This window comes from Barnesiella sp., assembly GCF_022723415.1.
Taxonomy (GTDB): Bacteria; Bacteroidota; Bacteroidia; order Bacteroidales; family Barnesiellaceae; genus Barnesiella; species Barnesiella intestinihominis.
The window spans coordinates 57,672-103,348 of sequence record NZ_JAIJHU010000004.1 but is presented as its reverse complement, the minus strand read 5'-3'; the positions used below and the strand labels follow the sequence as shown (position 1 = coordinate 103,348).

At 41.7% G+C, this 45,677-nt stretch carries 41 protein-coding genes, 1 tRNA gene and 1 pseudogene (1 of these 43 only partly in view); 16 read left to right on the top strand and 27 right to left on the bottom strand.

Annotated elements, in window-relative coordinates; translation table 11 throughout:
• From QVD32_RS01845 to QVD32_RS01835, 3 genes and pseudogenes are all read right to left on the bottom strand, one after another.
• Positions 1-323: pseudogene (locus QVD32_RS01845) on the bottom strand (3-phosphoglycerate dehydrogenase); the annotation flags it as partial.
• A gap of 12 nt (positions 324-335) precedes the next feature.
• On the bottom strand, positions 336-1,403 hold the full coding sequence (serC, locus tag QVD32_RS01840) for a 3-phosphoserine/phosphohydroxythreonine transaminase (RefSeq protein WP_021892161.1): 1,068 nt from the start codon (positions 1,401-1,403) through the stop codon (positions 336-338).
• Positions 1,404-1,556: 153 nt separating this feature from the next.
• Positions 1,557-2,828, bottom strand: coding sequence for a replication-associated recombination protein A (locus QVD32_RS01835; protein WP_021892162.1), 1,272 nt, complete (start codon positions 2,826-2,828; stop codon positions 1,557-1,559).
• 165 nt (positions 2,829-2,993) lie between these two features.
• On the opposite strand from QVD32_RS01835, the gene QVD32_RS01830 reads away from it, so the two are divergent.
• Complete coding sequence (locus tag QVD32_RS01830; RefSeq protein ID WP_118687551.1) at positions 2,994-4,622, top strand: sialidase family protein; 1,629 nt, start codon at positions 2,994-2,996, stop codon at positions 4,620-4,622.
• A 141-nt stretch (positions 4,623-4,763) separates the two neighbouring features.
• Complete coding sequence (locus QVD32_RS01825) at positions 4,764-5,222, top strand: DUF4890 domain-containing protein (RefSeq protein ID WP_021892164.1); 459 nt, start codon at positions 4,764-4,766, stop codon at positions 5,220-5,222.
• An 80-nt stretch (positions 5,223-5,302) separates the two neighbouring features.
• Here QVD32_RS01825 and clpB read toward each other — a convergent pair whose 3' ends face one another.
• Both clpB and QVD32_RS01815 read right to left on the bottom strand, forming a co-directional pair.
• Positions 5,303-7,891 carry an ATP-dependent chaperone ClpB gene (gene clpB, locus QVD32_RS01820; protein WP_021892165.1) on the bottom strand — a complete coding sequence of 863 codons (2,589 nt, stop codon included), beginning with the start codon at positions 7,889-7,891 and terminating at the stop codon, positions 5,303-5,305.
• 254 nt (positions 7,892-8,145) lie between these two features.
• Positions 8,146-8,967 carry a hypothetical protein gene (locus QVD32_RS01815; protein WP_021892166.1) on the bottom strand — a complete coding sequence of 274 codons (822 nt, stop codon included), beginning with the start codon at positions 8,965-8,967 and terminating at the stop codon, positions 8,146-8,148.
• Positions 8,968-9,380: 413 nt separating this feature from the next.
• Between QVD32_RS01815 and tgt the strand changes: the two genes are divergently transcribed.
• From tgt to QVD32_RS01800, 3 genes are all read left to right on the top strand, one after another.
• Positions 9,381-10,511, top strand: coding sequence for a tRNA guanosine(34) transglycosylase Tgt (tgt, locus tag QVD32_RS01810; protein WP_021892167.1), 1,131 nt, complete (start codon positions 9,381-9,383; stop codon positions 10,509-10,511).
• 11 nt (positions 10,512-10,522) lie between these two features.
• Entirely contained in the window at positions 10,523-11,599 is a 1,077-nt protein-coding gene (locus tag QVD32_RS01805) for an LptF/LptG family permease (protein ID WP_040295901.1), read from the top strand.
• 103 nt (positions 11,600-11,702) lie between these two features.
• Entirely contained in the window at positions 11,703-12,197 is a 495-nt protein-coding gene (locus QVD32_RS01800) for an RNA polymerase sigma factor (RefSeq protein WP_008860829.1), read from the top strand.
• Between the two features lie 91 nt (positions 12,198-12,288).
• Here QVD32_RS01800 and QVD32_RS01795 read toward each other — a convergent pair whose 3' ends face one another.
• Genes QVD32_RS01795 through QVD32_RS01775 form a run of 5 tightly spaced genes read right to left on the bottom strand, consistent with a single transcriptional unit; the run spans position 12,289 to position 17,687 of the window.
• Positions 12,289-14,793 (bottom strand): TonB-dependent receptor, encoded by a 2,505-nt coding sequence (locus QVD32_RS01795; RefSeq protein WP_118687555.1) that lies wholly within the window; start codon positions 14,791-14,793, stop codon positions 12,289-12,291.
• 45 nt (positions 14,794-14,838) lie between these two features.
• On the bottom strand, positions 14,839-15,579 hold the full coding sequence (locus QVD32_RS01790) for a hypothetical protein (RefSeq protein WP_021892169.1): 741 nt from the start codon (positions 15,577-15,579) through the stop codon (positions 14,839-14,841).
• Positions 15,576-15,968 (bottom strand): GntR family transcriptional regulator, encoded by a 393-nt coding sequence (locus QVD32_RS01785; protein WP_008860826.1) that lies wholly within the window; start codon positions 15,966-15,968, stop codon positions 15,576-15,578. The genes QVD32_RS01790 and QVD32_RS01785 overlap by 4 nt, the downstream gene beginning before the upstream one ends.
• Before the next feature lie 2 nt (positions 15,969-15,970).
• Positions 15,971-16,831 (bottom strand): hypothetical protein, encoded by an 861-nt coding sequence (locus QVD32_RS01780; RefSeq protein WP_021892170.1) that lies wholly within the window; start codon positions 16,829-16,831, stop codon positions 15,971-15,973.
• 7 nt (positions 16,832-16,838) lie between these two features.
• On the bottom strand, positions 16,839-17,687 hold the full coding sequence (locus tag QVD32_RS01775) for an ABC transporter ATP-binding protein (RefSeq protein WP_195241987.1): 849 nt from the start codon (positions 17,685-17,687) through the stop codon (positions 16,839-16,841).
• A 166-nt stretch (positions 17,688-17,853) separates the two neighbouring features.
• On the opposite strand from QVD32_RS01775, the gene QVD32_RS01770 reads away from it, so the two are divergent.
• From QVD32_RS01770 to proS, 3 genes are all read left to right on the top strand, one after another.
• Entirely contained in the window at positions 17,854-18,171 is a 318-nt protein-coding gene (locus tag QVD32_RS01770) for a hypothetical protein (protein ID WP_021892172.1), read from the top strand.
• Between the two features lie 10 nt (positions 18,172-18,181).
• Complete coding sequence (locus tag QVD32_RS01765; RefSeq protein ID WP_008860822.1) at positions 18,182-18,877, top strand: OmpA family protein; 696 nt, start codon at positions 18,182-18,184, stop codon at positions 18,875-18,877.
• Between the two features lie 117 nt (positions 18,878-18,994).
• A complete protein-coding gene (gene proS / locus QVD32_RS01760; RefSeq protein WP_021892173.1) occupies positions 18,995-20,476 on the top strand; it encodes a proline--tRNA ligase in 1,482 nt (493 codons plus the stop codon).
• Positions 20,477-20,563: 87 nt separating this feature from the next.
• Here proS and QVD32_RS01755 read toward each other — a convergent pair whose 3' ends face one another.
• From QVD32_RS01755 to QVD32_RS01735, 5 genes are all read right to left on the bottom strand, one after another.
• Positions 20,564-21,160: a hypothetical protein gene (locus tag QVD32_RS01755; RefSeq protein WP_008860820.1), complete on the bottom strand. Its 597-nt coding sequence runs from the start codon at positions 21,158-21,160 to the stop codon at positions 20,564-20,566.
• A 36-nt stretch (positions 21,161-21,196) separates the two neighbouring features.
• Entirely contained in the window at positions 21,197-21,658 is a 462-nt protein-coding gene (locus QVD32_RS01750; protein WP_147401619.1) for a hypothetical protein, read from the bottom strand.
• A 384-nt stretch (positions 21,659-22,042) separates the two neighbouring features.
• Positions 22,043-23,227: a hypothetical protein gene (locus QVD32_RS01745; RefSeq protein WP_195241988.1), complete on the bottom strand. Its 1,185-nt coding sequence runs from the start codon at positions 23,225-23,227 to the stop codon at positions 22,043-22,045.
• A 97-nt stretch (positions 23,228-23,324) separates the two neighbouring features.
• A complete protein-coding gene (locus tag QVD32_RS01740; RefSeq protein WP_008860817.1) occupies positions 23,325-23,513 on the bottom strand; it encodes a hypothetical protein in 189 nt (62 codons plus the stop codon).
• Positions 23,514-23,524: 11 nt separating this feature from the next.
• Complete coding sequence (locus QVD32_RS01735; protein ID WP_021892175.1) at positions 23,525-24,403, bottom strand: pirin family protein; 879 nt, start codon at positions 24,401-24,403, stop codon at positions 23,525-23,527.
• A gap of 236 nt (positions 24,404-24,639) precedes the next feature.
• On the opposite strand from QVD32_RS01735, the gene QVD32_RS01730 reads away from it, so the two are divergent.
• Entirely contained in the window at positions 24,640-25,995 is a 1,356-nt protein-coding gene (locus tag QVD32_RS01730; RefSeq protein WP_021892176.1) for an MFS transporter, read from the top strand.
• A 74-nt stretch (positions 25,996-26,069) separates the two neighbouring features.
• Here QVD32_RS01730 and gadC read toward each other — a convergent pair whose 3' ends face one another.
• Positions 26,070-27,584, bottom strand: coding sequence for a glutamine/gamma-aminobutyrate antiporter GadC (gene gadC / locus QVD32_RS01725; RefSeq protein WP_008860814.1), 1,515 nt, complete (start codon positions 27,582-27,584; stop codon positions 26,070-26,072).
• Positions 27,585-27,689: 105 nt separating this feature from the next.
• Between gadC and QVD32_RS01720 the strand changes: the two genes are divergently transcribed.
• Positions 27,690-28,400 carry a potassium channel family protein gene (locus QVD32_RS01720; RefSeq protein ID WP_051008882.1) on the top strand — a complete coding sequence of 237 codons (711 nt, stop codon included), beginning with the start codon at positions 27,690-27,692 and terminating at the stop codon, positions 28,398-28,400.
• A gap of 46 nt (positions 28,401-28,446) precedes the next feature.
• Here the strand turns inward: QVD32_RS01720 and QVD32_RS01715 are convergent, their stop codons facing one another.
• From QVD32_RS01715 to gad, 3 genes are all read right to left on the bottom strand, one after another.
• Complete coding sequence (locus QVD32_RS01715; RefSeq protein ID WP_021892177.1) at positions 28,447-29,766, bottom strand: alpha-L-fucosidase; 1,320 nt, start codon at positions 29,764-29,766, stop codon at positions 28,447-28,449.
• 118 nt (positions 29,767-29,884) lie between these two features.
• The gene (gene glsA / locus QVD32_RS01710; RefSeq protein ID WP_021892178.1) at positions 29,885-30,847 is read right to left on the bottom strand and encodes a glutaminase A; all 963 of its coding nucleotides are present in this window, start codon (positions 30,845-30,847) and stop codon (positions 29,885-29,887) included.
• 4 nt (positions 30,848-30,851) lie between these two features.
• The gene (gene gad, locus QVD32_RS01705) at positions 30,852-32,294 is read right to left on the bottom strand and encodes a glutamate decarboxylase (RefSeq protein WP_008860810.1); all 1,443 of its coding nucleotides are present in this window, start codon (positions 32,292-32,294) and stop codon (positions 30,852-30,854) included.
• Between the two features lie 204 nt (positions 32,295-32,498).
• Here gad and QVD32_RS01700 point away from each other — a divergent pair, with 204 nt between their 5' ends.
• Both QVD32_RS01700 and QVD32_RS01695 read left to right on the top strand, forming a co-directional pair.
• Positions 32,499-33,707, top strand: a complete 1,209-nt coding sequence (locus QVD32_RS01700) for an MFS transporter (protein WP_021892180.1) — start codon at positions 32,499-32,501, stop codon at positions 33,705-33,707.
• A complete protein-coding gene (locus QVD32_RS01695; protein WP_021892181.1) occupies positions 33,704-34,636 on the top strand; it encodes a DMT family transporter in 933 nt (310 codons plus the stop codon). Before QVD32_RS01700 ends, QVD32_RS01695 begins: the two co-directional genes overlap by 4 nt.
• Here the strand turns inward: QVD32_RS01695 and QVD32_RS01690 are convergent.
• From QVD32_RS01690 to QVD32_RS01675, 4 genes are all read right to left on the bottom strand, one after another.
• A complete protein-coding gene (locus tag QVD32_RS01690) occupies positions 34,629-35,558 on the bottom strand; it encodes an EamA family transporter (protein WP_021892182.1) in 930 nt (309 codons plus the stop codon). The two genes, QVD32_RS01695 and QVD32_RS01690, sit on opposite strands and share 8 nt — an antisense overlap.
• A gap of 150 nt (positions 35,559-35,708) precedes the next feature.
• On the bottom strand, positions 35,709-36,797 hold the full coding sequence (locus tag QVD32_RS01685) for a phosphotransferase enzyme family protein (protein WP_008860806.1): 1,089 nt from the start codon (positions 36,795-36,797) through the stop codon (positions 35,709-35,711).
• Positions 36,798-36,813: 16 nt separating this feature from the next.
• A complete protein-coding gene (locus QVD32_RS01680; RefSeq protein ID WP_008860805.1) occupies positions 36,814-37,752 on the bottom strand; it encodes a sugar phosphate isomerase/epimerase family protein in 939 nt (312 codons plus the stop codon).
• A gap of 44 nt (positions 37,753-37,796) precedes the next feature.
• A complete protein-coding gene (locus QVD32_RS01675; protein WP_021892183.1) occupies positions 37,797-38,669 on the bottom strand; it encodes a CE1 family esterase in 873 nt (290 codons plus the stop codon).
• Positions 38,670-38,896: 227 nt separating this feature from the next.
• Here QVD32_RS01675 and QVD32_RS01670 point away from each other — a divergent pair, with 227 nt between their 5' ends.
• The 3 genes from QVD32_RS01670 (at position 38,897) to QVD32_RS01660 (ending at position 40,989) form a co-directional block, all read left to right on the top strand.
• Positions 38,897-39,709: a purine-nucleoside phosphorylase gene (locus QVD32_RS01670; protein WP_008860803.1), complete on the top strand. Its 813-nt coding sequence runs from the start codon at positions 38,897-38,899 to the stop codon at positions 39,707-39,709.
• A 53-nt stretch (positions 39,710-39,762) separates the two neighbouring features.
• Positions 39,763-40,803 carry a thiamine-phosphate kinase gene (thiL, locus tag QVD32_RS01665; RefSeq protein ID WP_008860802.1) on the top strand — a complete coding sequence of 347 codons (1,041 nt, stop codon included), beginning with the start codon at positions 39,763-39,765 and terminating at the stop codon, positions 40,801-40,803.
• A 113-nt stretch (positions 40,804-40,916) separates the two neighbouring features.
• Positions 40,917-40,989, top strand: a tRNA-Phe gene (locus tag QVD32_RS01660).
• A 77-nt stretch (positions 40,990-41,066) separates the two neighbouring features.
• On the opposite strand, the gene QVD32_RS01655 is transcribed toward QVD32_RS01660, so the two are convergent.
• Positions 41,067-41,609 carry a WG repeat-containing protein gene (locus QVD32_RS01655; RefSeq protein WP_021892184.1) on the bottom strand — a complete coding sequence of 181 codons (543 nt, stop codon included), beginning with the start codon at positions 41,607-41,609 and terminating at the stop codon, positions 41,067-41,069.
• A 299-nt stretch (positions 41,610-41,908) separates the two neighbouring features.
• On the opposite strand from QVD32_RS01655, the gene ung reads away from it, so the two are divergent.
• Positions 41,909-42,571, top strand: coding sequence for a uracil-DNA glycosylase (gene ung, locus QVD32_RS01650; RefSeq protein ID WP_008860752.1), 663 nt, complete (start codon positions 41,909-41,911; stop codon positions 42,569-42,571).
• A gap of 19 nt (positions 42,572-42,590) precedes the next feature.
• Here the strand turns inward: ung and QVD32_RS01645 are convergent, their stop codons facing one another.
• The 3 genes in view from QVD32_RS01645 to QVD32_RS01635 are tightly spaced (at most 14 nt apart) and all read right to left on the bottom strand, a layout consistent with a single transcriptional unit that may run on beyond the window.
• Positions 42,591-44,030 carry a sensor histidine kinase gene (locus tag QVD32_RS01645; RefSeq protein WP_008860751.1) on the bottom strand — a complete coding sequence of 480 codons (1,440 nt, stop codon included), beginning with the start codon at positions 44,028-44,030 and terminating at the stop codon, positions 42,591-42,593.
• A gap of 14 nt (positions 44,031-44,044) precedes the next feature.
• On the bottom strand, positions 44,045-45,178 hold the full coding sequence (locus tag QVD32_RS01640; RefSeq protein ID WP_008860750.1) for a sensor protein KdpD: 1,134 nt from the start codon (positions 45,176-45,178) through the stop codon (positions 44,045-44,047).
• Positions 45,179-45,186: 8 nt separating this feature from the next.
• Positions 45,187-45,677: the 3' portion of a hypothetical protein gene (locus QVD32_RS01635; protein ID WP_118687561.1), read on the bottom strand. It continues 289 nt past the right edge of the window; the window shows 491 of its 780 coding nt (coding positions 290-780); the start codon falls outside the window, past its right edge — the gene reads right to left on this strand; the stop codon is at positions 45,187-45,189.

Here is a 45,677-nt window from a genome sequence, read left to right as displayed (position 1 = left end):
TCGGCCACAGCGTTGGAGTTTTGTCCGGGGGTGTTCATTACACATACTCCTTTGGTCGTAGCCGCGTTGAGGTCGATATTGTCATAACCCGCTCCGGCACGTACTACGATTTTTAATTTTGGGGCAGCGTCAAAAACTTCGGCATCGACGATGTCGCTGCGCACGATGAGGCCGTCAACATCTTCGACTGCTTTTAGTAGAGCGGCCTTATCGGGGTATTTTTCCAAAAGAACCATTTCGACACCTGCGTTGTCGAGAACTTCTTTGATTCCATTTACTGCAACAGCGGCAAACGGCTTTTCAGTAGCAACTAATACTTTCATGGCTTTTCTATATTAGTGTTTCTTCTCAAATTCTTTCATGGTAGCTACGAGGGCTTCGACACTCGATTTAGGCATAGCATTATAAATGGAAGCTCTGAATCCACCTACCGAACGGTGTCCTTTAATACCCACCATGCCTTGAGAGGAAGCAAATTCGATAAATTCACTTTCGAGGTCTTTGTATTCTTCTTTCATAACGAAGCAGACATTCATGATGGAGCGATCTTCGTGAGCTGCTGTTCCGACGAAAATTTTACTGGAATCGATAGCATCGTAGAGGATTGCTGCTTTTTCCAAATCACGTTTTTCCATCTCTTTGATACCACCCATCTCCTTATAATATTTCAAGGTCTGCAATGCCGAGTAGATGGGGAGACAAGGAGGCGTATTGAACATCGACCCTTTTTTGATGTGGGTACGATAGTCGAGCATGGTGGGGATAGCCCGGTCTACATGTCCGAGAGCATCTTCTTTGACAATCACGATAGTAACTCCGGCAGGGGCTAAATTTTTTTGAGCTCCGGCGTAGATGACGTTATATTTGGAAACGTCGATAGGTCGGGAGAAAATATCGGAAGACATATCGGCTACAAGAGGTACATTTACGTCTGGGTCAAATCGCATTTCTGTTCCGTATATCGTGTTGTTGGAGGTAAAGTGGAAATAATCAACATCATCGGGGACAGTATATCCTTTGGGGATATAAGAGAAGTTGGCTTCTTTCGAAGAAGCGACGACATCTACTTCTCCGAACAATTTAGCTTCTTTGATTGCATTTACAGCCCATGTTCCGGTTTCGAGGTAAGCAGCTTTACGGTTCAACAAATTATATGGAACCATACAGAATTGCATGCTGGCCCCTCCACCTAAAAATAGGACATCATATCCGGCAGGGACTTCGAGCAACTCTTTTACTAGGGTTTTAGCTTCTTCGATAACCGCTGTAAATTCTTTGCTACGATGTGAAATTTCCAACAGAGACAGACCTGTATCTGCGAAATTAAGAACGGCATCCGCTGTGTTTTTAATGGTGTATTCGCTCAGAATAGAAGGGCCTGCATAGAAATTGTGCTTCTTCATAACGATCTTTGTTTAGTAGTTTGGTATAATTTGGTTTTGATAGATTACAAAAGTAATTCTTTTTTTCTTAGTTTTTCTGTGCTTTGAAATATTTTGTTACAAAAATTTACAAAATGACGGCTATTTGTTAGCCCGAGATAGCATTTCGACAGATTATTTGTATCGGTCTTTCCATAGCTTGTTTAGATGATCTTTCAGCTTGTTCTCCGCAACGTTATCCTGAGGCTTCCACCAATTATTGTCTTTCAACTCGTTTGGTAAATATTGCTGATTGACGAAGTTACCCGTATAATCGTGTGCATATTTGTAATTTTTTCCATACTCCAACTCTTTCATCAATTGTGTCGGTGCATTCCTAAGATGTAACGGAACAGGAAGGTTTCCTGTTGCTTTTACCGTTTCCAGTGCTTGATTTATCGCCATGTAGGCCGAATTGCTTTTGGGTGAACTAGCCAGATAGATTGTCGTTTCGGCCATGATAATGCGGCTCTCCGGCCACCCTATATTTTGTACAGCATCGAAGCAAGCGTTGGCTAAAAGCAAGGCATTGGGGTTTGCCAGTCCTACATCTTCGGAAGCCAATATAACCAATCGTCGTGCGATGAAAGCGGGGTCTTCACCTCCTTCGACCATGCGGGCAAGCCAATAGATTGCGGCATCCGGATCGCTGCCACGTATGGATTTGATAAATGCCGATATGATATCGTAGTGCATTTCGCCGTTTTTGTCGTAGGCGGCAGGATTTTGTTGTAACCGTTCCGTTACAATCGCATCGTCGATGATTATTTTTTCGTTCTCTCCGACCGCTTGGGATACGAGATCGATGATATTTAGCAGCTTTCGGGCATCCCCTCCTGAATAACGAAATAGAGCATCGGTCTCTTTTACTTCTATATCGCGTTCTTTCAGATAAGTATCGGAATGTATAGCTCTGTCGAGCAGTAGCTGCAAGTGCTTTACTTCGAGTGATTTGAGGACATATACCTGACAACGGGAGAGCAAGGGGCGTATTACTTCGAAAGAGGGATTCTCGGTCGTTGCTCCGATGAGCGTCACCGTACCGTATTCGACCGCGCCGAGGAGAGAGTCTTGCTGTGATTTACTGAACCGGTGGATTTCATCGATAAACAATATGGGACGTACTTTGGAAAAAATATTGGCTTTGCATCGGTCTATTACTTCGCGAACTTCTTTTACGCCGGATTGTACGGCACTCAATGTGAAGAACGGTGCTTGTAATTGTTGCGATATGATGTGGGCCAGAGTTGTTTTTCCAACACCCGGAGGCCCCCAAAGAATGAAAGACGAAATTTTTCCCCCATCGATCATACGCCGCAGTACGGCTCCCGGTCCTACCAGATGTTCCTGTCCGATGTATTCGTCTAAGTTTTTGGGCCTTAGTCTTTCTGCCAGAGGTTGTAACATAAATTACTTGTTTCTGTTGATACAAATATACTTGTTTTGGACCGTTTTTGCAAGGAAAGAAACGGAAAGATAGAGCCGTTTATGAGAAGTATGAAAATCGGCTGGTTTTTGGAGTAATAAGTAAAAAACTGTTATCTTTATTCCGCAAATTTAATTAGATATGTCATGAAGAGACTTTTTCTTTTTTTCTTGTTAATTGGATATTGGTCGGTAGTAAGAGCTTCGGATACGGTTTTTATAAAAGAGGCACAAGTCCCCATTTTGATAGAACGGCAGGATAATCTATTATTTTATCTTCGATTCGATGCACGAGACAGCCGAATGCTTGATGGAGTAACAGTAGATTTGTCGAGGTGTAAAAATCTCGACGATATTCAATCTGTGAAGCTCTATTATGGTGGAACAGAAGCCCGTCAAGAGGAAGATAAGAATCGATTTGCTCCGGTTAGTTATATTTCGAGTTTCAGTCCCGGTAAGACATTGTCGGCATATCCTTCTTATTCGATAAAATGTGCCGAGGAATCGAATGTGTCTGAGTCGGTGGTTTTGAAATGTAATTACAAATTATTTCCGGGAGTTAATTTCTTTTGGGTGAGTTTGCAGGTGAAACCCGGTACATCTCTTTTATCTAAGGTGACGGCAGATTTGAGTTCTGTGACAATAGACGGGAAAGAGGCTGTTTGTAAAAAAATGTCGCCCGACGGTATTGTACACCGCATGGGAGTAGGCGTTCGTCATGCTGGTAACGACGGTGTTTCGGCGTTTCGTATTCCCGGATTGGTCACTACGAATAAAGGTACATTGTTGGGTGTGTACGATGTGCGTTATAACAGTAGCGTGGATCTGCAAGAACATGTAGATGTTGGATTGAGCCGTAGTACCGATGGCGGGAGAACATGGGAGAAAATGAGATTGCCGCTTTCTTTCGGAGAGACCGGAGGCTTGCCGGCTGCCCAAAATGGGGTAGGAGACCCTTCTATCTTGGTTGATACAAAGACAAATACAGTGTGGATTGTCGCGGCGTGGACACACGGTATGGGGAATCAACGGGCATGGTGGAGTTCACAGCCGGGAATGGAAAAGAGCTATACGGCTCAACTCGTGATGACGAAGAGTACCGATGACGGCAAAACTTGGTCGAAGCCGATTGATATAACCGGGCAGGTGAAAGATCCTTCTTGGTATTTCCTACTTCAAGGGCCGGGACGAGGTATTACCATGCAGGCCGGCACGTTGGTATTTCCCATTCAGTTCATAGATTCGACTCGTATTCCGAATGCTGGTATTATGTATAGTAAGGACCGGGGTAAAACTTGGAATATACATAATCTGGCACGGACAAATACGACAGAGGCTCAGGTCGTGGAGATAGAGCCGGGGGTGTTGATGTTGAATATGCGGGATAACCTGGGTGGAAGCCGAGCCGTAGCCATAACCGAGGATTTGGGAAAAACATGGACCGAGCATGAGTCGTCCCGAAAAGCTTTGCAAGAACCTGTGTGTATGGCGAGTCTGATTCATGTTCGTGCCGAAGATAATGTATTGGGTAGGGATATCCTTCTTTTCTCGAATCCCAACACGAAGAAGGGGCGCAACCATATTACGATTAAAGCCAGTTTAGATAAAGGCCTGACGTGGTTGCCAGAAAATCAAGTGATGTTGGACGAAGATGAGGGGTGGGGGTATACCTGTCTGACCATGATCGATCGTGAGACAGTGGGTATTTTATATGAGAGTAGCGTGGCTCACATGACTTTCCAAGCTATTAAGTTGAAAGACTTAATTCGGGAGTAACAATTCTCCATTTTGTTAAAAGTGCTAAATTTAAACATTCCGCAGAAAGTGTGGTTAAACCTTTGGACAAAAACAGAGTCTTATAAACAGATTCGCGAATAAATAAATTGAAGAAAACTTTTTAATGAAAGGAGAAAATTTATGAAAAAGGCAATAGTATCGTTCGCTCTTGTTCTCGTTTTATCGATGAGTTCATTTGCCGGTAATAAAGAAAAGAACGAACGGAGAGAGAAATGTGAATTCCCTTGTGAACAAATGGTGAAAGATTTGAATCTTAGCGAAAAACAGCTTTCTCAATTAAAAGAAGCCGATAAGACGTTCGATACGGAAGTAAAAGCGATTCGAGAGAAAAAGAAGGAATTTGAGAAATCGAATCGAGAATCGATGAAAGCGGCTAAGGTTCGTCGGGATTCCACATTTAAATCTATTCTGACCAAAGATCAGTATATTCAGTATTTGGAACAGAAAGTGGCACGATTGGAAAAACGAGCAGCCCGCGATTCTTGGCGTGAAAGATTTAGGGCTCCATTTATGGGGAAAGATATGAAGCAGGGGCGTCTTAATCCCTTGCCGTGGAGTGAAAAGAATGTAGAAAAATAAAGAACAGTGAATAAATAGGTTTTCGGTAGGAAAGAAAGGCTGCTATGCAATGCATAGCAGCCTTTGCTTTTTATCTCGTTTCAGTTACGAAATACGATTTGGTCATTTTCGGTATCGACTATGATAGGCTTCGATCGGTCTACTTTCTGAGCCAGCAGGTCTTTCGACAACTGGTTCAAGATAAGCCGGTGTATCACTCGTTTTACCGGACGTGCTCCAAACTCAGGGTCGTAGCCTTCGGCTGCAATCAAGCCCAGAGCTTTGGGTGTAATTTCGAGGGTGACACCGTTTTTCTCCAACATCTTTTTGATGTTGTCGATTTGTAACGACACAATCTCTTCGATTTCTTTCTCGCTCAACGGGGTGAACATAATCGTTTCGTCTATACGGTTGAGAAATTCGGGACGTATGGTTTGTTTCAACATATTCAAGACCGCTTCTTTTGTTTTTTCGATGACTTCGGTTTTGTTGGCAGGAGTCATCTTTTCAAAATTTTCGCGTATCAAGGCGGAACCCATATTCGAAGTCATGATGATAATGGTGTTTTTGAAATTAACCAATCGGCCTTTGTTATCGGTCAATCGTCCGTCATCGAGTACCTGCAACAGAATGTTGAAGATGTCGGGGTGAGCCTTTTCTATTTCGTCGAACAAAACTACCGAATAAGGTTTACGCCTGATCGCTTCGGTCAGTTGACCGCCTTCATCGTATCCAACATATCCCGGAGGGGAACCGATGAGACGAGTGGCACTGAATTTCTCTTGATATTCACTCATGTCGATACGAGTCATCATGTTCTCGTCGTCAAACAGATATTCGGCAAGAGCTTTCGCTAACTCGGTTTTACCCACACCGGTCGTACCGAGGAAGATGAACGACCCGATAGGCCTACGAGGATCATTCAATCCGGCACGACTCCGACGAACAGCATCGGCAATGGCAGTGATGGCCTCGTTTTGACCTACAACTCGTTTGTGCAGTTCCTCTTCGAGGTGGAGCAGTTTGTCTTTTTCGCTTTGCATCATTTTGTTTACCGGAATGCCCGTCCAGCGAGATACGACATCGGCGATGTCCTCGGCATCGACTTCTTCCTTAATCATAGCTTTGTCACCTTGCAACTCGTGTAGCTTTTGTTGCGTGGCATGGATTTCGTCTTCTTTTTGTTTGATCTTGGCATACCGTATTTCGGCTACTTTACCATAATCGCCCTCTCGTTCGGCTTTATCGGCTTCGAAACGTAAGTTCTCGATGTCGATTTTGTTTTGCTGTATGCGGTTAACCAGTTCTTTTTCCGATTGCCATTTGGCTCTGAATTTAGTTTCCTCTTCTTTCAGGTCGGCAATTTCTTTGGCTAACTGTTGCAGCTTTTCGGTATCGTTTTCACGTTTGATAGCTTCGCGTTCGATTTCCAATTGTTTGATTCGTCGGGATATTTCGTCCAAAGCCTCGGGAACCGAATCTACTTCTATGCGCAGTTTTGCTGCCGCTTCGTCCATCAAGTCTATGGCTTTATCGGGTAGGAATCGGTCTGTTATATATCGTTCGGATAATTGTACGGCTGCTATGATAGCATCGTCTTTAATCCTCACTTTATGGTGATTTTCATACCGCTCTTTCAGACCTCTCAAAATTGAGATAGAGCTCATTTCGTCGGGTTCGTCGACCATGACGATTTGGAACCTACGTTCGAGAGCTTTGTCCTTTTCAAAATATTTTTGATATTCGTCGAGCGTGGTAGCGCCGATAGACCTCAATTCTCCTCTTGCCAAAGCCGGTTTCAGAATATTGGCAGCATCCATTGCTCCGTCGCCTTTACCGGCTCCCACCAACGTGTGTATCTCGTCGATAAAGAGGATAATTTCTCCCTCGCTTTGAATGACTTCGTTGACTACCGATTTCAACCTTTCTTCAAATTCTCCTTTGTATTTGGCTCCGGCAACCAAAGCTCCCATGTCGAGAGAAAAGATTTGTTTGCTTTTTAGGTTCTCGGGAACGTCTCCGCGTACGATACGATGCGCTAGTCCTTCGGCTATGGCTGTTTTACCTGTACCCGGTTCACCTATCAAGATAGGATTGTTTTTGGTTCGGCGACTCAGAATTTGTAATACTCGTCTGATTTCTTCGTCTCGTCCGATAACAGGGTCGAGTTTCCCGTTACGGGCACGTTCGTTCAAATTGATTGCATATTTGCTCAATGCATTGTAGGTGTCTTCGGCCGAAGCTGCGGTTACTTTCTTCCCTTTTCGCAATTCGTCGATAGCTGCGCCCAGTTCTTTTTCGGTTATGCCTGCATCTTTCATGAATGCAGAGGCCGGACTTTTCACGAGGAATAATCCCATGAGCATGGCTTCCAATGCTACGAACTGGTCTCCGAGTTTATTGGAATAGTCGATTGCTTTTTGTAGGGCATCGTTAGCTTCCCGACTCAGATAGGGCTCACCTCCGTTCACTTTCGGAAGCGATTCTATTTCTCTGTCGACTTGGTTGTTTAGCAACCCTGCGTTGACTCCCAATTTTTGAAAAAGGTATGAGGTGAGGCTTTCGCCTACTTGCAAGATACCTTTTAGAAGGTGTACCGGTTCTATGGATTGTTCGTTGTGATTACGAACAATCTCCACAGCCTTTTGGATAGCCTCCTGCGATTTGATTGTGAAATTGTCGAAATTCATATATTTATTCTCCTTTCTATTTTATCTTTTTTTGTTTTTACATTGGGATATAGTCAAAAGAAATGCCAGCCGTGTTTTAATGAAATATTGTCTGAAAATCAATTTGTTAATATGACATAATGTCTATATTTCCGATACGTTGGAAAGGTTCGGATCTATAAGAAGTTCATTTATAATTCTTTTTGTTTCTGACAAAATGACTTGTTTATTTTTTACAACACGGATGCAGCATAGAAAGTTCGAAGGAACAGAGGCTATCGGGTCTCGTTTATTTTCGGTGAAGATGCTGCGGAGATGGTATCGATAGCCATTTGGGGACGCTCTTTTCCAAAGAGCGGTGCTGTAAATTTCGGCTTGGAAGGTTCGACGATGGTATCGTTTTTCAGTAAGGTGGATATCTGAACGGGATTGGCAATCGTACTTACCGGGACATTACGTTTCCATTCGATGCTTCGTTTTATTGAATCAGTCTCATGTTTGGTGAGCGGGCGGGTAGTGTTCCCGAAAAGGGTCATTAAAACCATTTTGGTGCGTAGGGCCCTTTTCTTGCGTTGCCAGTTACGGTATATTTCGACAGGGTCGAGGAGTCCCACATAAGAGACGCCTATACCGAAAGGCATGGTGTTGGGTGCACTCATCGACCAGCTGTTGACAGGAGCGGGTTTGTCATTGGAGAGAGGCCGTAACAAGTTACGTAATACAAACATATCGACCATTCGCGCGATTGTTTCGTCGTGAAGGCTGGCTATGCTGTCTTTCACTGCGTGCAGTAAAATTACGTTTAACATGAATTCCGATGGATTTTCGGGAAACATGGTTGAGGGACGCATGATGTTTAAAGATGCAGATTCGAGGTGCTCGTTCAGCTTTTTCTGCATGAACCGATCGTTGGGTGTAGAAGAGGGTAGCTGTTCGGTACGGGGCCACGACAATTCACCTCCTTTTATTTCCAATTCCGACCCATTGCCCGGCCGCATGGGAGGAGGCGTGGAAGATTGGGCATATGCGGTGTGGCAGAAAAAAGACAGCCCGCATGTCCAACATAAAAAAACTATTATCGTTCGAGGCGTCAGCATAACAGCTGCAAATATATCTTCTATTTGATAAACTACTCGATGTTTAAAAAGAAATTAACCGATATAATATTATATAAACGTATTTGTAAATACTCCGTAGGATAAAGATATCGAAGTAATTCTTTTTAATGTTTTTTATGTTTATCGGTGTGTCTTGTCGTTTTTAGTGAAAATCAAGTTTATTTGATTTTGTCCATCATTTGCTTCTGACAGCAGTTCGCATTTTTTTGACGACAGTCCAAGACAGGCATGACCCAACAGAGCTAAAATAAATTTTGTTCTATATTCGCCTTGCATTATCTTTGTTCCCGAATAAAGTAAAGAAACTGTTTTGAGTTTTTTCGAGCAGATGTTGTCAATCAGTTTTTCTGTTTTTTCATTTGTGTTATTTTTTCGAGTAAAAAGGACGGACAATGGATTTTGAACTGGTACATACCGATGAGTGTACCCATGCTAGGGCCGGAGTGATAACGACCGATCATGGGAAGATACAGACCCCTATATTTATGCCTGTGGGAACGGTGGCCTCGGTCAAGGCCGTGCATCAGCGCGAGTTGAGGGACGATATTAAGGCACAAATAATCTTGGGGAATACCTATCATCTGTATTTACGTCCGGGATTGGATATATTGCGTCAGGCCGGTGGACTGCACCGGTTTAACGGTTGGGAACGTCCTATTCTTACCGATAGTGGGGGGTTTCAGGTTTTTTCTTTGTCCGACCGTCGGAAACTGACAGAAGAGGGGGCTCACTTTCGTTCGCATATTGATGGCTCGAAACATCTTTTTACTCCCGAAAATGTGGTAGATACCCAACGTATTATCGGAGCGGATATTATGATGGCGCTCGACGAGTGTACTCCGGGCGATGCCGATTACGACTATGCCAAGAAATCATTGGCCTTGACACGCCGTTGGCTCGACCGGGGGTGGAAACACTTTTGCGAAACGGAGGGTTTGTATGGTTATAAGCAAACTTTTTTCCCGATTGTACAAGGCTGTGTCTATCCCGATTTGCGTATAGAGGCCGCGAAGCATGTCGCCGATTTGGGAGCTGACGGTAATGCCATCGGCGGATTGGCGGTGGGTGAACCTACGGAAAAAATGTATGAGATGATAGAGGTTGTCAACGAGGTCTTGCCTCAGGATAAACCACGTTATCTAATGGGGGTGGGGACACCGGCCAATATATTGGAAGGTATAGAGCGGGGTGTCGATATGTTCGACTGTGTGATGCCTACTCGCAATGGGCGTAATGGTATGCTGTTTACCCGTAACGGTATCATGAATATGCGGAATAAAAAGTGGGCCGATGATTTTTCTCCTCTTGACCCGGAGGGAACTTCTTATGTCGATACATGTTACAGTAAAGCCTATTTGCGCCATTTATTCATTAGTGAAGAAATACTGGCCATGCAGATAGCCTCGATACATAATCTGGCATTTTATGTTTGGCTTACTCAGGAGGCACGTTGTCAAATTTTAGCCGGTACATTTAAGTCGTGGAAAGACGAGATGATATGCCGGGTGACTACACGATTGTAAAGAGGGACGAGATGAAGATATTGAAAAAAATAGATATCTATATTATCAAGAAGTTCTTGGGAACTTACTTTTTCGCGATAGCTTTGATTCTCGCTATTACGGTCATGTTCGATATTAACGAGAAATTGGATTCATTTTTGAAAGCACCTTTGTCGGCGACGATATTCGACTATTTTTTCAATTTTCTTCCCTATTTTGCCAATCTGTTTAGTCCTCTGTTTACTTTTATCGCTGTTATATTTTTTACCTCCAAGCTGGCCGACAACTCCGAGGTTATAGCCATGTTGTCGAGCGGTATCAGTTTCAAGCGATTGTTTGTGCCTTATATGGTTTCGGCAGCCATTATCGCTGCATTGAATCTCTATTTGAGTTGCTATGTAATACCACCGGCCAATGTGACTCGTATCGAGTATATGAATACGTATGTCAAAAATAAGCGGGTAGATTATGCCAGTAATATTCAGTTGCAGGTAGAGCCGGGGGTAATAGCCTATATATCGCGCTATGACAATAGTAACAAAACCGGCTATCGTTTTTCTTTGGAGAAGTTCGACAAGAAAGTTCTTCAATCCCGATTGACTGCTCAAACCATTCATTACGATTCGGCTTATCACTGGCGGGTTAACAATTATGTGATTCGTAATTTCAACGGTATGCGGGAGGAATTGATAAAAGGGTCGACGCTCGATACGATTGTACCCATAGAACCTTCGGATTTCTTGATTTCGCAGAACGATAGCGAAGTGATGACTACTCCCGAACTACGGCGTTATATTATCCGTCAAAAAGAGAGAGGGGTCGCCAATATAAAAAATTTTGAGATAGAATATGAGCGGCGTTTCGCTATGGCTGCCGCGGCATTTATCTTGACAGCTATCGGTATGTCGTTGTCTTCCCGGAAGGTAAAAGGGGGTATGGGTATCAATATCGGTATAGGTTTGCTGTTAAGTTTCTCATATATATTATTCTCGACTGTGACCTCTACCTTTGCGGTATCGGGGGCTACTTCACCTATGTTGGCGATGTGGATACCCAATATCATCTATACGGTAATAGCGATCGTGCTATATAAGAAGGCTCCTAAGTAACCTCGCTTTCGAGCGTATTAGTAAAGAAAGGCAGTTTAAATTTTTTATTATAAAAATTAATCCTTATCTTTACTAAATTATTTTTTAATTTTCAGATATAATAATGATTCAAGAAGATTTTGAGCAGCATGTGGTAAAACTGCAAAATGCTCTGTTAGGCTTTGCCAAAAGTCTGACTCATAATGAAGACGAGGCGAAAGACCTATTGCAAGAAACATCGCTTAAAGCGTTGAGCAATAAAGCGATGTATGATGATTCCGGAAGTATTAAAAGTTGGTTATATACTATTATGCGTAATCTTTTCTTGAATTGTCGTCGCCATTCGTCTCGGCAAGAATCTCTTCCTACCGATTTTGAGATACCGGATACCGATGATATGCAAGGTGGAATAGAAGGTGAAGATTCTTTTTCTACAATCGATGTTCAACGTATTATGGATTTGTTGTCTATTGATAATCGTATCCTTTTTGGTTTATACTTGCAAGGATATCGTTATGACGAAATAGCCGACCGTTTACAAATGCCTTTGGGGACGGTGAAGGTGAGAATATATCGAATTAAGCAAGAATTGAGAACATATAAGAAGCAGTTGGTATAACTTATCGCTTGTTGATAATAAGATAAAAAGCCCCGGATTCTCACGAGCCCGGGGCTTTTTTCGTTTATTTAAATCAGGAAGTCAAAAGAGTCTATTGAATATTGGCCCCGCCTCCCATACCGCCGGCCCCACCACTGCTTTCGCTTTTTACATCGTCGTTGGTGATACTGCGTCGAGCTTTCTTAACTGATTCTTTCATTTGCCCGAAACGATAGGTGACTCCTAAGCGTACGTATTGACAAGGATCGTAGTTGTAGTTATCGATACGATATGCATCGTTTTTAATGTGCATGGTAAATTTGCGTTCTTTTGAAAAGGGATCGCTTACCGAAAGGTTCAGTTGAAGTTTCTTTTCAAAAAATGATTGGCTGACACTGAACCCGCAAAATGCCATTGGTGCAGATGTTCCTACCAGCATGCGAAATCCGGAGTAGTAGCCGACGTTGGCACTTATTGCACCGTCTTTCCATGCGTTCCAACGTGCGCCGAGGTATCCGTTGTAATTCCAACCTTTGTTTGAATATCCTGCCGATTTGGAGCTATAATCTCCATATCCCCCGGAGAGGTTGGTGTAGAGGCTGAGGGTAGGAATGATATTTCCCGAAAAAAATACGTTCAAGTTACATTCTCTGGCTTTTCCGATATTGTCGTAAGTTACGTTGGCCACACCGTCTTCGTCCATGAAGATAGTCTGCTCTATCCCATTGTTTTGTATGCGTCCATTCAGTTCGGTGGCTAAGTTTAGTCCTTTTGCCGTAAACAATGTGTATCCTAAGGAGAATGTATGTGATATTTCCGATTCCAAATTAGGGTTACCATATACCAGTTGCATGGGGGTCGAACTGTCTTTGAACGGATTTAGCTGCCAAATTCCGGGCCTACTAAGCCTTTGAGTATAGGATAATTTGAATGTTTGCATATCTCGGGGTTGCCACGATAGGGTGACGTAAGGTACAATGTTGAAAAAATTGTTATCGAACTTTGTTTTTTGGGGTGTTTCCGTGATGTCGTAATTTGTAGTGCGGCCATCGTTCCAAGTCGATTCTAATCGGGCTCCTACTTTCCCGCTCCATTTCTTAACTTTTAGTACATATCCGGCATAGACGCCTAAGATATGTTGTGTATAGTCGAGATCGTTGACCGGGAGCGGTGTTTGTTTCCAATCCTCGGTTGTTTCGTCCCAAATGCTTTTGTCTCTATCTCCATCGCTTACGTTACAGCGCATGATGTATTTTACCCCGCCCTCGATTTGATGCATATCGGTCAAGGGGTCGAAATAGTCTATCTGTATGGTTTGTTCGGTTCCGTGAGCTTTGTTTTTACTTTTTTCGATGTAGTTTTCTGAATGAAGAATTCCCTGATTTTCGGTCGTGTAGTCCGAGTTGTTGGGATTGTACTCGAATTGATACGAGGCTGTTAGCGTGCGGTCTTTTTTTGCGAAAGAGCGTTGGTAGTCGAGAGTCCCCGATACAGAACCGTAGTCGCTGCTGGAACTTCCTAACGAACGATATTGACTGCTGGGAGCATTGGAGCGATTGAAATAAGTTTGATTCAAGTCATTTGTCGATTTGTTGTTTCCCAACCAGCCCCATGCCGAGAAACTGATGAGGTTAAGCGTGTCTATTTCATAACTGGCTTCGATGGACATGTTATGTCCGGCTCCCCGATATTTGGAAGAACCATATACTTCGGAGCGGTAAAATTCATCGTTGGCAAACGTCTCCATAAAAGCTTTCGAGTGACCTCCGTCGCCGTTGGTATAACGGCTTCCGGAGTATCTGCCGGAGAAAGCGAATTTCCCGATTTGGGAAGAGAGATAGACGTTTCCCCCGAAGCCTCCATAGGTGTCGGCATTTGCACCTACACTACCTACGATACCGTTGGTTTCCCGGCGGGAAACTGTGATGATGTTGATGATACCGCCTACACCTTCGGCCTCGTATTTGGAAGAGGGATTCGTGATAACTTCGATATTTTTAATCGTATTGGCCGGCATACTTTTGAGAACTTCTTTGACATTGTCTCCCGACATTACTGCCGAACTTTTCCCATTGACCAATACTTTATAGTTGCTTTGTCCGTTCAACCGTATATTTTCTTCGGCATCGACTGTAATCATGGGAACCTTCCTCAGCATATCCAGTGCATTGTTGCTGGCGGCGTCTGGATCGGCTTCCATATCGTAAGTGATTTTATCGATGTCGCTTTTTATTAAAGGTTTTTGAGCGACGACTGTTACCTCGGATAACTCTGAACTTTCTGTAAGTTTTATGGTTCCTAAATCTTTATTTTTTTCATTTTCCGAAAGTGATATATCGACGTATTTTGTTCCGTAGCCAACCGATGAGACGACCAGACGGTAATTTTGACCCGTCGAAGCTGTGATCATAAACTTCCCTAGTGCGTCCGAAGCAATTCGGCTCAATACTTTTCCTTCGTTGTTCTCTATCCCTATGGTGACAAACGGAATAGCTTCTCCGCTAATCGAATCGGTAACAACCCCGTTTATTTTACAAGCGGTAGTGGCTGCTTGTGCCGCAGTACATAATGAGAATATAAATCCCAATAATATACCTAATTTGAAAACTCTTTTCATTTTTTACCTGATAAAATGTATTGTGGTTTAGTGAAATGATTTGTATTATTCGTCGGTTTTGACATTGATTTTCATTTTGAACGTTCCATGAGTTTCTGCACTGTCGTTATTCGTTTCGGAACCTATGGTTATATTATATTCATTGGACCATGTGTTAACACCGATATTATTGTTGACGAGAGAGAAATCTCTGTATTTTTCTGGAAAAATGGCTGTGCCTATGTTGTTCTCGGTTATTTCCATCGGACGGTTTGTGCAGCTCAATGCAATCAGTCCACCGATGTTATTTTGAAGGAGGCGGATAGGAGCGGTATTTATGCTGTCTTGGAATATTAAGGTCCCTAAGTTTGATGAGACGATATCTGTTTCGCCCGAGGAATTGAGACTGATCTTACTGAGATTGGCATTTGCGATCTTGAATTTTATGTTCGGATTTTTGTTTTCGATAATTAGATTTACTTCTTCCTCATAAATGATATTGTAACTACTATGGGCGTTTCCCGATATACGAATCGTATCTTCGTCGTATCTGTGATTGTCGATAAGGGTCGATTTAGAATCGGCATCGGTCGTAATATTGATTGTAGTGCCGATACTGTCGCTCCCGAAATATTCTTCGGTAATGATATATCGGGTAGGGGTATTCGGATCTGATTTATTCCATAGGGTCTGTATGCCTTTAAGCTTTGATTCGGGAGATAGGTTGTTGACCGTTTTTACGATTACGATAGGAGTGATTATTAGCAAGACGAGGAAAATAATCAGTATAATAGTAGAGCGTTTCATAATTGTGCGTTTGATGTTTTGGAATTTAATTTATCGATGAATTGTTTATACATGAGATCGATTTCTTCCATAGAAATGTTGAGTGTATATATCTGTATGAAGAAACGTTGTAATTCGTTTTTAAGGAACTCGTTACGGCGGTAGCTCTTTATTTTTATTTTGGCATCGGGCGAAACGAAGAACCCTATGCCTCGTTTGTTGAAGATGATGCTCTGGGTCTGCAAGAATTCATAAGAGCGCATGACCGTGTTGGCATTCACTTCCACGAGTGCGGCATATTCGCGTACCGAAGGTATGCGGCTCCCGATGGCATAGTGCCCTAACAGAATCTCGTCGCTGATTCGTTCGGCTATTTGTAAGTAGATGGTTTGGTTCTCTTTGAATTGCATGGCTATCGTTTGGTTTCATTTATTTCCAATTCTTTCATTCTCAAATATCCGATGTATCCTAAAATAATTGTCTCGGCGATTTGGACGGTATTTATAAGCCAAAAGAAATTTGAGCTGTTATCGAAAAATTTTCCTATAAAAAGGTAGGAAACGGCTGAGCCGATTTCTTCATTTGTCAGAAATAAGGAGCAAGAAAATGAAAATACAATAGAAAAAAGAAAAAGAGCCGATACCGTTTTCAAGAAGCTGTTCTTCTGCCACAATGTGGCGCCGAGTGTGAATGTCGCGATTGTGCTAAGTACGGAGGTAACAAAGAATATCGTGGTAAACCCACTGTTTTTCCACATCGAGAAGCAATCCTGCAAAGGTGTTCCCGGATTGAACATTTCGCCTCTTATGGTAGAAGATATTAGCTCCGATGCATATTGGGCTACGACAATGGCTGCGAAAAATAGTAAAGGATATAGGACAATGGTCGACAATAGATGTGCGATATATTTTTCGGCTGTCGATACCGGAACGGTAAGATAGACTACTCGTTTAGAACGTATCCCTATTTGGTCGGCGAGACTTGAACTGCTTTTGGCGATGTAGATGAAAAATCCGAACCAAATAAGCATTTGTGCACCGCTTGATGTAATGAACGGCTGGCCGTCCGTATGGAAAATAAACATCAATAATGTATAAATGCCGGTCAAGGATATAAATTGCAGGGAGAGTCCTCTTTTCCATTCATATACTTGTTTGGTGCAATATTTCCAAAAACGTTTGGGTTGGAATATATGGGCCGTCACAGACCATCTGAAATAGCCTAAACTGAATTTCCCGATTCGTACGGGATCGATGATATCGGTTTCTTTCATGTTCGTATTATTTTGCGGAGGAATTGAATATATTATGAATTACTTCGGGGTCACCTATTGTACAGTTGAAGAGCATTTCAATATCGATTAGCGACTCTTCATCGGTTTCATTGGGCAATATAGCACTATATCCCGCGATAGTCGATACTTTATAGAATGCACCGGCAATCTCACTTTCGTTGCCTCCTTTAATGAACCGAAGTCGAGAGCTTATCGTGTGGGTATCGGCATCGAGTAGTAGAAGTCCGTTGTCGAGTATGGTGATGTGATCGATCATGTTTTCTAAGTCGCGTACTTGATGGGTAGATATGACTATGCTTTTTTGCTCGTTCATACCCGATGCAATGACTTTACGGAATTGGCTTTTTGAAGGAATGTCCATACCGTTGGTCGGTTCGTCCATGAGTAATAAAGGTGTGTTTGTCGCAAGAGCGAAACTGACCAAATATTTTTTCTTTTGTCCCATAGAAGTTTTGGCTAGATTTTTTGTGTTTTCTAACTCAAAATCGGAAAGATATTGATTGAATTGATCGATGTTGAAGTTGGGATAAAACACACTGTTCCGACGGACATAATCGTCGATTGATATGGAAGGGAGATCGAATTCTTCGGGCACAAGGAAAATTTTCTCTAAGGTTTCGGGTAATCGGCGTTTTACTTCAATCCCGTCGAACCGGATAGAACCTTTGTGAGGAAACATCAATCCGCACATCATGTAAAGAAGGGTCGATTTCCCGATCCCGTTCTTCCCTAAGAGCCCGTAAACCGAGCCGGGCTGTATAGTCAGGTTTATCCCATTGAAGATAGGGTTCCCTTTTTTGTGATAACTAAATTCAAGATTTTCAATTTGTAACATGGCGTTTACAATTTGTAGTGTTATGCTGTTTGTGTGTATTAGTTTAATAGTACACTGCAAATGTAGATAATATTTTTTTTATAGCAACAAAAAAACTTATTTTTTTTTCATCGATTTGCAAAAGACATTTTGGATTTGTACTTTTACCCAATAAAAAAATGAAGCTATGAGTCAGGAAGAAGATTTGTTTGCATACGACGAAGACGATGCTGTTCGATATATATTAAATGTATTGCCGCAAGAGTTGAAGGAAAAATATACCCATGACGATATTATCTATGTTACCGATGTTGTGTATGATTACTACGATCAAAAGGGGTTGTTCGACGAGCAGGCCGGAGAAGAAGTAGAACTTGATGAAGAGGACATTATTGCTTTTGCTTGTAAAAGCGCACGTAAAGACGGGGTGAAAATAGAAGACGAGGATATGCCGTTTCTGGTTCGGGGAGAATTGGATTATGAAGAGTCTTTGGGCGTTTTTTGATTAGGGTTCTATGAGAAAAATCGTATTTATATTATTGGCGGTCGTTATATGTTTTTCCCCGGTAGGTGTTTCTTCACAGAATATTTTTCAGAAAGCTGCGAATAAAATATCTTCTTGGTTTTCGGGTGGGGAAAAGGAGCGAGCTTCCGATAAAACGGGACATATAGATATTACGCAGTTGACTCTCGATGAAAATCTTTCTATTCCAGATTTAGGCAAACAGGCTCGTAAGATACGGACTGCCCAATCTAGGGAAATGAAACGTTTGCAAAAAGCTCGGTTGTCCGATTTGAAGTTAATTCGTAATTATGAAGTTCTTAAAGCGACCTTATCGGCTTCGAATCTTTTTTTACCGAACGATACTGTGTTGAGCGATAGGGCCGACATTTATTTGCGACCTTTTTTGGCCGCTTTGCGAGTACCCGATTTCTATCATGTCATGTTGGTGATGCATAGTGACGATACAGGTTCGGAGGCTTATAGTCTTGATTTGACCCGAGCCCGTGCTCATGCTGTTCGAGATTGGTTTACGCGAAATGGAGGAAATACGGATTTTGTCGTTATTTATGAAGCCGGTGCGTTCGATCCGATCGCTTCGAATGAAACTTTGGAAGGACGGGCACGGAATCGTCGCCTCGATATATATTTGATTCCGGGAGAGAAAATGGTAGACATGGCTCGTCGGGGAGAATTGGATAAACGATAGCTCTCGTTGTTTCACAGGAATTTGTTTTTAACTTATCGGCTTTTTCTCTATTTTTGCACGAAAATGTAGAATAGAGGATATAAAAATTCTTGTGTAATAAATTAACAGCATAAAATAATGGCAAAAGAGTTGAAAGATTTGACCAAGCGTGCCGATAATTATTCTCAGTGGTACAACGACTTGGTTGTGAAAGCCGATTTAGCGGAGCAATCGGCAGTACGGGGGTGCATGGTAATAAAGCCCTATGGATATGCGATTTGGGAAAAAATGCAACGTCAGCTCGACGATATGTTTAAGGCGACAGGACATGTAAATGCTTATTTCCCGTTGTTGATACCCAAGTCGTTTTTGAGCCGGGAAGCCGAGCATGTCGAAGGATTTGCCAAAGAATGCGCCGTGGTTACACACTACCGGTTAAAAAATGCAGCCGACGGTTCGGGCGTGGTCGTAGACCCGTCTGCTAAATTGGAAGAGGAATTGATTATCCGTCCTACTTCTGAAACAATTATTTGGAATACTTATAAGAACTGGATACAATCCTATCGCGATTTACCTATTTTGTGTAATCAGTGGGCAAACGTGTTCCGTTGGGAAATGCGCACCCGCCTGTTTTTGCGCACTGCCGAATTTTTGTGGCAAGAGGGACACACGGCACATGCTACTCGTGAAGAAGCCGAAACCGAAGCTCGTCGAATGCTTGATGTTTATGCCGATTTTGCCGAGAATTTTATGGCTGTACCGGTAGTGAAAGGTGTCAAGTCGGCCAACGAGCGATTTGCAGGTGCTCTCGATACTTATACGATCGAGGCGATGATGCAAGATGGAAAAGCGTTGCAGTCGGGAACTTCTCATTTCTTGGGACAGAACTTTGCTAAGGCCTTCGACGTTCAGTTTATCAATAAGAATAATGAACTCGAATACGTATGGGCTACCTCTTGGGGCGTTTCTACTCGTTTGATGGGTGCACTTATCATGACCCATTCCGATGATAACGGGTTGGTATTGCCACCGAAGTTGGCTCCTATACAGGTGGTTATTATTCCTATCTATAAGAATGCAGAGCAGTTGCAAGCTATCGATGCGAAGGCAAACGAAATTGCCGATAAGCTGCGAGTTATGGGAATATCCGTAAAATATGACAATGCCGATAACAAGCGTCCGGGATTCAAGTTTGCCGATTATGAGTTAAAGGGAGTACCTGTACGTTTGGTTATGGGTGGCCGTGATCTCGAAAACGGAACTGTCGAGGTGATGCGCCGCGATACGTTGGAGAAGGAGACCATGTCTGTCGAGAATATAGAGCAGGTGGTAAAAACATTGCTCGACGAGATACAAGCTAATATTTTCCAAAAGGCTCTTAAATATCGTCAGGAACATACGATTACAGTCGACAGCTATGATGAGTTTAAAGAGAAAATCGAGGAAGGTGGCTTTATTCTCGCTCACTGGGACGGAACCACCGAAACGGAGGAACGTATTAAGGAAGAGACGAAAGCGACGATTCGCTGTATCCCGTTCGATGGCGATACGACTCCGGGTGTTTGCATGGTTACCGGAAAACCTTCGGCTCGTCGGGTTTTGTTCGCCCGTTCATATTAAGGGTCTTTATTTGGTAAATGTATAGAAAAGTAGACGACTGTTTGAATTTACTCAAACAGTCGTCTACTTTTTAACTTTCGTTGAGTTCTACCACTGGAATCCTATTTTAACTTGGAACTTATTTCTTGTCCATAGTTCATCTTCAAAAGTATTGTTATAATAGTCTTCACCGGTTAATCCTGTGCATTCATGGTGTATGAATCCTATACCCACGCAAAATTTCCATAGTCGTATTCCTATACTGGCATCGCAATAGAATCCGGAGTATTCGTCTATATTGTATGCATAACCGAGGGATAAACTGACGTATGGTTCTATCTTTTTAGCTACTGGATAGTATCCTTTTAAGTTGATGAATAAAGGTATATTGGAGGTCTCACATAGCCAATCTTTATATCTGTCGTGATAAAACCACAGGTCGCCGTATTCTATACCGATTCCCGCTCCGGCAAACAGGTATTTGTTAATACGTATGCCGTGAGTTGTCGTTAAAGAGAGGCAGATATCGTCACCTGCGTAACCTAAGTAGATGTCTCCTTGATAGCGGGGATATCCTTTTTCGGGAATTTTCTTTTCAGGAACGAATAATGTTTGAGTAGTAGTCGATTCTCCTTGAATGATTTGAGCCGAAGAAAACAGAGGGAGCCATATCAGACAGAATGAAAGGAAGAGTAATTTTTTCATGATGCAATGTATTATTCTGTGAGGGTGAAAGAATCGTTATTTTTTTATGGCGTCAGTATTTTTACTTTTGTTTCCGTAGTTGATAAAGTCGAGCATCCACAAGTCTTCCCGTGTAGCAGGACGTATTTTGCTATAACGAGCAGGGAATCCTTCGATGTTTACTTCGATATATTGGGCAGTCATACGGGTGTTCATCAAAGCACCGACAATGATGTCTGCGTCATGATGTTTTTGAAAGGCCGACAGTGCTAATGCTCTGGCATTTTGAAGGTCGACAGTACCGTCATGGTCGAATCGGAATGTAGTGTCGCATTTTGTTTGGCTTACTTCTAATTCGGCGATTTGGGGTGCAGTGATAACCTCGGATTGGGGATCGACCATACGTCCCTGAGAAGTTTTTTTCTCTGTGATTATTTTTCTGGTTGTTCCTTGTGCGGAAACATTGAGGACATTTGCGAGTAGGATGGTTCCTACCATCAAGTAAGATGTTTTTTTCATAAGGCTGAATTTAATGTTCGTTGCCCGCCAACTCCGATCGGGCATAATAAAAGAAGAAAACGCAGAGTTGTCCGCCTGTTCTGAACTTTAAATATGGCGAAGCGTTTTCGTCGAGTAATTTTTATCGCCCGGTAGCAACACTACTTGTTGTCATGAAAATGATGATACGGCGATATCGACCTGCAAATTAATAAAATTTAAATGGGAAAAAGATGCGGATTATTTGTAATGTGTTGATTTTTAAATATTATATAAAGAATAGAGCACTTTGGAGTATACCTGTTTTTATAAAAAAAGTGAATGATATGCAAGTTTTTTTATTCATTTCAACAATATTCGTTTTTTGATACTGTTGCACCTTTGGCTTCTTTTTTCGGATAATATTTACAATGAAGAGATAAAGAAAGACGGTATGAGTGTAGTATTGTAGAGTATATCTCGATACATGGAATAATGAAAAGGAGTGTCGAATTCTTTCTTATTGCCGGTTTGTGCCCATTTTAGTGTCACACCTTCTTTATCGAAATAGATAGAAATGATATGATTGGACAATATGACCGCTTTTACGCCATCTTTCAATGGTTTATGTTCAGCATCAAACCAAGTGACATTGAAGATGTTCACAAGCCCGGTAGGTTTTAAAATTGCTTTGATCATACCGGTTTCCCATTGATCTTGGAATCTTTGTGCTCCATTGACGTAAAGGAGCAGAATATGCTGTTGGGTAGAAATTGCAGCGAGTTGATAATTCCCGCCTAATCGAATATTGTCCGAGGCAGAAACGGATTGTAGAGGTTCGTAAAAACCTTCAATTTCGTTTGTGCTTATATTCAAATATTCATATAATTTGTCGGCTGTCAGAAAGACTTTTCGCTCTATATATTCAACCGGAGAAAGGGACCAGTTTTTCATTTTTATTTTCGCTCCGCTTCCTATATAGACTCCTGCCGAACTTCCGAAGAGTCTGTCGTCGTGGCAGATTCCTATGCGGCATTCCCGCTCTTTTCCGATGAATATTTCGTATCCTCCGTTAACGGGAACAACGTGTATGCGGTTGTAATCTGTTTCGGGATTGATATATGGGGAAGACAATGTATTCCACGGCGCATGGAAGATTGTATCTCCCTCGGCAACAGTGATGATGCTGTATTGTAATTCGGGAATATGGTAGCCGTATGGATCCGGGTTGCCGGCTCGGAGAAGCAATGCGTGGAAATTTGAAGAGTCGCCATATCCCCATACCACTCCCCATACAGTTTTTTCTACATATCCGGCTTTTGTGATTGTCCCTGTTTGGCTTTGCCGATATACCGGATATTTTTTGTTTTCCCGATTATTTCGATTGGCAATGTCCAACGATAAAGAAGGACGAAACCCTTCTCCCGGGTGTATATCGGTTTCGGTTACGTTGACGATATCTTTTTCGGCTTGATAATTGTAATCGGATAGAATACTGTCTTGGAAAATTGCCTGACGAAAGTTGTCTTTACCTGTGTACCATGTTTGGGCAATGCATTGTCCAATAGAGAATACGCATAAAAAGGTTATGAGGAGCAGACGTGTATTCATACTCATACGATTTGAGGATTATAGATAAAATCTGTCTGTTTCCTCAAAGGTATGAAAATAACTGTAAAATTATCGGGAAAGAGAAAAATTTATCTTTCTATTTGTTTTTCTCTTGCGGATCATTGTACAAAGGAGACGAGTTGGCATTGTTGTTCATGATTTTAGTCCAATCTTTGACCATTTTTTTACTCGTTTTGCAATCGTCGGCTATATTGATAGCTACACCGGAGTAAATAGACGACTCGTCGTTTTTTTTCTTTGTACTCTTTTTCTTTACTTTTGCCATAGTTGATATTTTTAGTCGTTCAATATACCATATTTACCCTTGTTGAAATCTTCGAAGGCTTGAATCAATTCTTTTTGTGTGTTCATTACGAATGGCCCGTATGCTGCGATAGATTCTTTTAAGGGCTCTCCTGAAACTATTAATACAACGCTATTTTTCGATGCAGTGATTGAGAATGCTTCTCCTTCGTATGCAAATAGCAATAAATGGTCTGCTTTTACATCGATAGATTCATTTATATAGATGTTCCCTTCGATGACTAATAAAAAGGTTGTATAATCTTTGGGGAAGGAAAATTCGGCTTTATCACCTTGTGTGAGTCGGGCATTCATTAAATGAATCGGAGAGAATGTCATTGCCTTTCCTTTTTTTCCTGCATATTCTCCGGCGATTATTTCTATATAGCTATTATTCCCCGATAGATAGACTCGTTCGAAATCATTGGACGCTAAGGCTTGATAACGAGGTTTCTCTTCTTTGTACTTCCGTGGCAGGTTTACCCATAGTTGTACCATTTGAAAATCACCTCCTTCCCGAGCCCATTCTTCTTCGTAATATTCCTTATGGAGGACTCCCGAAGCCGCTGTCATCCATTGAACATCACCTTCACCGATAATTCCTGCATTTCCGGCGCTATCGTGGTGGGCGATCCGGCCTTTGTAGGCTAAGGTTACGGTTTCGAATCCCCTATGAGGGTGAACTCCTACACCTTTGGGTTTCGAACTTGCTTCGACATGCTGTTTGGCATTGTAGTCGAGCATCAGGAATGGGTCCATACGCTTCATGTCCAGCCCCTTTACACTAGGAATGAATTGGTGTACTTTGAATCCGTCGCCGACCATGTGAGATGCCGGTGGGGTAAATATTGCTTCTATACGTTTTAATTTCATGATTACTGTTTTGAATAATAACAAATATGTAGTGATGAAAGTTCTTTGTGGGTGAAAAGTATAAAGGGGAAATTATATGTTTACATTACTGTTTCTCTACCTTTCGGGAATGTGAGTATATTAATAGGTAAAAAATATTTTTATAGTTCATTTTTTCATTACATTTGCATACGAAACGAAACAAAAACAATATAGAACGAAACACGCGATTAAATCTAATTCAAAAATAAAGAAAGATGCTAAAAAAAATTATTGACTTTTATCGGGCTTTACCTCCGGCAGAAAGGCCCGTGTCATTAACTGATGAAGAGGCTGTGAAGCTGACAAAGAAATTGAGACTACAAAGTTTTTTTGCCGGGACATTGGGGTATAGCCTTTATTATGTTTGCCGTACGGGACTAAATGTGGTAAAGACACCTATCGTTGAAAGCGGAATGTTGAATGATCAGCAATTGGGTATTGTCGGTTCGGCTCTCCTTTTTGCGTATGCTATTGGAAAATTTGTCAATAGTTTTATGGCTGACCACTCTAATATTAAGCGATTTATGGCAACCGGACTAATTGTCTCGTCGGTCGCTAACCTTATTGTAGGGTTATTAGGTATGACGAGTGGGTTAGCCGGGCTATCGTCTATGGCGTTTTTTGTCTGCTTTTTTATTATGTGGGCGATAAACGGTTGGTCTCAATCGATGGGGGCTGGTCCTGCCATTATTGCATTATCTCGCTGGTTTCCGCCGAAAGAGCGAGGAACTTATTATGGATTTTTCAGTGCTAGTCATAATTTAGGAGAGTTTTTATCTTTTATATTCGTTGGGTCTGTCGTAGGTTGGCTCGGGTGGCAAGCCGGTTTTGTCGGTTCTTTTATAGCAGGTGCAATAGGAGTCGTTATTATTATTTTCTTTTTACATGATAGTCCGGAAAGTAGAGGGCTTCCTCATGTAGGAAATCCGCCGAAAGAATCGACCAATAAGGCTCAGAAAGGAGTATTGAAGAATCCGTACGTCTGGATTTTGGCATTGGCCAGTGCGTTTATGTATGTTAGCCGATATGCGGTGAACAGTTGGGGAGTACGTTTCTTGGAGATGGAAAAAGGGTATTCGTTGGAATTGGCAACTACGGTGATTGGTATAAATGCTCTGTTAGGAATATTCGGAACTGTGCTTTCTGGCTGGTTTTCCGATAAATTTTTCAAGGGGAAAAGAAATATGCCGGCTTTTATTTTCGGTGTGCTCAATACGATTGCATTGACCTTATTCCTGTTGGGAGGAGATAGCCTTGTACTCAATGTGATAAGTATGATTCTTTTTGGTATTGCTATCGGGGTGCTGATTTGTTTCTTGGGAGGGTTGATGGCTGTCGATATTGTTCCTCGTAATGCGACCGGTGCGGCATTGGGTGTCGTTGGTATGGCGAGTTATATTGCAGCCGGTTTACAAGATGTGATATCGGGTACACTAATAGAGAATTTTAAGGTTGTATCCGACGGTGTTGTGACGTATGATTTTTTACCGGTTTCTATTTTCTGGATAGGGGCTTCGATTTTATCATTCGTTTTAGCTTTGTTCGTATGGAATGTTAAGCCGGCGGAGTAATTATATTTTACTATCGACAAAAAAAAGCAGACACGTAAAATCGTGTCAGCTTTTTTGTTTGTATTTGTATGAGATTATTTACCGGGAGAGGTTTCATTCGATTCATTTGCCGGGCTTGAAGTTGGTGTGTTCGGTGTGGTTTCTTCCCAATGGAATGGTTCGAATTGGCTGTCGCTGTTTGTCCAACTGGGTTTGCGAGATGAATAAATAATAAATGGCGCGATAACGACTATCAGGGCTCCTATAATGAGAACAGAAAACCATACGGCATTACTGCCGACCGATATTTGACTAGGAGGAATAAAACTTAGAACGAAGGCAAGAAGCGAACCGCAGAATCCCAATCCTCCTATGAACCACATTAATCCGTTTCCTTTGTTTCCTATTCGGAATGGGCGATTGGTTTTTTTCATATTGTATCGTAGATAAATTGCGGCAGAGAACATTAACATATACATAATCAGATAAAGAACTACCGTTAACTGAGACATGATTTGGTAAAAACTTTGTACCGAAGGCATAATAACGAATAATAGACTTAATAATGTAACTGCACCTCCTTGTAAATAAAGAATATTTTTCTGTACTCCTATTTTATTGGTTTTTTGGAAAAAAGGAGGAAGGTATCCGGCACGGCCTACTGCGAAGATTCCTTTTGACGGACCGGCTACCCAAGTCAGTACTCCGGCTAAAACACCGAATGCAAGAGCTATGGCTATTATGGGGGATAACCAAGACGCTTTAATAAAGTTGAAATAGTTGTCGAATCCGACTAAAAGACTTTGTGTTAGGTTGATATCTTTTTGAGGAATAATGATCCCGAGGGCGAATGTACCTAAAACAAAGATTAGGACTGTAATGGCGGAGCCTATGAAAACGGCTTTGGGATAATTTTTAGACGGATTATTTATATCTTTTACGTGTATACCGCCCATCTCCATTCCGGCATAGAATAAGAAGATACTGGCGGCTAAAACGAGATTGTCGAAATTGGTGAAATCGGGGAGGAAGTTGCCTGAAAAATCCATTTGGGATTTACCTCCCATTAGTAGATATACAATTGCCAAAATGACTAAAAGTCCGGCGGGAATGATTGTACCGACCAAACCGCCTATTTTGGCGACTTTTCCTACCCAGCCTAAACCTTTCAATGAGATGAATGTCGCTAGCCAATAAATGAATAGTACGACCGCTAATGTGTAGAAACGGTTGGAAGCCAATAACATGTCCCCTGTATGATCCATGCCTATAAATGCTATGGCGACAGCTCCGAAGGTTAGTACGGTAGGATACCAAATAGTACTTTCTATCCATTGTAACCAAATGGCAAGGAATCCGGCTTTTTTACCGAATGCTTCTCCTACCCAACGAAAGACTCCGCCTTGCTTGTCTTGAAACATGGCAGCCAGTTCGGCTGCGACTAGCGCCGTAGGAATGAGGAATACTAAGGCTGCGAATAGATAATAGAACGCTGAACTGACTCCATATTCAGCTTCGGCAGGTAGTCCCCGGAGGGATACGACAGCCGTTACATTCATAATTGCAAGCGTAAATACGCCTAATTTTACTGATTTTCCGATGTTTGCCATATTTGTTGATATTAAGTTTACTAATAGGAGCATCTACATTCGTGTAGATAAACAAACGTCGGTCGCTTGTTGTTTTATCGTCGCATAATTTATGAGGAAAGAAAAATGGGAAAAAATATAATCGGGGGGTGGAGAAATTATGAGTCGAGAATTTATGGCATATTGCACATATTGATTTTATTGTTATCGGTTTTTCTGATTATAACCATATCGATAGATACATTTCGTAACATATCTTTCTTGAATCAAGGGAATTATATGGAAATACAATTATGGATATGCAGTTTCTTTATGTTCGATTTTTTGTTGGAATTTGTTTTATCCGATCATAAATGGAAATATCTTAGAAACCGATTTATCTTTTTTCTCGTATCGATACCTTATTTGAATATATTTTCCTATTTGAATTTAAATTTTTCTTCCGAGACTTATTATTTTCTTCGGTTTATTCCGTTAGTGAGAAGCGGATATGCTTTGGCTATCGTGGTAGGGTGGTTATCCTATAATAAAATATCGAGCTTGTTTATTTCGTATGTTACCATGCTTATGGCGACAGTTTACTTTTCGAGTCTTATATTTTTTGTTTTAGAACATGCGGTTAATCCAATGGTTACTCGGTATACCGATGCTTTGTGGTGGGCTTTTATGGACGTGACGACAGTAGGTTCGAACATCTATGCCGTTACCGCTACCGGAAAGATTCTTTCGGTCGTTTTGGCTGCATTGGGTATGATGATGTTCCCTATTTTTACGGTCTATGTGACGAGCCTATTGCAAAAATTCAATGCACAAGATAAGGAGACACAAAAACCGTAGGCCGGTAGGTATAGGTTTTAGCATCGTCCTTTTCGTTGATTTTGTGCTATTTTAGTACAAGCTCTACGATGTAGTCGATTTCGTTCGGTATTTGGGGATATTTCAATAATGTACCGTCTTTATCTTGTTTGAATTCGATGGGAGCTTGATTTGAAAATTTCATTGCCTTTTTTATTGGGGCTTTCAGTGGTATATAGAGTCCATTTTCTTTCAAGTCCAAAATATGGATAAAGAGGCGATTCCCTTTTCGAGTGGATACTCCCCAGCTATGTGGGGGAATATCGCCACCTCTGGTGTCGTAAATGGTTTCGCCGTATTCCGATAGCCACTTACCCATACCATTTAAACGGTCTATTGCCAAAGCCGGGAGCTCTCCATTGGGCTGCGGACCTATATTTAATAACAAGTTAGCATTTCGTCCGGCTGTGCGAACGAGATAATGAATCAGAGCCTTAGTAGATTTGTAATTTTGGTCAGTGATTTTATACCCCCACATACCATTCATAGTTTGACAGGTCTCTAATGGGAGGGCGCTTATTGCCTGAGTAGAATAGCCTGCTGTGTTTTCACCGGGGACGTCTCTTTCGAAGATTTGTATATCTTCTCCTGCATATACGTCTCGGTGGTGATTATTCCCAATGAGGCATGCCGGTTGTAGCTTGTGTATCAAATCATATTGCTCTTTTAGTTGCCAATCGAAATTGGAGGGACGGTCCCATACTCCGTCGAACCATATAGCTCCGATCGGCCCATAATTGGTTAGTAGTTCTGTAAGCTGGTTATTCATGAACCGATAATAACTGGGCCAATCTCCGTGTCCATTGGGACGACCGGTTCCTTTTCCGGTATTGCCTCCGGCCGGGTAATCTTCTCTACGCCAGTCTATATGAGAATAATACAAATGGAGCTTAATGTCTTGTTTGTGGCATTCATCGGCCAATTCTTTTAAAATATCGCGTTTAAAAGGTGTCGCATCTACGATATTAAAGTCGGACTGTTGGGTGTGAAACATAGAAAATCCATCATGGTGTCGGCTGGTAATACAAATGTATTTTGCCCCTGAGGCCTTGATTGCCGATACCCACTCGGCTGCGTTGAACCGAGACGGATAAAATCCTGATGCCAATTTTTCATATTCTCGCCAGTCGATGTTGTGATTGGTCATGTACCATTCTCCTTGTGCCAACATGCTGTAAATGCCCCAGTGTATGAAGATTCCGAATTTGTTGTCTTGAAATTCTTTTCGAGCTTCGATATTCTTTTGCGATGGTATATAACTGTCGATTGTCTGTGCGAATGAAATATTCCAAGATAAAAGAGATGTAGTAATGGCTAAACCTATTTTTTGGATCATTTTGTTTTTCATGTTATGTGAATTTTCAGTAAAGATATGGATAATATGGAAAAAATATTGAACAAAGATAGCAAAAAGAAACCCAAATAGTTTACTCTATCTGGGTTTCTTTTTGCTATGAGAGATGTTTTTACTGGACATTAACCTGATCGCCACTGAATACCGACAGGTCGAGTTTATTCATAATATGTTTGATTGCCAGTTGAGCCTTAACCGAGTTGCCTGCTGCATCGATAGGGGGTGCAAAGGCTGCAATACCCATGATTCCGGGAAGAACTCCCATGACACCTCCGCCTACTCCGGTTTTTGCAGGAATTCCCGAAGTGAAGAGCCAGTCTCCGGTGTGTTCGTAAAATCCTACTGTCGCTATCAGCGATGTAATTTGAGGAGACAGCGAGGCATCGAATACTCTTGCTCCGGTTTTTGGGTTGACTCCTTTATTGGCTATGGTCGCACCGCATACAGAAAGCTGTTCTGCCGTGATTCCCAAAGAGCATTGACGAGTATAAAGGTCGAGCGACAGATCGGGATCGTCATAAATACGGTTGTAGTTTTTCAATAACCATGTAATTGAGCGGTTGTTGAAATTTGTAGCCGATTCGGAGCGATACAATTCATCTATCAATTCAGGAGCACTTCCCGAAAGTTCAGTGATATTTTTCACTATCGCAGCCCATTTTTCTTTTGGATTACCAACTGGTTGAACCATACTGCATGCGGTGATAGCTCCGGCATTAACCAATGGGGTCGAGGGGTGATCGTTTTCCAACAAAATAGCGATTATCGAATTGAACGGTAATCCTGTCGCATCGGCTCCAATCATGGAAAGGAGCTTTTCTGCGCCATATTGGCGTAATACCAATATGGCGGTGTGCACCTTAGAAACCGATTCTATACCGAATTTATATTGGGTATCTCCGACTTCGATAATTTGTCCGTCCAGTAGACATACGCTGATACCGAACAAGTTTTTGTCGATGTTGGCAAGATAGGGAATATAGTCGGCATTCTTACCGTCTTGGTTATTTTTATAGAGATCGTACGCTTCGTTGACCGCTTGTTTGATTTGGGAAACCGAAATAGTTTTTTTCATATTCCTATTTTTTTGTTTTATGGCGGTTCCCCGTATGGGTAAATACCGAACCTTTCACTTCAATATTTTTGTCTTGTGCGATACGAGTATTGGTCGGGTATTCCAATTTTTCGAGAGATGCGACGGCATCGCGAATATCGTTCAGCAACATGTCGGCCATATCCCTGCTGAACCCTTGACGTACGACGATACGCATGACTACATAGTTTTGAATATTTTCGGGTAGAGTATATGCCGGAACCATCCAGCCGCCTTGTTTCAATTTGTCTTGCAAGTCATATAGAGTCCATTTTGCCGTTTTTGCGTAATCGGGCTTCATATACCAGATGAACAATGGGTTTTCAACATGATCGCTGTAATTGACAAATGGAGCCATTTTACCGATTTCGTCGTGGAGGTATTGGGTTATTTGCATACTATTGTATTGGACGGCTTTGTATCCTTGAAATCCCAATCGAATAAATTGGTAATATTGTCCCAATATTTGAGCTGCCGGGCGTGAGAAATTGAGCCCTACTTGTGTGATATTCGCTCCTAAATAGTTTACACTGAATGACATTTCGTCGGGGAGGTATTTTTTGTCTTTCCAAACGACCCAGCCCAGACCGGGGTATACCAATCCGAATTTGTGCCCCGATGTACTGATTGATAGAACCCATTTTAATCTGAAATCCCATTTTTTGTGTGGATCGAGGAAAGGTAATATAAATCCACCGGAAGCTGCATCTACGTGGATAGGAATGTCATATCCTGTTTTTTTGTTGAATTCGTCGAGGGCTTTGTCGAGAGCTTCGACGTCATCGTTCAATCCGGTCCAAGTTACGCCCTCGATAGGAACGATGCAAATTGTATTCTCATCGCACATCTTTAAAGCTTCTACCGGGTCGAGAGTCGTTTTTTCGAGAGTCAGGGGAACTTCTCGCATCTCGATTTGCCAAAGTTGTGCAAACTTTTCCCAAACGACTTGAAATCCCGAAGAGATAACAAAATTGGGTTTATCGGTAGGCTTCCCTTCTGCCTGACGTTTTTTACGCCAACGTAGCCATGCTGCGACACCGCCGAGCATACAGGCTTCGGAAGAACCTATGGCCAAAGCTCCGCTTTTCCATTTTTCCTCTTCGGGAGAGTTCCAAAGGTTAGCCATGATATTTATACATTTGGCATTCATGACGGCGATACGCGGATATTCTGTTTCATCGATATAGTTGATGTTGATCGCTTCATTCATCAATTTGGTTGCGTAGTCGTCCATGTAGGTGGTTACGAACGTAGCTAAATTTAATCGAGGTTGTGTTTGAGCGAATGTTTCATCTTTAACCATTTGGTATGCAATCTCTGGTGTTGTAGGTGCATCGGGAATACGATCTACCGGTGATGGTTTCAACATTTCGTTGGACCCGAAGATACTTGTCTTGGCATCTCCTTCTCTGAAATTCAAATCTTTCATTGTATAAAATTTTATGAGTTAGAACTATAAAGCCGGATTATTTTGTACGGCTCTTCGATGAAACAACAGCCTTGTAAGGTGAAAGTTTGACCGATTTGTCTATTCATACACAATTTGGCACTTATTAAAATATTAGAATAGTACCGGTAAACATTCGAAGGTGATTATTGTTTTTGAAAATGCAAGCATAAAAAAGATGTGATTATGAAAATAGAAACTGGACAAGGGACTATACCTTTGATTACGCTTTTGGGAATATGGTCTATTTCAGCTTTAAATGCACTACCGGGTCTAGCTGTTTCCCCTATTTTGGGACAGATGTCTACAATATTTCCGCATTCTTCGGAGTTCGACATACAACTGTTATCTTCACTACCTTCGTTATTGACTATACCTTTCATCTTGTTATCCGGGAAGTTGACCGAACGTATTAATAACATCGTCTTGTTACAAGTTGGATTAATTATTTTTGCATTAAGTGGTTTGCTATATATGCTTTCTTCCCGAATGTGGCAGTTAATAGCGGTGAGTGCGTTGTTGGGTATTGGCTCGGGTATGATAGTTCCGTTGTCAACGGGTTTGATTTCTCGCCATTTTATAGGTCGATATCGTACTCGACAGTTTGGTTTGAGTTCTGCGATTACAAATATAACGTTAGTGACGGCGACTGTATTGACTGGATATTTGGCAGAGATTAATTGGCACTTGCCTTTTATTGTTTATTTTTTCCCTGTGGTATCGTTCTTTTTGTCTTTTTATTTGAAACGAGATACTATATCGGTAGCCCCAGTAAAGGTGACTGTATCGGGTAAAATAGAAGTGAAGAGGTTGGTTTCTCTCATGTTGTTTTATGGCCTGGTAACTTATTTAGCTGTTATCGTTAGCTTCAATTTACCATTTTTGATGAAGGAATATCATTTCGACACGGGAGCCTCGGGAATTATTATTTCTTTGTTTTATTTAGCTATTATGGCTCCCGGTTTCATATTGAATCGAGTGTTATCGATTTTTGGATCGTTTACAAAATGTGTGAGTCTATTGTGTATGGCAGGAGGTATGGTTCTGATATTGTTGTCGGGCAATGAATGGATATTGGGACTTGGAGCCATATTTATCGGGTTTGGGTATGGGGTGATGCAACCTGTTATTTATGATCAGACAACGAGAGTAGCTACACCCGATAAAGTGACTTTGGCCCTCGCATTTGTCATGTCTATGAATTATTTGGCTATCTTACTTTGTCCTACGATTATCGATACATTACAATCTCTATTTCATATTCATACTCAGCAGTTTGCATTTATATTTAATTTAGTTATAACACTGCTTGTCGTTTTAGGGGCATATTATCGTCGCCATACGTTTTTGTTTAATGATAGTTGTGATAGTGATAAATCTCTGGAAAAGTTATGACAAATAAAATTCAGGAAGCCAATTTGGCTATGGTCGTTTCAAAAACGTTTAGTGGATTAAACGTAAATGCGTTACGATATTTGTTGCCTTTGTGGATCGCCCCGCTAACCGGTGTGACTTTTCGTTGTGTTTTTGCAGCCGTGGCTTTTTGGATCATAGGGTATTGGGCAAAACCGGAGACGGCTTCGGTAAAAGATAAAATTTATCTGTTTTTGTTGGGGGCCGTCGGCATTTATGGTTATATGTTTTCCTATTTAATGGGACTTAGTAAGACGACTCCGGTATCGGCAGCTATTTTTACTTCTATGCAGCCCATTTGGGTTTTTATTTTGTCGGTTTTCTTTTTTAATGAGAAAGCGACAGTGATGAAAATTGTCGGTATTTTAGTAGGATTAGGTGGGGCTCTACTCTGTATTTCAACACAAAAGAGCGATGATTTGGCTTCGGATGCTTTTTCTGGTAATCTTTTTTGTTTGGTGAGTTCTGTGATTTATGCCGTATATCTGATATTGAGTAATCGGTTTTTGAGACGAACGGGCCCTTATACACTTATGCGTTATACGTTTTCAGGAGCGGCTGTATCGAGTCTTATCGTTATGGCTTTTGTTGGATATGAAGCGTCTTTAACTACACTTTCGCTACATTTTTGGCCTATTGCCTTATTGCTGTTTGTGTTGATATTTCCAACTGTTATCAGTTATTTACTAATACCGACAGGTCTCAAATATCTGAGTACGACAGTCGTGGCTATATATGGGTATTTAATTTTGGTCGTCGCTTCGATTGTTTCATTTCTGGTAGGACAGGATAGATTCTCTTGGGAACAGTTGGGTGCTATGCTTCTTATTTGTGTGGGTGTTTATTGGGTAGAGATAGCTGAAAATAACGGTCGTGAGAGAAAACGGCCCCATTCGCCATCTATCACTTGACTCTTGATTTATGCAGTAGTTTGGGGATAAGTTGCAAACCCTTTTTTATTTCGTGGGGATTACGAGCTATGATAACAGTGGTTACAGCGATGAGTATGATACAAATACCGATACTTTGTATGAAGTTACAACTTTCACCCAGAAATAATACACCCATAATGACTGCTGTTAAAGGTTCCATGCAACCCAATACTGCCGTTGTCGTCGAACCGACATGCTGGACGGCAAGAATAAGGGTTAGATCAGATATAAGTGTAGGCACTAAGGCCAGAAGAATAAGATCAACGCCGATTTCCCAAGAGGGTATGGGAGTAAGCATTTCCCGATTTACGATTAAGTTCAACAAGAAAATGAATGCACCCGATAGTAAAACGTAGAACGTGAGTTTTAAACCGTCCATATCGCTTACGCTCGATTTGTTTATTCCGACGATATAAGAGGCATAGGTCAATACGGTTGTGAGAGCTAATGCCAATCCTGTGGAATTAAGTGTACCGCCTTCGCTTCCGCTTAATAAGTAGACACCGCCGATAGCCATTATTGTTGCAATGATGATGGAGACGGAAACTTTGTCTTTGAAAAAAGTAACCATCAGTAAGGTTACGAGTACAGGATAAAGGAAGTGTAGGGTAGTAGCCAATCCGCTAGGAATGTACAGATATGATTTTGTCAGAAGAAGGGAAGTGGCCGCATATAAAAACGCCAACCCGAAAATGATGAGGGCTTGTTTCCCTGAGATTTTGAAGTTCGTTTTTCGTATACAGAGTATAATGCCGAGCAAGATTGAGGAAAATAGGAATCGATAAAATACTACTGAGTTGAGGGGGATACCGGCTTGTAAAGCAGGTATGGCAAATAGGGGTACAAGCCCGAATGTCGATGAAGAAATGATAGCGTAGAAGAGTCCTTTGGGGGAGTTCATGATTCTTGGTTTCGAATTTGAGTGTGCAAAGGTAACCAAAACCAAGAGGAGAAAGAGTGGGTTTTGAATTTTTTTAAGGAGTTTTCAATGAAAGAAAAAGAGCTCCCGAATTATTCGGGAGCTCTTTTTCTTTCATTGGGCAGTATGGATTTATTTACCCAAACATTCTTTGATGTAAGCCTTCATTTTGGGGATAGCGGCTTCGGCACTTTGTAGAAGTTTGAATTGAGCCTTTGTACGAACTAAATTGTGTTCGGGGTATTTTATCTTGTAATAGGTGTCGCCGTTGATATAGTCTGTCAGGAAACGTACGGTTTGCATATAAGGAAACAAGGTAACAGCATAGGGCAGATTGTCGATTTCGATGTCGGTGAGAAACGATTTAGCAGTTTCTAAGTATCCTTTGGTAAATGCTTTAAATATTTCCATATTGAAATTGACGTTGTCCAAATTCTTGTCGTCCTCTTCTCCGGTATTGGCTGCCGTTCGCATGAAATCACCGAAGTCGGAAAATATGTAGCTGGGCATGACTGTATCGAGATCGATCACGCATAATACATGACCGTTTTCATCGAACATCATGTTATTCACTTTGGTGTCGCAGTGGCAAATGCGTTTGGGCAATTTCCCTTCTCGATGCAATCTTTCGGCCAAACACATGGCGTCGGCTCGTTTGTCTAGCTCGTCGATGATGGGTTTGACGGAGGCCACACGACCGACAGGATCGGCTGTTATGGCTTCTTGCAGTTGTTTTAATCGGAATTCCATATTGTGAAAATCTGGAATCGTTTCACCCAGTTCCACTGGAATATCCGACAGCATAGCTTGGAAATTACCGAATGCTTGTCCGGCATAATATGAGAATTCCGGGGTTACGGCTTCGTAGCTTTTTGCGTTTGGAATGAAGATGAGTATTCTCCAATAACTTTCTCCATCGAAATAGTATAATTTACCATCGGTTGTCGGTATTAAGGTTAAAACCTTGCGGTCTATATCGGTTTCTCCTTTGGTTTCTAATTTGTGGCGGATATGAGTCGTGACTTGGTAAAAATTATTTTGCAGCATATCCACATCTTTGAAGATCGAGTGATTGATTCTCTGTAAAACATAGTCGGGGGTATCGGGGGCGACGGTGGTTACTTTATAAGAATCGTTGATGAGTCCTGCTCCTAATGGCTTAATTTCGAGAATTTTTCCGGCAAGAAAAAAATGCGATAATATGTCTTTCAAATCTTTCATAATAGTGTATGTGTTTTTATTTGTTTGAGTCGATAAAATTTTGATAGAGGTTTTGATAACAGTTATAGAGGTCTTTGAACTCTTTGTATTCCGATGTTTTTACTTCATACATAAAAGGCCCTGTATATCCGGCTTTGTAGAGCTCTTTTAGTATTTTTATCCAATTGTTGTCTCCTTTCCCGCTACAAGGGTTAGGCATGTAATGACACTCGTGTCGTCCGTCACCGTCGGCGATGTGAACAGATTTTAATCGTTTGCCCATAGCCTGTATGAGCAGTTCTGGGTTATCGATGTGATTCATGTCGATGGCAGAATATACATTTTTAGGAAGTTGTTTCATGATGAGTTTGACTTCTTCTACTGTACGACCTAAGGGACGTTCATGTTGTTCGTTTCTCACGAGTTCGTATCCTAACATATTTTCTATAACCATTTTGGCTCCCAGTTCTTTAACTTTGGGATTGAGCTCATTTACCGAGCGTACTAACTGAGCGATACGTTCATTCCGCTCGTTGTGGCCCAGATACCAGCTTGGGTGGAAAAGAATGATTTTAGGTTGTATGATTTTACAAAATTCGAGTACTTTCATGTGTAGAGCGACGCTGTTTTTTCGTATTTTTTCGTCGGTTTGCGAAATATCGATGTCTTTTCCGAAAGGCATGTGTATAGACCAAATTTCAATACCGGCAGAGTCGGCTGCTAATTTGGTACGAGTCAACAACTCCGTAATTTCGGCATCTGTTTTGGGTTTCTTCGTGGATATGAATCCACCTGTTGTAATTTCTATGCAGTCGATACCGGCATCTTTCATCGCTTTGAGACGTTCGTAGTTCATGTCTTTGATACCGATGGAGTTCCCAATTCGGAGTGGAGGATACTTTGTTTTACATGCCGAAGGGAATGCAATGGTAATAACCATTAGAAGCACTAAAAAATTTTTGATTTGTGTGAACATGATGAATTTGTTTTGATGTAATTATTATATTGTTTTTGTGTATCCTAACGGACGAATTTGCTGAAAAATAGCCAAATATGTTCGCTTGTATTCAAGTCTTTTTCTCCCCATGAATGTTTACCCCCTTTTATTTCGTATAACCAAACTTCGTTTCTGTTTATACCGTTGACGTATTTATGGCTGATAATAGTATGATTGGATAAAGAATCAATAGAGGCAATCGTATCGGTAATTTCATGAGTGCATCTGTTTTGGATAGCCCAATGGTTTACAGCGATAGGTACTGCTATATATTTCCCCCAGCCTCCTTCATTATTCGGGTCTCTGTTCCACATAGAGGTTTTGTCTTCGGTTCCGTGTATTTCGAATAGAGGGATAGGGCGGTTTGTTTCTAATTCCCGATACATCCATTCGAGCGTAAGCCCGGCAACAGGAGCTACTGCTGTAAATATATCGGGACGTTTGTACGCTAAAAGATAGCACATTTCTCCTCCATTGGAGTAACCCGTGCAAAATGTATTGTGCGGGCTTAGTCGGTAATTCTTTTGAAGGTGTAAGGCGAGATCGCATAAAAAGTTTATATCGTCGATAGTCATATCGGCCTGAAATGGATAGCCGACATTCCAGCAGTTTTTCCCTTTTTTATCTTGTTCGCCTTGCGGATAACACACGGCGAATCCGTATTTATCGGCGATAGGATTCATACCGAATCTTTTTGGATCGGCTGTGCCACCATAGCCATGAAGTACAAAGACAAGAGGAGCCCCAGATGAGAGATTGGCCGGCTGATAGTATTTATAACTACGCTCGATTCCTCCTGATTGAAATTTATGAGAGGTTAGTGTCCCGGTGGTTTGTCCCACAGCCAATATGCTGCCATATAGAGAGATAGTTAGACAAAATAAAAACTGTTTCATTTTTCAGGTATTATTATTCAAAGGTAGAGAAAAAGTAGATATTGGAAAGAATTATTTACTGAAAATTTAAGAAAAATGTTTTGGAGGGGAGCCGAAATACCGGAGGTTGTGCTATATTTGTAAAACGAACGGAAATAGATTGTAGCTCATTGGAATCGATAGGGATATTGTATTTGCCTTCGGGTTACTCTATTTTTTAGAATATTATTCACCAAAATATTTACGTGATGATTGAAAAGATTAAAGAAACAGCCGCCTATATCGCAGCAAAAGTTCAGGTGATGCCTAAGACCGCCATTATATTGGGAACTGGGTTGGGCGAGTTGGTAGACCACATTACAGACAAGACTGAAATTCCTTATACCGAGATTCCCAATTTCCCGGTGTCGACAGTAGAAGGACATCAGGGGAAGTTGATATTCGGAAAATTGGGAAAGAAAGATGTCATGGCTATGCAGGGGCGTTTTCACTATTACGAGGGATACGATATGAAACAAGTTACCTTCCCGGTGCGTGTCATGAAAGAACTAGGAATAGAGCATCTCTTCGTTTCGAATGCAGCCGGAGGTATGAATCCCGATTTTGCCATCGGCGATATTATGATTATCCGTGACCACATCAATCTCTTTCCCGAACATCCGTTGCATGGACGCAATTATAAGGAATTGGGTGTACGATTCCCCGATATGAGCGAGGCGTATTCTCGCCGTTTGATTGCAAAGGCTCTTGAAATAGCTGAAAAAAATCATATAAAAGTACAGCAAGGTGTGTATGTGGGTACACAGGGACCTACTTTCGAAACCCCGGCCGAGTATCGTTACTTTCATATCATAGGCGGTGATGCCGTGGGCATGAGTACGGTTCCCGAAGTCATTGTCGCGCGTCATGCCGGTATCGAAGTCTTTGCCGTTTCGGTGATTACCGATTTGGGGGTAGAAGGTATTGTGGAGAAATGTTCTCACGAAGAGGTGCAAAAGGCAGCGGCAGAAGCTCAACCCAGAATGAGCTTTATTATGAAAGAACTGGTAGAACAATTTTAATATGAAATAGAAGAAGTCCATGAGCCATGAGCTTGTGGACTTTGTTATAATTTATGGAAGAAATAAAACGTACAGAAATTGCCTCGTTAGGCGAATTTGGTTTGATAGAGCGTTTGACCGGGCATATACAGTTGAAGAACACTTCTACTCTAAAAGGGGTGGGAGATGATTCGGCCGTGCTCGACTATCAAGGAAAACAGACGTTGATTACAACCGATTTATTGCTCGAAGGTGTTCATTTCGACCTTACCTATGTCCCGTTGAAACATTTGGGGTATAAATCGGCGGTGGTTAATTTTTCCGACATATATGCCATGAATGGGACACCGCGTCAGATAACTGTTTCGTTGGGTGTCTCCAAACGTTTTTCGGTAGAAAATCTCGAAGAACTTTATGCCGGCATACAGCTCGCTTGCGATATCTACGGGGTGGATTTGGTCGGGGGAGATACATCGGCTTCGATGACGGGGCTGACTATCAGCATTACCTGTATCGGAGAAGGAGAACCCGGGAAGGTCGTCTATCGTAACGGAGCGAAAGAAAACGATTTGATTTGTGTCAGCGGCGATTTAGGAGCAGCCTATATGGGATTGCAACTATTGGAACGGGAGAAGCGGGTGTTTGCCGGAGAAACCGAATTCAAACCTGCGTTCGAAGGACATGAATACCTGCTCGAACGCCAATTGAAACCAGAAGCCCGTAAGGATATTGTTGCCGAGTTGGATAAAGCCGGGATCGTTCCGACAGCCATGATGGATATTTCTGATGGGCTCTCCTCCGAATTATTGCACATTTGTTCGCAGAGTCATGTGGGCTGCCGTATATATGAAGACCGGATACCGATCGATTACCAGACGGCAGCTATGGCGGAGGAATTTAATATGAATCTGGTGACTGCTGCATTGAATGGAGGCGAGGATTATGAATTGCTTTTTACCGTACCTCTCGAAAAGCACGACATTGTCGCTGCTATCCCCGGAGTGCGAGTGATAGGACATATTACAAAACCAGAATTGGGTTGTTGCATGATAACCCGTGACGATACCGAGATAACCCTTCGGGCACAGGGGTGGAATTCTCTTGCCGAAGAATAAGAATTTATTCGTCCCTTGCGTCGTTTGCATATTTATATTTTTGAACGGAAAAATTCGACAATATATTTGGTAAATTGGAATAAACCTATTATCTTTGCACACGCAAAAATGATGGTGCCATAGCTCAGTTGGTAGAGCAAAGGACTGAAAATCCTTGTGTCACTGGTTCGATTCCCGTTGGCACCACTTGAAAAAAGAGAGTTACAGTTTGGTGACTCTCTTTTTTATTTCTTTACTTTTGTCTATTATAGAAAATTCGGCTTTCACCACGGACGGTACAATGGTCTTGTCGGTTGAAAATCGCGAGGCGAATCGTGATAGTCGCTTATTCGCTTTCCGGCAGTGTTCAGTAAGTACCAACCCATGATTTTGTCTTTCACCAAAGCGACGCCTCGGTGAAACGGATAGGCTTCTTCGTAATAGTCGCCGAGTCGATGACCGTCTCTATTGATGAAACAATAGCCCATGATTTTATCTTTGACAAGTGCGTACCCTTCGTGGAAATCGTCGACGAGAAGGTAATAATCGGTGCATCGTTTACCGTCGAGGGAAATGAAACACCAACCCATGATTTTGTCTAATGCTGCTGCCCGACCTTGCCTATAAGGTCGGATTTGTTCGTAATAGTCGCTAATGCGGTTTCCGTTTATGTCGGAAACGTACCAACCCATGATTCGGCTTTTCTGAATGATAAGACGTGGGGTATTATCGTAGTAATGATTGCCGCTATCATAGGGATAGTCATATTGGGCTTGCATGGATAGGAATCCGAATAAAATCGAAATAAGGATAAGTAGTGGTTTCATGTGCAATTTTTTTTCATTTGACGAAGTTAACGAAAAAAGGTTTAAACGCAGTCATAACTTATATTAATCTCTGCTGGGAATATGCGATTTTCTGTGTTCGAATAGAAGTCTGTTTGTATATCGGCGAGTGTTTATAGGTTGTTGTAATGACTCTAAAAATAAAAAGGTAGGCCGTATGAATCTTTTAGTGCATTGTTTATGTAACTTTGCAAGAGGCAATGCGATAAGGGAGATTTCGGTACGAGTGTATTTATTGTTGTCCGAAGCTGCGCTGTCATTGGAGAAATAATTTATAAGATATGAATGTGAGGATAGAGGAAAGTTGGCGAAAGAGGCTGCAAGACGAGTTCGATAAGCCCTATTTCGAGCGATTGGTTTCTTTTGTGCGGAGCGAATATGGCCGTGCGCATGTTTTGCCTCCGGGACATTTGATATTTCATGTATTCGATGCATGTCCTTTCGAGTCTGTGAGAGTTGTTATTTTAGGCCAAGATCCCTATCCCAATCCCGGACAGTATTACGGTGTTTGTTTTTCTGTACCCGAGGGGGTGGCTATTCCCGGCTCTTTGTTTAATATGTTTAAGGAGATACATGATGATTTGGGCAAGCCTATTCCCGCTTCGGGCAATTTGGATCGGTGGGTGAGGCAAGGTGTATTTCCTTTGAATTCTGTGCTTACCGTGCGAGCTCATGAAACAGGATCGCATCGAAACATGGGCTGGGAGATTTTTACCGATGCGGTCATTCGAAAGTTGAGCGATGAGAGAGAAAATCTCGTGTTTATGCTGTGGGGTAGTTATGCTAAGGAGAAGATTGCGCTTATTGATGCTCGCAAGCATTTGGTTTTAACAGCCGCGCACCCGTCGCCACGATCGGCTGATCGTGGCTTTTTCGGATGTCGGCATTTCAGTAGAGCGAATGCATTTTTACGGAGTAAGGGAATACGGGAAATCGATTGGTGAGATTTTTAGTCCCCGTTTATTATGATTTCAATCTTAGTATAAAACGGCTCCCTTTTCCTAATTCGCTTTCTACGGAAAGAGTCCCCCCATGTGCTTCTACAAAATCTTTGGATATAGACAATCCTAATCCGCTGCCTTGTACTTTTGTTCCCGGCACTCGGAAATAACGGTCGAATATGCTTTGATGATAGCGAGGGTCGATTCCCTTCCCAAAATCTTGTACATAGATTTCGACCATATTGCCGTCTTGGTAAGTGCCGATAATGACGCGACCGTTTTCTTTGGAATAACGTATGGCATTGCTTACAAGATTGGTAAGTACCCATGCTATTTTTTCGCTGTCGACGAATAGTTTCTTTGTATTTTCGTCATAATCGACTTCGATGTGTATGTTGAATTTGTCGGCTTGTACCTGATTGGCCTTGATCGCATATTCGATCAATTCTATGGGCCGGGTTATCTTGGGCATCAGTTGTAGTTTTCCGGCTTCTACTTGGGTCATGTTCAGCAATTCTCCGGTGATATTGAGCAACCGTTCTCCGTTTTCCTTAATACTTTGGGAGAGTTGCTCTTGTTCTTTGTTAAGAGACCCGATACGTCTGTCTTCCAATAATTGCAAACTCATCATAATGGCTGATATGGGAGTCTTCAATTCATGAGATATCGTCGAGATAAATGTTGTTTTCGCAGAATCCAGCTCTTTAAACTCCGTGATGTTTTTCAATATAATTACGTGCCCCAGTTTTTCGGGTTCTTCACTGTCGTGATTCGTGTTGTCTATTTCTATATAGGAGGCTTTGAAGTAACTTTCTTTATTGTCGGCATATATTTTGATAGGCTCTTTCTGAGGATTGGGAGAAACCAGTTCTCGTATTAATTTCCTTAATAAATCATTCTTCAAAGAAATCTCTTCGGCCGATTTGAAGATTGTGTTTTCTTTTTTCAGATTCAGTATGTTCAGAGCTTCACTATTTATGAAAAGTATTTTGCGGTCTGGATCTAATCCTATTATGGGATCGCTGATGCTATTGATAATTGCTTCGAGAAATTTTTTATGTGCCAGTAGTGTCGATAGGGTGGTAGATCTGTATTCGGACAAGTGTTGAGCCATTCTATTGAAACTATCGACCACATTTTTAAATTCTTCGTTTTTATCCGATATATTCAGCCTTTTTTCATAGTTGCGATTCGCTATTTCGAGGATACCGTCGGTTAGCTCCTTGATAGGTCTATTTATCGATTGAGGAAGCCAGATAGCTAATGTGACACCGCAGACTATGCAGATGCCTCCGATAATTGCCACCCATACAACGGCTTGTTTTAAGCCTGTCGAAGCTATCGGGCTGTCTGGTTCGGCAGCCGTCAGCATCTGTAAATAGATAACTGATAAGGAGACCAGCAGAATAATCATTCCGGTCAGTAACCCTATACTTAAAAGCAACTTTGTTTTTATATTCATGACGGGTATTTTTATTAGGCTAAGATAATTAAATCTATATTGTTCTCGGATAAAGATTTCATGAAATTTTTATATTTGGACACCGTAAATATGGTTTGGGGCAATTTCAGTGCTGGAATTCCTGTACATATTGTTGTAATTTGTTTTTCGATTGCGACCTTTATAATGCTTTCGAGAATGTGCGGGGAATGTACCTGTATGACTTCTCCACCTAATTCAGTGGCTAATTTGAAATGGTTTAACAGATGTCGCTGATCTGCCAGCGAGATGCGATCGGGATCCTCTTTGGGTGTTTGTACATATAGTACGAAAAATTTTGTGTTATATCGTGTAGCCAATCGAGCGCAGCGTCGAATGATTTTGCGGGGCGTTTTTTCGTGGGAACTGATGCACGCCATGAATTTTTCATGACGTACGTGAGATGTATCTAAGGGGAGTTCGTTTTCTACTTTTTTTTCGACCCGTAAAGCAACTTCTTTGAGTGCGAGTTCTCGTAGTTGTAAAATATTCTCGGCCTTGAAAAAATTATTCAATGCCAATTCTATTTTTTCCGGCCTATATATTTTCCCGGCTTTTAACCGTTCGATCAATTCTTCTGCTGTGAGGTCTATATTTACGACTTCATCGGCCTCTTCCAAAACACGATCGGGAATTCGTTCTCGAACTTCGATTCCTGATATTTCCTGCACCTCTTCGTTCAGGCTTTCGATATGTTGGATATTTACTGCCGATATAACATTGATACCGGCATCGAGTAACTCCATGACGTCTTGCCATCGCTTTTCATTGCGACTGCCTTCGACGTTGGTATGAGCCAGTTCATCGACAATGACCAATTCGGGACGTATTTGAAGGATAGCATCCAAATCCATCTCTTCCAATTCTTTCCCTTTGTAGAAAATTTTTTTTCTCGGGATAACAGGAATACCTTGTAAAATAGCTTCTGTACCGGTACGTCCGTGTGTCTCTATGAAACCCACTTTTACATCTACTCCGTTTTCTAAGAGTTCGTGGGCCTCTTGTAGCATTCTATAAGATTTCCCTACACCGGCAATCATGCCGATGTAGAGTTTAAACTTACCCCTCCTCGATTTTTTTATCAAGTCGAGAAAATATTGTACATTTTTTTCGTTTTCAATTATATCCATTCTCCCTGTTATGGTTTAAGAGTGATTCCGAATACGATATGAGCATCTTCCATACGAGGGTTCCATATTACTTGTGAAAATATCGGAAGGGAGAACGAATCTGTGATTTTAATTGCGTAGCTTCCTTTCAATGCTACATTAGTAACGGCAAATCCGTTGGTATAGTATTGAGGTGCTTTATAAGGTACTATACCACATGTTACATTGAGATCGACCGATTTTACACTGAACGGATAATTGAGTTCTACATAAGACGAGTAGTTGTTTTTATCGCCTTTTTCATTTTTATCCATACCGGCAAACATGGTGTACCATGCGATCGAAAGAGGAAATTTTTCTACCGGAAGTACATAAGCAAGACTTGCTTCGAAATGATGAGCTGTCGTCTTGTTATTGAAATCGAAATATTTTCCAGCTCCCTGTCCGGCCCACCACATATCGGCAACCGAAACTGTTAGTCCCAATTTTGGGAAGGTATAAGCCAGAGTCAAGTCAAGTT

Excerpts from the sequence above, each read along its gene's own strand:
- QVD32_RS01815 (WP_021892166.1), bottom strand. The coding sequence starts at position 8,967 with ATGCTGACGCCTCGAACGATAATAGTTTTTTTATGTTGGACATGCGGG.
- QVD32_RS01780 (WP_021892170.1), bottom strand. The coding sequence starts at position 16,831 with ATGAAAGAAACCGATATCATCGATCCCGTACGAATCGGGAAATTCAGT.
- QVD32_RS01645 (WP_008860751.1), bottom strand. The coding sequence starts at position 44,030 with ATGAATATAAAAACAAAGTTGCTTTTAAGTATAGGGTTACTGACCGGA.
- QVD32_RS01670 (WP_008860803.1), top strand. The coding sequence starts at position 38,897 with ATGATTGAAAAGATTAAAGAAACAGCCGCCTATATCGCAGCAAAAGTT.
- QVD32_RS01805 (WP_040295901.1), top strand. The coding sequence starts at position 10,523 with ATGAAGATATTGAAAAAAATAGATATCTATATTATCAAGAAGTTCTTG.
- QVD32_RS01720 (WP_051008882.1), top strand. The coding sequence starts at position 27,690 with ATGGGAAAAAATATAATCGGGGGGTGGAGAAATTATGAGTCGAGAATT.
- QVD32_RS01795 (WP_118687555.1), bottom strand. The coding sequence starts at position 14,793 with ATGAAAAGAGTTTTCAAATTAGGTATATTATTGGGATTTATATTCTCA.
- QVD32_RS01765 (WP_008860822.1), top strand. The coding sequence starts at position 18,182 with ATGAGAAAAATCGTATTTATATTATTGGCGGTCGTTATATGTTTTTCC.
- QVD32_RS01770 (WP_021892172.1), top strand. The coding sequence starts at position 17,854 with ATGAGTCAGGAAGAAGATTTGTTTGCATACGACGAAGACGATGCTGTT.
- QVD32_RS01830 (WP_118687551.1), top strand. The coding sequence starts at position 2,994 with ATGAAGAGACTTTTTCTTTTTTTCTTGTTAATTGGATATTGGTCGGTA.
- glsA (WP_021892178.1), bottom strand. The coding sequence starts at position 30,847 with ATGAAAAAAACTATTTCGGTTTCCCAAATCAAACAAGCGGTCAACGAA.
- QVD32_RS01700 (WP_021892180.1), top strand. The coding sequence starts at position 32,499 with ATGAAAATAGAAACTGGACAAGGGACTATACCTTTGATTACGCTTTTG.
- QVD32_RS01675 (WP_021892183.1), bottom strand. The coding sequence starts at position 38,669 with ATGAAACAGTTTTTATTTTGTCTAACTATCTCTCTATATGGCAGCATA.
- QVD32_RS01775 (WP_195241987.1), bottom strand. The coding sequence starts at position 17,687 with ATGTTACAAATTGAAAATCTTGAATTTAGTTATCACAAAAAAGGGAAC.
- ung (WP_008860752.1), top strand. The coding sequence starts at position 41,909 with ATGAATGTGAGGATAGAGGAAAGTTGGCGAAAGAGGCTGCAAGACGAG.
- QVD32_RS01790 (WP_021892169.1), bottom strand. The coding sequence starts at position 15,579 with ATGAAACGCTCTACTATTATACTGATTATTTTCCTCGTCTTGCTAATA.
- QVD32_RS01755 (WP_008860820.1), bottom strand. The coding sequence starts at position 21,160 with ATGAAAAAATTACTCTTCCTTTCATTCTGTCTGATATGGCTCCCTCTG.
- QVD32_RS01800 (WP_008860829.1), top strand. The coding sequence starts at position 11,703 with ATGATTCAAGAAGATTTTGAGCAGCATGTGGTAAAACTGCAAAATGCT.
- tgt (WP_021892167.1), top strand. The coding sequence starts at position 9,381 with ATGGATTTTGAACTGGTACATACCGATGAGTGTACCCATGCTAGGGCC.
- thiL (WP_008860802.1), top strand. The coding sequence starts at position 39,763 with ATGGAAGAAATAAAACGTACAGAAATTGCCTCGTTAGGCGAATTTGGT.
- gad (WP_008860810.1), bottom strand. The coding sequence starts at position 32,294 with ATGAAAGATTTGAATTTCAGAGAAGGAGATGCCAAGACAAGTATCTTC.
- QVD32_RS01730 (WP_021892176.1), top strand. The coding sequence starts at position 24,640 with ATGCTAAAAAAAATTATTGACTTTTATCGGGCTTTACCTCCGGCAGAA.
- QVD32_RS01715 (WP_021892177.1), bottom strand. The coding sequence starts at position 29,766 with ATGAAAAACAAAATGATCCAAAAAATAGGTTTAGCCATTACTACATCT.
- serC (WP_021892161.1), bottom strand. The coding sequence starts at position 1,403 with ATGAAGAAGCACAATTTCTATGCAGGCCCTTCTATTCTGAGCGAATAC.
- QVD32_RS01690 (WP_021892182.1), bottom strand. The coding sequence starts at position 35,558 with ATGAACTCCCCCAAAGGACTCTTCTACGCTATCATTTCTTCATCGACA.
- QVD32_RS01785 (WP_008860826.1), bottom strand. The coding sequence starts at position 15,968 with ATGCAATTCAAAGAGAACCAAACCATCTACTTACAAATAGCCGAACGA.
- QVD32_RS01655 (WP_021892184.1), bottom strand. The coding sequence starts at position 41,609 with ATGAAACCACTACTTATCCTTATTTCGATTTTATTCGGATTCCTATCC.
- QVD32_RS01740 (WP_008860817.1), bottom strand. The coding sequence starts at position 23,513 with ATGGCAAAAGTAAAGAAAAAGAGTACAAAGAAAAAAAACGACGAGTCG.
- QVD32_RS01835 (WP_021892162.1), bottom strand. The coding sequence starts at position 2,828 with ATGTTACAACCTCTGGCAGAAAGACTAAGGCCCAAAAACTTAGACGAA.
- QVD32_RS01750 (WP_147401619.1), bottom strand. The coding sequence starts at position 21,658 with ATGAAAAAAACATCTTACTTGATGGTAGGAACCATCCTACTCGCAAAT.
- QVD32_RS01695 (WP_021892181.1), top strand. The coding sequence starts at position 33,704 with ATGACAAATAAAATTCAGGAAGCCAATTTGGCTATGGTCGTTTCAAAA.
- QVD32_RS01685 (WP_008860806.1), bottom strand. The coding sequence starts at position 36,797 with ATGAAAGATTTGAAAGACATATTATCGCATTTTTTTCTTGCCGGAAAA.
- gadC (WP_008860814.1), bottom strand. The coding sequence starts at position 27,584 with ATGGCAAACATCGGAAAATCAGTAAAATTAGGCGTATTTACGCTTGCA.
- QVD32_RS01745 (WP_195241988.1), bottom strand. The coding sequence starts at position 23,227 with ATGAATACACGTCTGCTCCTCATAACCTTTTTATGCGTATTCTCTATT.
- QVD32_RS01735 (WP_021892175.1), bottom strand. The coding sequence starts at position 24,403 with ATGAAATTAAAACGTATAGAAGCAATATTTACCCCACCGGCATCTCAC.
- proS (WP_021892173.1), top strand. The coding sequence starts at position 18,995 with ATGGCAAAAGAGTTGAAAGATTTGACCAAGCGTGCCGATAATTATTCT.
- QVD32_RS01680 (WP_008860805.1), bottom strand. The coding sequence starts at position 37,752 with ATGTTCACACAAATCAAAAATTTTTTAGTGCTTCTAATGGTTATTACC.
- clpB (WP_021892165.1), bottom strand. The coding sequence starts at position 7,891 with ATGAATTTCGACAATTTCACAATCAAATCGCAGGAGGCTATCCAAAAG.
- QVD32_RS01825 (WP_021892164.1), top strand. The coding sequence starts at position 4,764 with ATGAAAAAGGCAATAGTATCGTTCGCTCTTGTTCTCGTTTTATCGATG.
- QVD32_RS01640 (WP_008860750.1), bottom strand. The coding sequence starts at position 45,178 with ATGGATATAATTGAAAACGAAAAAAATGTACAATATTTTCTCGACTTG.